General features: G+C 39.8%; 57 protein-coding genes, 1 tRNA gene and 5 pseudogenes (1 of these 63 cut by a window edge). 42 read left to right on the forward strand and 21 right to left on the reverse strand.

All coding sequences use genetic code 11. The features are described from left to right. The first annotated feature begins 136 nt into the window (after window positions 1-136). Entirely contained in the window at window positions 137-415 is a 279-nt protein-coding gene (locus ACFIKD_RS05990; RefSeq protein WP_012755080.1) for a type II toxin-antitoxin system RelE/ParE family toxin, read from the forward strand. Beyond that, window positions 396-716, forward strand: coding sequence for an addiction module antidote protein (locus ACFIKD_RS05995; protein WP_012755081.1), 321 nt, complete (start codon window positions 396-398; stop codon window positions 714-716). The genes ACFIKD_RS05990 and ACFIKD_RS05995 overlap by 20 nt, the downstream gene beginning before the upstream one ends. A 168-nt stretch (window positions 717-884) precedes the next feature. Here the strand turns inward: ACFIKD_RS05995 and ACFIKD_RS06000 are convergent. After that, window positions 885-1,031, reverse strand: a pseudogene (locus tag ACFIKD_RS06000) (phage tail protein); the annotation flags it as partial. Window positions 1,032-1,087: 56 nt separating this feature from the next. On the opposite strand from ACFIKD_RS06000, the pseudogene ACFIKD_RS06005 reads away from it, so the two are divergent. Next, a pseudogene (locus tag ACFIKD_RS06005) lies at window positions 1,088-1,398 on the forward strand (YqaJ viral recombinase family protein); the annotation flags it as partial. Between the two features lie 68 nt (window positions 1,399-1,466). Then, window positions 1,467-1,673: pseudogene (locus ACFIKD_RS06010) on the forward strand (helix-turn-helix transcriptional regulator). 98 nt (window positions 1,674-1,771) lie between these two features. Here the strand turns inward: ACFIKD_RS06010 and ACFIKD_RS06015 are convergent. The 8 genes from ACFIKD_RS06015 to rpmH all read right to left on the reverse strand — a co-directional run bounded on the left by ACFIKD_RS06015 (window position 1,772) and on the right by rpmH (window position 8,618). Then, window positions 1,772-1,856: transfer RNA gene (locus tag ACFIKD_RS06015), tRNA-Leu, on the reverse strand. A gap of 112 nt (window positions 1,857-1,968) precedes the next feature. Next, window positions 1,969-2,589: a 2,3-bisphosphoglycerate-dependent phosphoglycerate mutase gene (locus ACFIKD_RS06020; RefSeq protein WP_375636317.1), complete on the reverse strand. Its 621-nt coding sequence runs from the start codon at window positions 2,587-2,589 to the stop codon at window positions 1,969-1,971. Between the two features lie 28 nt (window positions 2,590-2,617). Continuing rightward, on the reverse strand, window positions 2,618-3,430 hold the full coding sequence (dapB, locus tag ACFIKD_RS06025; protein ID WP_375636318.1) for a 4-hydroxy-tetrahydrodipicolinate reductase: 813 nt from the start codon (window positions 3,428-3,430) through the stop codon (window positions 2,618-2,620). 1,243 nt (window positions 3,431-4,673) lie between these two features. After that, the gene (locus tag ACFIKD_RS06030; protein WP_208439566.1) at window positions 4,674-5,366 is read right to left on the reverse strand and encodes a glutathione S-transferase family protein; all 693 of its coding nucleotides are present in this window, start codon (window positions 5,364-5,366) and stop codon (window positions 4,674-4,676) included. 138 nt (window positions 5,367-5,504) lie between these two features. Continuing rightward, window positions 5,505-6,149, reverse strand: coding sequence for a ribosome biogenesis GTP-binding protein YihA/YsxC (gene yihA / locus ACFIKD_RS06035; protein ID WP_375644689.1), 645 nt, complete (start codon window positions 6,147-6,149; stop codon window positions 5,505-5,507). Then, window positions 6,146-7,984 carry a membrane protein insertase YidC gene (yidC, locus tag ACFIKD_RS06040; protein ID WP_375647482.1) on the reverse strand — a complete coding sequence of 613 codons (1,839 nt, stop codon included), beginning with the start codon at window positions 7,982-7,984 and terminating at the stop codon, window positions 6,146-6,148. The genes yihA and yidC overlap by 4 nt, the downstream gene beginning before the upstream one ends. Beyond that, a complete protein-coding gene (rnpA, locus tag ACFIKD_RS06045) occupies window positions 7,974-8,366 on the reverse strand; it encodes a ribonuclease P protein component (protein ID WP_015856278.1) in 393 nt (130 codons plus the stop codon). The genes yidC and rnpA overlap by 11 nt, the downstream gene beginning before the upstream one ends. Before the next feature lie 117 nt (window positions 8,367-8,483). Further along, window positions 8,484-8,618 carry a 50S ribosomal protein L34 gene (gene rpmH / locus ACFIKD_RS06050; RefSeq protein ID WP_005864709.1) on the reverse strand — a complete coding sequence of 45 codons (135 nt, stop codon included), beginning with the start codon at window positions 8,616-8,618 and terminating at the stop codon, window positions 8,484-8,486. 587 nt (window positions 8,619-9,205) lie between these two features. On the opposite strand from rpmH, the gene ACFIKD_RS06055 reads away from it, so the two are divergent. Further along, entirely contained in the window at window positions 9,206-10,267 is a 1,062-nt protein-coding gene (locus ACFIKD_RS06055) for an Mrp/NBP35 family ATP-binding protein (RefSeq protein ID WP_375644692.1), read from the forward strand. Between the two features lie 397 nt (window positions 10,268-10,664). On the opposite strand, the gene ACFIKD_RS06060 is transcribed toward ACFIKD_RS06055, so the two are convergent. The 7 genes from ACFIKD_RS06060 to ACFIKD_RS06090 form a co-directional block, all read right to left on the reverse strand. Continuing rightward, window positions 10,665-11,456: a pyrroline-5-carboxylate reductase gene (locus ACFIKD_RS06060; RefSeq protein WP_375636324.1), complete on the reverse strand. Its 792-nt coding sequence runs from the start codon at window positions 11,454-11,456 to the stop codon at window positions 10,665-10,667. A 55-nt stretch (window positions 11,457-11,511) separates the two neighbouring features. Next, window positions 11,512-11,757 carry a hypothetical protein gene (locus tag ACFIKD_RS06065; protein WP_015856281.1) on the reverse strand — a complete coding sequence of 82 codons (246 nt, stop codon included), beginning with the start codon at window positions 11,755-11,757 and terminating at the stop codon, window positions 11,512-11,514. A 103-nt stretch (window positions 11,758-11,860) separates the two neighbouring features. Continuing rightward, window positions 11,861-12,229, reverse strand: a complete 369-nt coding sequence (locus ACFIKD_RS06070; protein WP_375636343.1) for a YraN family protein — start codon at window positions 12,227-12,229, stop codon at window positions 11,861-11,863. Between the two features lie 4 nt (window positions 12,230-12,233). After that, window positions 12,234-13,121: a 16S rRNA (cytidine(1402)-2'-O)-methyltransferase gene (gene rsmI, locus ACFIKD_RS06075; protein WP_375647483.1), complete on the reverse strand. Its 888-nt coding sequence runs from the start codon at window positions 13,119-13,121 to the stop codon at window positions 12,234-12,236. A 605-nt stretch (window positions 13,122-13,726) separates the two neighbouring features. Beyond that, the gene (locus ACFIKD_RS06080) at window positions 13,727-15,391 is read right to left on the reverse strand and encodes a 4Fe-4S dicluster domain-containing protein (RefSeq protein WP_375636328.1); all 1,665 of its coding nucleotides are present in this window, start codon (window positions 15,389-15,391) and stop codon (window positions 13,727-13,729) included. A gap of 3 nt (window positions 15,392-15,394) precedes the next feature. Next, the gene (locus ACFIKD_RS06085; protein WP_375647484.1) at window positions 15,395-16,315 is read right to left on the reverse strand and encodes an electron transfer flavoprotein subunit alpha/FixB family protein; all 921 of its coding nucleotides are present in this window, start codon (window positions 16,313-16,315) and stop codon (window positions 15,395-15,397) included. Window positions 16,316-16,366: 51 nt separating this feature from the next. Then, complete coding sequence (locus ACFIKD_RS06090; protein ID WP_375636331.1) at window positions 16,367-17,113, reverse strand: electron transfer flavoprotein subunit beta/FixA family protein; 747 nt, start codon at window positions 17,111-17,113, stop codon at window positions 16,367-16,369. Window positions 17,114-17,630: 517 nt separating this feature from the next. Between ACFIKD_RS06090 and ACFIKD_RS06095 the strand changes: the two genes are divergently transcribed. The 3 genes from ACFIKD_RS06095 (at window position 17,631) to ACFIKD_RS06105 (ending at window position 20,361) form a co-directional block, all read left to right on the forward strand. Continuing rightward, entirely contained in the window at window positions 17,631-18,449 is an 819-nt protein-coding gene (locus ACFIKD_RS06095; RefSeq protein WP_375636332.1) for a hypothetical protein, read from the forward strand. 179 nt (window positions 18,450-18,628) lie between these two features. Beyond that, complete coding sequence (locus tag ACFIKD_RS06100) at window positions 18,629-19,549, forward strand: sulfite exporter TauE/SafE family protein (protein ID WP_026500289.1); 921 nt, start codon at window positions 18,629-18,631, stop codon at window positions 19,547-19,549. Between the two features lie 2 nt (window positions 19,550-19,551). Further along, window positions 19,552-20,361, forward strand: a complete 810-nt coding sequence (locus ACFIKD_RS06105; RefSeq protein WP_375647486.1) for a TIGR02186 family protein — start codon at window positions 19,552-19,554, stop codon at window positions 20,359-20,361. Between the two features lie 22 nt (window positions 20,362-20,383). Here the strand turns inward: ACFIKD_RS06105 and ACFIKD_RS06110 are convergent, their stop codons facing one another. Further along, a complete protein-coding gene (locus tag ACFIKD_RS06110) occupies window positions 20,384-20,665 on the reverse strand; it encodes a DUF6460 domain-containing protein (RefSeq protein ID WP_026500288.1) in 282 nt (93 codons plus the stop codon). A gap of 1,090 nt (window positions 20,666-21,755) precedes the next feature. On the opposite strand from ACFIKD_RS06110, the gene ACFIKD_RS06115 reads away from it, so the two are divergent. From ACFIKD_RS06115 to ACFIKD_RS06170, 12 genes are all read left to right on the forward strand, one after another. Beyond that, window positions 21,756-23,381: an ABC transporter substrate-binding protein gene (locus ACFIKD_RS06115; protein ID WP_375647487.1), complete on the forward strand. Its 1,626-nt coding sequence runs from the start codon at window positions 21,756-21,758 to the stop codon at window positions 23,379-23,381. A 925-nt stretch (window positions 23,382-24,306) separates the two neighbouring features. Further along, window positions 24,307-25,938: an ABC transporter substrate-binding protein gene (locus ACFIKD_RS06120; RefSeq protein WP_375647488.1), complete on the forward strand. Its 1,632-nt coding sequence runs from the start codon at window positions 24,307-24,309 to the stop codon at window positions 25,936-25,938. 837 nt (window positions 25,939-26,775) lie between these two features. Beyond that, window positions 26,776-28,407 carry an ABC transporter substrate-binding protein gene (locus tag ACFIKD_RS06125; protein WP_375647490.1) on the forward strand — a complete coding sequence of 544 codons (1,632 nt, stop codon included), beginning with the start codon at window positions 26,776-26,778 and terminating at the stop codon, window positions 28,405-28,407. 403 nt (window positions 28,408-28,810) lie between these two features. Continuing rightward, window positions 28,811-30,241 carry an exodeoxyribonuclease VII large subunit gene (xseA, locus tag ACFIKD_RS06130; RefSeq protein ID WP_375647491.1) on the forward strand — a complete coding sequence of 477 codons (1,431 nt, stop codon included), beginning with the start codon at window positions 28,811-28,813 and terminating at the stop codon, window positions 30,239-30,241. After that, on the forward strand, window positions 30,219-30,845 hold the full coding sequence (locus tag ACFIKD_RS06135) for a DNA-3-methyladenine glycosylase I (protein WP_375636738.1): 627 nt from the start codon (window positions 30,219-30,221) through the stop codon (window positions 30,843-30,845). Before xseA ends, ACFIKD_RS06135 begins: the two co-directional genes overlap by 23 nt. A gap of 935 nt (window positions 30,846-31,780) precedes the next feature. Continuing rightward, a complete protein-coding gene (locus ACFIKD_RS06140; protein ID WP_375647493.1) occupies window positions 31,781-31,990 on the forward strand; it encodes a hypothetical protein in 210 nt (69 codons plus the stop codon). 482 nt (window positions 31,991-32,472) lie between these two features. Beyond that, the gene (locus ACFIKD_RS06145) at window positions 32,473-34,098 is read left to right on the forward strand and encodes an ABC transporter substrate-binding protein (protein ID WP_375647494.1); all 1,626 of its coding nucleotides are present in this window, start codon (window positions 32,473-32,475) and stop codon (window positions 34,096-34,098) included. Between the two features lie 374 nt (window positions 34,099-34,472). Continuing rightward, a complete protein-coding gene (locus tag ACFIKD_RS06150; protein ID WP_375647495.1) occupies window positions 34,473-36,074 on the forward strand; it encodes an ABC transporter substrate-binding protein in 1,602 nt (533 codons plus the stop codon). Window positions 36,075-36,186: 112 nt separating this feature from the next. Then, window positions 36,187-37,260: an ABC transporter permease gene (locus tag ACFIKD_RS06155; protein ID WP_015856298.1), complete on the forward strand. Its 1,074-nt coding sequence runs from the start codon at window positions 36,187-36,189 to the stop codon at window positions 37,258-37,260. Between the two features lie 2 nt (window positions 37,261-37,262). Then, window positions 37,263-38,192 (forward strand): ABC transporter permease, encoded by a 930-nt coding sequence (locus tag ACFIKD_RS06160; protein WP_015856299.1) that lies wholly within the window; start codon window positions 37,263-37,265, stop codon window positions 38,190-38,192. Then, on the forward strand, window positions 38,185-39,069 hold the full coding sequence (locus ACFIKD_RS06165) for an ABC transporter ATP-binding protein (protein ID WP_375647496.1): 885 nt from the start codon (window positions 38,185-38,187) through the stop codon (window positions 39,067-39,069). Before ACFIKD_RS06160 ends, ACFIKD_RS06165 begins: the two co-directional genes overlap by 8 nt. Further along, complete coding sequence (locus ACFIKD_RS06170) at window positions 39,056-39,838, forward strand: ABC transporter ATP-binding protein (RefSeq protein ID WP_375636657.1); 783 nt, start codon at window positions 39,056-39,058, stop codon at window positions 39,836-39,838. The genes ACFIKD_RS06165 and ACFIKD_RS06170 overlap by 14 nt, the downstream gene beginning before the upstream one ends. 658 nt (window positions 39,839-40,496) lie before the next feature. On the opposite strand, the gene ACFIKD_RS06175 is transcribed toward ACFIKD_RS06170, so the two are convergent. The 4 genes from ACFIKD_RS06175 to ACFIKD_RS06190 form a co-directional block, all read right to left on the reverse strand. After that, window positions 40,497-40,982, reverse strand: coding sequence for an autotransporter domain-containing protein (locus ACFIKD_RS06175; protein WP_375647498.1), 486 nt, complete (start codon window positions 40,980-40,982; stop codon window positions 40,497-40,499). A 19-nt stretch (window positions 40,983-41,001) separates the two neighbouring features. Beyond that, window positions 41,002-41,223, reverse strand: a complete 222-nt coding sequence (locus ACFIKD_RS06180) for a hypothetical protein (protein ID WP_375647499.1) — start codon at window positions 41,221-41,223, stop codon at window positions 41,002-41,004. Between the two features lie 149 nt (window positions 41,224-41,372). Further along, a complete protein-coding gene (locus tag ACFIKD_RS06185) occupies window positions 41,373-41,756 on the reverse strand; it encodes a hypothetical protein (protein WP_375647521.1) in 384 nt (127 codons plus the stop codon). 363 nt (window positions 41,757-42,119) lie between these two features. Next, entirely contained in the window at window positions 42,120-42,638 is a 519-nt protein-coding gene (locus tag ACFIKD_RS06190) for a helix-turn-helix domain-containing protein (RefSeq protein WP_375647500.1), read from the reverse strand. A 150-nt stretch (window positions 42,639-42,788) separates the two neighbouring features. On the opposite strand from ACFIKD_RS06190, the gene ACFIKD_RS06195 reads away from it, so the two are divergent. The 22 genes and pseudogenes from ACFIKD_RS06195 to ACFIKD_RS06300 all read left to right on the forward strand — a co-directional run. Then, window positions 42,789-43,082, forward strand: a complete 294-nt coding sequence (locus ACFIKD_RS06195) for a helix-turn-helix domain-containing protein (RefSeq protein WP_375647501.1) — start codon at window positions 42,789-42,791, stop codon at window positions 43,080-43,082. A 72-nt stretch (window positions 43,083-43,154) separates the two neighbouring features. Beyond that, window positions 43,155-43,295: a hypothetical protein gene (locus ACFIKD_RS06200; protein ID WP_375644702.1), complete on the forward strand. Its 141-nt coding sequence runs from the start codon at window positions 43,155-43,157 to the stop codon at window positions 43,293-43,295. Next, the gene (locus tag ACFIKD_RS06205; protein WP_375631901.1) at window positions 43,279-43,677 is read left to right on the forward strand and encodes a hypothetical protein; all 399 of its coding nucleotides are present in this window, start codon (window positions 43,279-43,281) and stop codon (window positions 43,675-43,677) included. The genes ACFIKD_RS06200 and ACFIKD_RS06205 overlap by 17 nt, the downstream gene beginning before the upstream one ends. Continuing rightward, window positions 43,677-44,524, forward strand: a pseudogene (locus tag ACFIKD_RS06210) (ParB/RepB/Spo0J family partition protein). Before ACFIKD_RS06205 ends, ACFIKD_RS06210 begins: the two are co-directional and overlap by 1 nt. After that, complete coding sequence (locus ACFIKD_RS06215) at window positions 44,521-44,979, forward strand: hypothetical protein (protein WP_375647503.1); 459 nt, start codon at window positions 44,521-44,523, stop codon at window positions 44,977-44,979. The pseudogene ACFIKD_RS06210 and the gene ACFIKD_RS06215 overlap by 4 nt, the downstream one beginning before the upstream one ends. Further along, a complete protein-coding gene (locus ACFIKD_RS06220) occupies window positions 44,976-46,958 on the forward strand; it encodes a transposase domain-containing protein (protein WP_375647504.1) in 1,983 nt (660 codons plus the stop codon). The genes ACFIKD_RS06215 and ACFIKD_RS06220 overlap by 4 nt, the downstream gene beginning before the upstream one ends. Window positions 46,959-47,303: 345 nt before the next feature. Then, window positions 47,304-48,335 (forward strand): AAA family ATPase, encoded by a 1,032-nt coding sequence (locus ACFIKD_RS06225; RefSeq protein WP_375647505.1) that lies wholly within the window; start codon window positions 47,304-47,306, stop codon window positions 48,333-48,335. Further along, window positions 48,332-48,595, forward strand: coding sequence for a hypothetical protein (locus ACFIKD_RS06230; RefSeq protein ID WP_375647507.1), 264 nt, complete (start codon window positions 48,332-48,334; stop codon window positions 48,593-48,595). The genes ACFIKD_RS06225 and ACFIKD_RS06230 overlap by 4 nt, the downstream gene beginning before the upstream one ends. Beyond that, on the forward strand, window positions 48,592-48,843 hold the full coding sequence (locus ACFIKD_RS06235) for a hypothetical protein (RefSeq protein ID WP_375644704.1): 252 nt from the start codon (window positions 48,592-48,594) through the stop codon (window positions 48,841-48,843). The genes ACFIKD_RS06230 and ACFIKD_RS06235 overlap by 4 nt, the downstream gene beginning before the upstream one ends. Window positions 48,844-48,857: 14 nt before the next feature. Continuing rightward, window positions 48,858-49,481: a DUF3164 family protein gene (locus ACFIKD_RS06240; protein ID WP_375647523.1), complete on the forward strand. Its 624-nt coding sequence runs from the start codon at window positions 48,858-48,860 to the stop codon at window positions 49,479-49,481. Window positions 49,482-49,491: 10 nt separating this feature from the next. Further along, window positions 49,492-50,109, forward strand: coding sequence for a regulatory protein GemA (locus ACFIKD_RS06245; RefSeq protein ID WP_375647508.1), 618 nt, complete (start codon window positions 49,492-49,494; stop codon window positions 50,107-50,109). A gap of 6 nt (window positions 50,110-50,115) precedes the next feature. Continuing rightward, window positions 50,116-50,523, forward strand: a complete 408-nt coding sequence (locus tag ACFIKD_RS06250) for a helix-turn-helix domain-containing protein (RefSeq protein ID WP_375647509.1) — start codon at window positions 50,116-50,118, stop codon at window positions 50,521-50,523. An 87-nt stretch (window positions 50,524-50,610) separates the two neighbouring features. Continuing rightward, window positions 50,611-51,192 (forward strand): glycoside hydrolase family 19 protein, encoded by a 582-nt coding sequence (locus ACFIKD_RS06255; protein ID WP_375647510.1) that lies wholly within the window; start codon window positions 50,611-50,613, stop codon window positions 51,190-51,192. Then, the gene (locus ACFIKD_RS06260) at window positions 51,189-51,476 is read left to right on the forward strand and encodes a hypothetical protein (protein ID WP_375644708.1); all 288 of its coding nucleotides are present in this window, start codon (window positions 51,189-51,191) and stop codon (window positions 51,474-51,476) included. The genes ACFIKD_RS06255 and ACFIKD_RS06260 overlap by 4 nt, the downstream gene beginning before the upstream one ends. Next, complete coding sequence (locus ACFIKD_RS06265; protein WP_375647512.1) at window positions 51,469-51,807, forward strand: hypothetical protein; 339 nt, start codon at window positions 51,469-51,471, stop codon at window positions 51,805-51,807. Before ACFIKD_RS06260 ends, ACFIKD_RS06265 begins: the two co-directional genes overlap by 8 nt. Continuing rightward, the gene (locus ACFIKD_RS06270) at window positions 51,773-52,015 is read left to right on the forward strand and encodes a hypothetical protein (protein WP_375647513.1); all 243 of its coding nucleotides are present in this window, start codon (window positions 51,773-51,775) and stop codon (window positions 52,013-52,015) included. Before ACFIKD_RS06265 ends, ACFIKD_RS06270 begins: the two co-directional genes overlap by 35 nt. After that, a complete protein-coding gene (locus ACFIKD_RS06275) occupies window positions 52,012-52,326 on the forward strand; it encodes a DUF2730 family protein (protein ID WP_375644711.1) in 315 nt (104 codons plus the stop codon). Before ACFIKD_RS06270 ends, ACFIKD_RS06275 begins: the two co-directional genes overlap by 4 nt. Further along, a complete protein-coding gene (locus ACFIKD_RS06280; protein WP_026500468.1) occupies window positions 52,323-52,679 on the forward strand; it encodes a hypothetical protein in 357 nt (118 codons plus the stop codon). The genes ACFIKD_RS06275 and ACFIKD_RS06280 overlap by 4 nt, the downstream gene beginning before the upstream one ends. Next, entirely contained in the window at window positions 52,642-53,223 is a 582-nt protein-coding gene (locus ACFIKD_RS06285; RefSeq protein ID WP_375647514.1) for a phage protein Gp27 family protein, read from the forward strand. Before ACFIKD_RS06280 ends, ACFIKD_RS06285 begins: the two co-directional genes overlap by 38 nt. Next, window positions 53,216-54,839: pseudogene (locus ACFIKD_RS06290) on the forward strand (hypothetical protein). Before ACFIKD_RS06285 ends, ACFIKD_RS06290 begins: the two are co-directional and overlap by 8 nt. A 12-nt stretch (window positions 54,840-54,851) precedes the next feature. Next, on the forward strand, window positions 54,852-56,432 hold the full coding sequence (locus tag ACFIKD_RS06295; RefSeq protein WP_375647516.1) for a DUF935 domain-containing protein: 1,581 nt from the start codon (window positions 54,852-54,854) through the stop codon (window positions 56,430-56,432). Beyond that, on the forward strand, window positions 56,425-57,472 hold the 5' portion of the coding sequence (locus ACFIKD_RS06300) for a phage minor head protein (RefSeq protein ID WP_375647517.1). It continues 158 nt past the right edge of the window; 1,048 of the gene's 1,206 nt are visible here — the first part of the coding sequence; the start codon lies at window positions 56,425-56,427; its stop codon lies beyond the right edge, outside the window. Before ACFIKD_RS06295 ends, ACFIKD_RS06300 begins: the two co-directional genes overlap by 8 nt.

Here is a 57,472-nt window from a genome sequence, read left to right on the forward strand (position 1 = left end):
ATATTTTTCCCATTTGAAAGGATGGCTTGTTAAAACCTATGTAGCTTGTTCATTGGAACAAAATAATGTATTTGACAGTATTTATTCTGTATCTGATAAGACACAACTATTTACAGTGTACAAAACAAAATACTTTATGAAATTGCTAGATTATTTAAAAGATGAGATTGCGCAAGCACATGTTGTTACATGGATTGCAAGAATAGAAACAGGATTTCTTGGTAACGCAAAATTCTTTCGTGGAATTGGAGAATTAAAAATAAATCGCGGACTAGGCTATCGTGTTTATTTTTTCAAACAAGGAAAAGAGATTATTTTGTTACTTAATGGCGGCGATAAATCTACTCAGCAAAAAGATATTGAAAAAGCTCTTCAATTAGTAAAGGAAATAAAAAATGGAAATCACCAAGTTTGATACAAGGGAATATTTCAAAACGCCTGAGACTCAGAAAATTCTTTTACAAGATGCTCTTGAAAGCAAGGATAGCAAGTATCTTGCGCATGCTCTTGGCATAATAGTGAAAAATCAAGGAATGAGTAAAATCGCTCAAAATACAGGGTTATCAAGAGAGTCTCTTTATCGTTCTTTAAGCGACAAGGGTGACCCACGACTTTCTACTTTTCTCAGTGTTTTGAGTGCTTTAAATTTGCAGATTAGCTTAACGTCTATCCAAAATAATTGTAAGGAACAAGCGGCTTTAGAAGAAGCAGCTTGATCTGCTTCCCACTTTTAAAGATGGGGGAAGGAAGGTACTTAAGCAACCTTTTTAATGAGGGGCTCTACATCTGGTTTATAACCTATCATGTATCCTCTTTATCCATATGGATGACGTTTTCACTCACGTCACTCATGTAGTTTTTTTGATATTGCGGTCGACAGCCTATAGATGCCCGCGCAAAATGGCGTCATTGATCATATCCTCGGTTCTCACCACCGATAAGAAAGCAAATTTTATATCGCCTGAAAGAGTGCGATTGCCCCAAAGACGATAACCGTTTTCGCGGATAATTGTTGTGATGGTTTGTTCATTGTTGGAACTGCGCGTCCAATTGATTTTTCCATCACGATTCACCTTTACAAAAGGAGCTTATTGGAGAAGACGGTTTAATTGAAGTCAAATGTCCACAATCAACGACCCATCTTCGTTTTTTGTGTATGACGAAATCAAGCCTGAATATCACGCGCAGATGCAATTCCAAATGGTATGCACAGGACGCAAATGGTGTGATTTCATTAGCTATAATCCAAACTTTGTAGGTAAATCTACTGGTTTGAGAATGAAAATCAAACGCATCCTCCGTGATGAGAAACACATTGAAGAGATCAATAAAACTGTTGAAACCTTCTTAGCGGAAATAGAACAAGAGATGCAAAAGATTTTAACAAAAGCTGCTTAAACCTATGGGGGTTCTTCCCCCAACACCCCCGCCCATTTGTATAACATAAAAAAGAGAAAGGTAATGAGATGATATTTGATGATGGAGATAGATATGTAACAACCCGTGAATGTGCAAAGCTTTTTAGTGTATCCACAACCACGATTTGTAATTGGGTACTTCAAAGGGGTATTTCCAGAACTATATAAGCTAGGTAGAGCAGTGAGGTGGACGAAAGAAAGAAGATCTTAACCGTCACTCCAAAGAAAAATAAGGAGCAAATAGGAGTAAATTAGGTAAAGTTGTATAAACCGTAGAAGGCGGTTCAAAAGGTGGTCTTAAAATGGTTATTTAAAGAAAAAATCTATGTATTTCAATACATTAAATATGAAAATGGTGCCCAAAAGAGGACTCGAACCTCCACGCCTTGCGGCACAGGTACCTGAAACCTGCGCGTCTACCAATTCCGCCATCTGGGCTCATAAAATTGATCTAAGCGTATGAAGCAATTCTGTCAATGAAATTATAGAATTTATTTTTTTGCTTAAAACGATTGAATTAAATTTTTTGGGAGATCATGATTTTAGAAGTTTAAGGTGTGAGAACTGTCTTTGATAAAATTGTTGAATCCGGATTAAATGTATAAATAATAGGAATGCCGGTCGCTAATTCTTGAGATATAATTTCCTCACCGGAGAGACCTTCAAGCGCCATAATAAGAGCACGAAGAGAGTTTCCATGCGCTGCGATCAAAACAGTTTGGGAGCGCAAAATATGAGGCTGGATATGGTAAAGATAATAAGGCCAGATGCGCGCACCGGTGTCGCGTAGGCTTTCTCCATTCGGAGGCGCAATCGTATAAGAGCGGCGCCACATTTGCACTTGCTCTTGCCCCCATTGTTGGCGTACTTCATCTTTATTTAAACCAGAAAGATCACCATAATTACGTTCATTTAATGCGGGATTTTTTATCACTTCTAAATCTGATTGTCCCATTTGCTCTAAAATGTACTGAGCCGTTTTTTGAGCACGCTGTAAGGCAGATGTATAAGCGATATCAAACTTCAAACCATATTCTTTCAGTTTTTTTCCTGCTGCTATCGCTTCTGCATGACCTTTTTCTGTTAAATCGGGATCTTTCCAACCGGTAAAAAGGTTTTTGAGATTCCATTCACTTTGTCCATGACGAATTAGTACAAGTATGCGTTCCATTATGAATTGCCTCTATTCTATTGATTGTTTAAAATTCATCGTTCAATCCCAAAACATCGAGCATGGAATAAAGACCGTTTTCATGATTTTTTGCCCACAAAGCTGCTTTTAATGCGCCATTGGCAAAGATAGAGCGTTCTTGCGCTGTATGTGAAAGAATAATGCGCTCATGGGAACCGGCAAAAATGACACTGTGTTCTCCAACAACTGTTCCACCACGTGAACAAGAAAAGCCAATGGAGCCTTTTTCGCGTTTACCTATATGACCATTGCGTTCGTTGACACGCACATTTTTAAGCATAACATTGCGCCCTTCAGCTGCTGCTTGGCCAAGAAGAAGGGCTGTTCCAGAAGGGGCGTCAACTTTGTTCGCGTGATGCATTTCATAAACTTCGATATCAAAATCATCGGCGCCTAATGCTTTAGCGGCTTTCTTTACAAGGTTGGCCAAAAGATTTATTCCAAGGCTCATATTTCCGGATTTGACAATTGTTGTATATTTCGCAAAATCTGCAATTTTTTCTTCTTCTGTTTTGCTAAATCCTGTGGTGCCAATAATATGGACAAGGCTTTTTTGAGCAGCGTAGTTAGCATAAAGAATACTGGCTTCTGGTTGAGAAAAATCTAAAATACCTTCTGTGTTAGAAAAGGCATTTTCAGGATCGTCAGTAATGCCAATTCCAAGAAAATCTGAACCAATTAAGGCACTGGCATCTTTTCCTACAAACGGTGAGCCTTTGCGTACAAGAACAGCACAAAGCTCTACATCTCTCCTCTGTTGGATTGCTGTAATGAGTTCACGTCCCATTCTTCCATTTGCACCAACAACTGTAAGGCGCATTCTTATCTCCTTATGACACTTCACTGTGCAGTATAGGCAAATTCTTGCCTTCTTTCCAATGGTTCTTTTTCTTTATAGGAAAAAATTTTTCCTGCTTTAATTTATCTTCTTGTACTGTAAAACACTGTTGTTTAGAGAAAGTAATATAAGATCTACAAATTTAAATAGAGATGTTTTTCGTTAGAGTGTGTGATGAATATTCCTAAATAAGGTTTGCTTATGAAACCTAATGAAGATTGTGTATTACTTCACGTTTTTGTTTCTTTCGTTCTTTAAGGGGAGGGGCGTTCTTCATGCAAAACAAGATCTCCCAAACAAATACACTTATGTTGTCAATTCATGCGCTTGTCTTAAAGAAATATTTCTCAATACTTCTAAACTATTTTATGATAGTGCTCGTGAGTGGTATCACGAGAGAGTATCCATGAATAATATAAAATCTATTCTGCGCCACTATCTTTATGCTTCATAAAAGAGAAAATTAGCACTACCGTATGTTTTGTTAGCCTTTAATGTTTTAACAATCCTTGGCACTTAGGCATTTCCATTCTTTTCTTTAATATTTTTTCACGAACCAATTCCATGTGTGACGCATAAGCAAGCGATTTTGATTGTTTCAAATTTGATGAAGGTAATGAGAAAAAGGTATTTGGAATTGATGATTCAAGTTAAAAAAAACGATTATTTATCGTTGTACATCAATAGGTTACACATAAATAAAATCACGTAAAAGAGGTGTAGAAATAAGGGGACAACAAGAAGTTGGATTGTTTACACACGAGAGTTTGTCGGATTCTTTATCTTTTAGGAAAGTCAGTTGAAAAAATTGTTATGTTGTAAAAACGCATGATGAGGCTTTGTTTATTATAGAGCAAAGAGTATATATGTTATGCAATGCGTTTTTTCATATATTGGGGAGAATGGAGGATAACATGCGTTAAGTATTGTTATTTCATTTTCCTAGCTTCCAGTGATGCTACAGCTCTTATATTTAAAGAGAGTCTTTAAAATCCTTTCTTATTATTCCTATGCTAATCTTTTTTGTGACACGTCAAGAAAGTGATTTTTTCATGCATTATAAGGGGGGATAAAATAAGAAAATATTATGGGGGGCTTATTCTCTGTTTAATATGATTCTAAATCAATGTATTATCGTATTGTTTATACGCATGCATAAAAATTCATAAGCCTATAAATATCCTTTAGATAAAATATCGTTTTTACTTTTGTTTGTGGGAGAAGGCTAGAAATCAAGATCTGCATAGTGAGCACTTGCAACAATTCCGCGGACGCGATCTGTTAAAAGAGAACGAAAAGAAGGGCGTGATTTAATTCTCATATACCAGTCTTTGGCAGCAGGAGATTGTTCCCAGTCAATTTCCCCTAGAAAGTCAAGTACAGAAATAGAGGCTGCTGCTGCTAGGTCTGCATAGGACAAGGCAGAACCGACTAAGCTATCGCGAGAGGCACAGAGCCAGTTGAGATAGTTCATATGTGGTAAAATATTGGCACGTGCATTGCGTAAAATTTGTGAATTAGGAGCACCACCACCAATGGCAAGTGGCATTTCACGTTTATGGATTCGTTCTCGTACGATATGGCGCGTTGCTTCATTTTCGAATTTATTTAAGAACCAGTCATTGAGACGGCGTACTTCCGCACGATCTAAAGGATTTTCCGGAAAGAGCTTATTGTCTTGTCGTAAACTTCCATGTGTTTCGTCTAAATATTCGCAGATAACAAGAGGACCTGATAATGGAACCTCGTGTTCATCGAGAAAAACAGGAACATGACCAGCGGGATTGAGGGCTAGAAATTCGTGTCTTCTTGCCCATTCATATTCTTCAATCAGTTGAGTGGTTACACCATATTCCCCAAGAATGAGGCGTATGAAGCGCGAGGCAGCGGATAGGGGAGAGTGAAAAAGTGTCAGCATAATTTACACTATCAAATAGAGTTGATGAGAATTCTTTCAAGTAATCATTTTTATAAAGATGCTTGACTAGAAGTACAAGATCATTAGCAGCTGCTAGTAATTATAATTAATAAATTGTTAATAATAGCAATTGTTCTTTTATGCGATGGTTTGCAAAATGGCAGCACGTAATTCTTCTAAACCGAGAGCTTTTTCTGAAGAGGTTACAAGAAGCTCAGGATAAGCTGCCGGACGTTTGAGAAGCTTTGTTTGTGTGCTCATAATTAATTTTTCCAAGGCATTTGATTTGATTTTATCGCTTTTTGTCAAAACAATTTGATAAGAAACGGCTGCTTTATCAAGGAGAGCAAGAACATCTTCATCATTATTTTTGATTCCGTGCCGTGAATCAATTAAAATATATACACGTTTTAATGTTGTGCGCCCCCGTAAATAGCTAAAAATCAAATTTGTCCACGCATCAACCAGATTTTTAGGAGCAGCAGCGAAACCATAACCAGGCATATCTACTAATGCTAGAGGGGGAAGATCTCCTAGCTGCCCACTGAAGCCATCGGGAACAAAATAATTAAGCTCTTGAGTCCGTCCTGGTGTATTTGAGGTGCGTGCTAAGCTTTTTTGTTGGACGAGTGCGTTTATTAAAGATGATTTTCCAACATTGGAACGTCCTGCAAATGCAATTTCTGGTGGTCCTTCAGGGGGGAGAAAGCGTATCGCTGGTACACCACGAATAAAAATCCAATTGCGAGAAAAAATTCCAGAAAGGGAAGAATTTCTTGTCATTCATGCACTTCTTTTTTGGGTGATCTTCTCCACATGGCTTTCAGATTATCAAAAAGCTCAATTTTCACTCCTTGGCGCTTCATCATGATACCTTGCTGAATGATTGATAATATATTGTTCCATGCCCAATAGATGACGAGACCAACAGGGAAAGAGGCAAGCATAAAAGTAAAGACAACAGGCATCCATGTGAATATCATCGCTTGGGTTTGGTCTTGAGGAGCGGGATTCATACGCATTTGTAAAAACATCGTTATTCCCATAATCAAAGGCCATGCACCAATCATAAGAAATGTTGGCGTTGTATACGGTAAGAGACCAAACAAGTTAAAAAGAGAAGTTGGATCAGGTGCCGCTAAATCTTTAATCCAGCCAAAGAAAGGGGCATGGCGCATTTCAATGGTTATATAGAGAACTTTATAAAGAGCAAAGAATATTGGGAATTGAACCAACATTGGCCAACAACCTGCAAGGGGATTAATTTTTTCGGTTTTATATAGTTCTATTATTGCTTGTTGTTGCTTGGTTCGATCATCGGGATATTTTTCTTTTATTTCTAGCAACCGCGGTTGTAGAATCTTCATGCGTGCCATAGATTTGTAAGATTTATTGGCTAGAGGAAAAAGAAGAGTTTTTAAGAGCACTGTGACAAGAAGGATGGCTATACCAAAATTTCCTGTTTGTTTATAAAGAATATCAATGAGAGAAAACATTGGTTTGGTAATGAAATCAAACCAGCCCCAATCAATTAAAAGAGCAAATTTTTTGATTTTTAGGTCATTTTGATAGTTATTAATAATTTCAACTTGTTTTGCACCAGCAAAAAGACGATTTGTAATAGTTTTTGTTTCATTTGGGGCAATCGTTAAAAGCGATCCTAGCAAGTCAGACTGATAATGCGTTTGCAAACGATCAAAATAAATAAAACGGCTTGTATATTCTTTATTTTGCGGGGGAATAACTGCTACAGCCCAATATTTATCGGTAATACCAATCCAACCTCCTGTTACTTTTGAGAAAGTCATGCTCTTTTGCCCATTATCAGGATTCGGGTCAAGCTCTGCTAAGGTTTTATATTTTTCAGTTTTGAGCGAATCTCCTGCAATACCTATCATACCTTCATGAAGTAAATAGGTTGCATTTGTATGTTCTGGTGGTGCTGCACGTGCAACGCGGGCATAGGACGAGAGATATATTGGTTGATCACTTTCATTGCTGATAGAATCTTCAATGGTAAACATGAAATGATCATCAACAGAAAGAATACGCCGGAAGATCTGTCCTTGTCCATTATTATAAATTAAAGTGATGGGTGTTGAAGGAGTCAGGATTGTATTGTTTCCCTCTATTTGCCATTGTGTATCCGATTGTGGCAAAGCTTTTGCTGGTAAAGATGCACTTGCAAAACCAAATTCAGCAAGGTAGGTCGTTTTGAAACCCTTAGGATTCAGCAAATCGATTTCCGGTGATTTTTTATCGACTGTTAAACGATATTTTTTGAGGTGAAGATCATCAAATTGTGCACCAACAAGATTAATAGAGCCTTCCAGTTCATTGGTTTTGATCGCAATACGCTTTGTTTTGGCCAATACAGCTTTCCGGATTTCAGGTGTCATTGGCTGTTCGATGATAGATGTTGCTTGATGCGTTGAGGTATCGTCAGAAAAATTCGTCGTGGTAGTAGAAAGGGTTGATTGTTGTTTTGACAATTGCTGTGTGATGACTTGTTGTTTTTGTAACTTTGCTTGTTTGGGAGCAACATGAAGAAATTGCCATGCGATGAGCACTACGAAAGATAAGCCAATAGCGATAAAGAAATTGCGGTTATATTCCATCCGTACACCCTTGTTGTTGTTGCTGATGTTTTATTTTTGGTTTTATTCGCCGATTTAATTCACTAATTAAGGATGTAAAAGGCGCATGTAACGCATCACGATATGCTACAATGACATAGTCTGTTCCTGCTTCCATGTGGTTTGTTACACCAACTCTTACGGCTTCACGCAAGCGCCTTTTGATACGATTACGTTTCACAGCATTACCGTTTTTACGAGTAACAGTGAAGCCTACACGTGCAACAAGAGAATCTTTTCTTTCTGTTGTTTGTTCACGAGATTTAACTTCGAGCAAAAATAAAGGACCACGCCGCTTTTCTCCTGTACGGACAGCCAAAAAGTCTGCTCTTTTGCGAATACGGCAGGGATGTTTTTTCTTCATAAAAGAACATTTCGCAATTTCACTAAATGCCTGCAAGCAGGCATTAGAGGTTCATAACAAAAGTTTCACAACGAAGAAACGGTGAGCAATCCTCAACGGTTGTGAAAATTTAAATGGTTAAGCAGAGAGCCGCTTACGTCCACGAGCACGTCTTGCAGCAATAACTTTACGTCCTCCAGCTGTAGCCATGCGTGCACGAAACCCATGGCGGCGTTTACGGACAAGTTTAGAGGGTTGGTAAGTACGTTTCATTTATTTAAATACCGCGGAGTGCGGCCCTTCTTAATCTTCGTTTTATGAGCAGTTATGCGCGAGATGAACGATTTTATCCTATCATACGGCTGTTAACCCATAAGGAAAAATATAAAAAAAGTCAATCTTAGATTGTTTTTCTCGCTCTTGAAAGAATACAAAACACCTTATAATTGTCTGCGATACTTTTTTTACGATACTGTAAGAGTGTCAGAAATAACGATTGAGTCTATAGAAAATAAATGACTAGGGCGTTAAAGAATTAAAGAAAGTGTGACTGATTATTGTATACTCAATTTAAAGTATCCTTTAATATTAAAATTTTTTTCAGTTTTTGTTTTTACAAAATTTTTATCAGAACATTCATTAAAGTGGTTGTAGACAAACACGATTGATAGGATTTTATAGCAGATTTTATGTTTGAGATTCTTTATTTAAGGATGGTTTCATATTTTTAAAGAGAAAAGATATAAGTAATTTATACTTTATAATTTTGAGTAAAGTAGAAAATTATCAGGTGATGAACCTGTAAGTATTTTTCGTTCTTATGCTTATATTTGCTGGTATTTTTATAGAGAGGAAAGAACGTGGATTCTATTACAAGTGAGGCTGTCCGCAACGTATTACGTAAAATCAAAGGACCAGATCTTGAAAGTGATATTGTGTCGTTGGGGCTTCTTTCAGAAATATTGATTGCTGATGGTAAGGTTTTTTTTTCCATTACAGTTCCTGATGGAGGTGTGCAAGAATGGGAATCATTGCGTCGTTCTGCTGAAAAGATGGTATGTGCTTTGGAGGGAGTGGAATCTGTTGTTATCACACTTACAGCAGAAAAAACAACAAAGGCAGCACCTAGACGGAGAGCAAATCTCTTACCTATCAAAATGCCCATAGAAGGTGTGCGGCATGTGATTGCTGTTGCTTCTGGAAAAGGAGGGGTCGGAAAATCTACGATGGCAATAAATATCGCCTTAGCTTTACAAGATTCTGGTTTCAAGACGGGGGTGATGGATGCTGATATTTATGGTCCATCTTTGCCGCGTTTGACAGGACTTGTTAATCAAAAACCACAGCTCATTGGAGAAAAAAAGATTCAACCTCTTGAAAAATTCGGACTTAAATTGATGTCGATGGGATTTTTGGTTGAGGAAGAAAAGCCGGTAGTATGGCGTGGTCCTATGGTTATGGCAGCGGTAACGCAATTGTTACGAGACGTTTTATGGGGACCTCTGGACGTTTTAGTCGTTGATATGCCGCCCGGTACAGGGGATGCACAACTAACGCTTGCACAACAGGTACAATTAACAGGTGCGTTAGTTGTCTCTACGCCCCAAGATCTTGCTTTAGTGGATGCGCGTAAAGCAATAGAAATGTTCATGAAAGTCAATGTTCCTATTTTAGGAATTATTGAGAATATGAGTTATTTTATCGCTCCTGATACGGGAAAACGCTATGATATTTTTGGCTATGGTGGTGCACGGGCAGAAGCGGAACGTCGAGAAGTCCCTTTCTTAGCGGAAATACCGCTTGATGCAGCTTTACGATTTTCTTCAGATGAGGGGATCCCTATTTTTGTTGCTAAGCCTAGTAAAGAGCATACTAAACTGTATCGTAAAATTGTTGATCAAATAAAAAATCAACTCTTTTAAATGGATATTTGTTTGAGAAAGTTTATTAAAACACAATCATGGAAGACGTAAAAATAGTTGCTTCTTTGTAAGGGGAAGTTTTAATGTGTGAGTGGAGTATATAGGTTAAATAAACAAAAAATTATTCATGCGTTTGGATAACCTGAAGGGGACCCAAATTAGAAGAGATAGAGCCATGAGGTAGAAAAAAATATTGGTATTGAGGATAAAAGAAGAAGACAGAAAATAAAAATAATTTAGAAAAATTGTAAAAGGTTGTAAAAAATATTTTAAAAATCTCTTCTTTTCATAAGATGGTATCTTTTTCAGGTGTAAAAAGCATTTTTCGATATGAGTTTTCTTGATATAAATCTTCAACATTTAGCTCTTTCTTATTGAGATGATAAAAAAATGTTGGTCAAGTCTTTTTAGAAGCATTCATTTTTTGCAAAGTAGCCTCAAGAGCCGTTGTTAAAGCATTCCTTCCCCCTTGATGAGAAAAGTAATTTGACAAAAATTCATTTGTTCCACCCTTTGTTGAAAACTCTTTTTCAAGCAGTGCAAAATCGAGAAATGCAGAACGATTCGTTGCTATAATTTTACGCATTTCATCCGTAAGATTTCCAAACATCATGGTAAGGAATTCTGCTGATTGCTGTTTTTTTAACCCCTGTGTTATAAACCACTGATGGGCTGTTTCTATAAAATTAAAATATACTCCCATCAGAGAACCAGCTGTCATAAAAAGATTAAATTGCTCTTCCTTATCCAGCACCAATGTGCCCCCCAATGCATCAAATAAAGTGCGTAAAAAGGGATGATCGGGATAGACTGGTGTCAAATTTTTGCATTCTGCAACAAAAGGTAATGGAACAGCACGATAAACTTTATGATTAATCCACTCTTCTATTTCTGCTGCTTTTGCCATAGCAAGTACGGAAATAACCAGCTGTTCTGGACGAAAATGAAGAGAGCGCAAAACGCCTTCTGCAATTTGGTTGGGCAAGCAAAGAAAAACACAATCACTAATATCGAGCAACGCTTGGTTATTTTCAGCAATTATAACTTTATCATAAGTGTTTGAAAGGCGCTCTGCTGTTTGTGCATTGCGAGGTGAAACAATAATGGAAGAAACATCAAAGGTGCTTGTCATGAGTCCATTCACCATTGAAGCACTGATTGTACCCGTTCCCAAAAAGCCAAGTTTCATTTCTATTTCTCAGTTTTATATTTTAAAAGGAATCTCAATCAACATTTCAGGTGTTTTAACTAACATAAGCGCTAATTGAAGAGGCAACACATATCATAGCAAGAATAATCAAGCCCAAATAGATTTTTGGTTTGTCAAAGAGAACGGCAAAAGCAGAAAACCAACCAACAACAGCTGCGGCTAATGCAAATAAAAAACCTGGTTTATTCATAAGTACAATATGCATTGCCATTAAACCACCAATAATCAGCGCTCCAAAAACAATGAGTAAACCTGTTGCAAACTTTTCATAATCATCCATATTTCACTCCTTATAGCGCTCAAACGGTTACACACTTTTTAACGCATATGCACATAAAAACGAAATTTTTTTTATTGAGTATGGTTAAAATGGGGGCTGCCTCTTATTGATTAGATGTAAAAAATGCAGGGATATGCTGTGGCCAACGCCAAGGTAAAATTGCAATCAAATCAAAGCGTACAGATAAAAGGGCATAATCTTTTTGCCGTGCGAGCCAAATATCGGCTGCTGCCTCAATTCGCTTTTCATTCATTCGGGAAACCGCTTCCATTGCTTCAGCCAACGTTGAACGTGCTTTAACTTCAACAATTAACACAAGATTTCCACGTCGTGCAATTAAATCAATTTCCCCACATTTTGTTTTAAAACGCATTTCGGCAATGTGAAACCCTTTACAACGTAGCCACCAAGCTGCCAATTTTTCTGCACGGATCCCTCGATAAAAAGACTTTTGTCTGCGTTTTTTTTGTATCATCTTACGCATTTTTTAAAAAAACTAACCGCTGAAAAAGTTCCTGCTTTTTAAAACCGGTCTCTTTTGCAACCAAAGCTGCTGCTTGAGCAGCAGAATGTGTCTGCGCGCGTTCTAATAGCATTTCATCAATTTCTTGATCACTTATCACATTTAAAGAAGAGGATGATTCTCCAACAAGCACAACAATTTCCCCACGAATATGTGCTTGTTTTCTGTAATTTTCCAACAAATTCCCTAAATTGGAAACATCTACTGTTTCAAACTTCTTTGTTAATTCACGACAAATGGCAGCAGATCGATCAGCCGAAAAAAGAGTGACCATATCCTGTAAAGTTTCAACAAGACGATGCGGTGATTCATAAAAAATTAAAGTTGCTGGAATCTCTTTTAATTGTTCCAACCGTTTTCTGCGCTGTAGCTTGCGTGCACTCAAAAAACCTGCAAAAAAAAAGCTATCAGTAGGAAGCCCTGTCGGTATAAGAGCGGCTAAAAGAGCGGATGCTCCAGGAATAGGAATAATTTTATGACCAGCTTTACGGGCTTCTTCCACCAATCGAAATCCGGGATCAGAAATAAGTGGTGTTCCCGCATCTGAAACAAGCGCTACTGTTTTGTTTTCTGCTAAAGCCGCTAAGAGCTTCGGACCCGCTTTTTGCGCATTATATTCATGATAGAGAAAAGTTTTTTTTTGAATACCGTAACGTTCCAACAAAATACGTGTTACCCGTGTATCCTCACACGCTAAAATATCAATTCTTGCAAGCACTTGCAAAGCACGAAGCGTAATATCTGCAAGATTTCCGATAGGCGTTGCCACAAGATAAAGCCCTGATTCTATAACGGGTGCAGAATAAGCATGCGCACCTATAAAATATGCTTTTTCACACATGCTCTTTTCTTTTCATCAAATTTCCCTCACCACAAGAGTTTTATCCATACCCATAAGCCATTTGGGCTCATTTTTATCAGCGCATTTTTTTATCATTATAAAGGCTTACCTTACTCGAATAATCGATTACACTACAATAAGATAATCTCATATTTAACGTCTTAATCTAACATTATTATCTATTTTGATCCGCGTTATCTTTTTTAGTAAAACAAATTCCAGATGTAACCAATATTCTATCAGCTCCACGATTTTCTATAAAGTTTTTCCTTCGAGAACCAAAAAACAATTTTACCTATGCCACCATCTCACGCTTGGCTGTGCTCTTTTAAAAGCTAAGCTTTTTAGACTATTTCCATAACGCCTATCTTTCAAATATTCTATTGATATCCAAACTGTTTTTCTGAGCAAATGTAAACAGCCTGTTTTGAAACATAAACAGCTAATTGTATTGTTATTGATCAAATATAAGCCCTTATCAGAAAAATATTTCATTTTTTCATATTCTCTACAGCTTTAACAGTATAATAAGTACCTTAGAAACGTTTAAGGCTAATTGTATATTTCAATTTTAGGAGAATGAACAATGATTATACATTGGGGCATTACATATTGGGATAGAAGGGGCCCTCATTGCCTTGCGGACAGGTCCAAGTGATATTTTGGTTCGGATCTTTGATATCGCATGTTTTACAATGTATGCAATTTGAAGCGTTGATAATATAAGTCAGATGATCATTATACTCTAGCCACTCGTAGACAGCGGCGGGGCAATAGTGTGTGGAAGGTGCCCCATAGATTGCATATTCGGAGTCTTTTTGTTTTCTTAATGAGGCTATTTTTAAATGGCAAGGTTGATTTTCTTCATGGTGCGTATTGGAAAGGGCAACACTTGAAAGGCGATCAAAGGTTACAACACCATCTGGTTTTGGGTAAGCAATAGGTTGAAATTTTTTTGCTGGTTCAAGATATTCATAATCTTCCTTTTTGTGGGGGAGTGTTTTAAATAAGGAAAATCCGAACAGCTGTTGCCACCACATATCAAAACCGGCAAGTTTAATTCCATATTTTGTCCCATATTGTGCCCAGAGCGGTTTGGCATTTCGCACTTTATAAAGATCTTTGCCAATGGGACCTTTTCGCCACTGTTCTTCGATTTCTTTGACCTCATCATGGGCACGTCCTTGCGCGAGAGCGGTAGCGATTTTATCGGCAGCTAATATGCCAGATAAGATGGCATTGTGTGAGCCTTTGATACGAGGAACATTGACAAAGCCAGCAGAGCAGCCAATAAGTGCTCCACCAGGAAAGGTGAGTTTTGGTACAGATTGCCAACCTCCTTCGCTGATAACACGTGCACCATAGGAAAGACGTTTTGCACCTTTGAAGATTTCATAGAGTTTTGGATGTGTTTTAAAACGTTGAAATTCTTCAAAAGGAGAAAGATAAGGATTTTTGTAATCTAAGTGCACAACAAAACCGACAGAAATGACATTGTTTTCTTGGTGATAAAGAAAGCCACCACCACCGGTATTATTGTCTAAGGGCCAACCAGTGAAATGTTGCACTAAACCGCGTTGGTGTTTATGGGGATCAATTTCCCAGAGTTCTTTGAGTCCAAGACCAAATTTTTGTGGTTCACGATTTTTGCTAAGGTTGAAATGTTTTATCAGTTGTTTTGCAATTGAGCCGCGTGCTCCTTCCGCAATCAGAGTATATTTTGCCAATAACGCCATACCAGGCATATAATTTTTTCCAGGGGTTCCATCTTTGTTAAGCCCCATATCACCGGTGAGAACACCAATGATAGCTCCGTTATCTTTTTGGATAATGGGCTCTGTTGCTGCAAAACCAGGATAGATTTCAACACCCAACGCTTCAGCTTTTTTGCTTAGCCAGCGGCAGACGCTCCCAAGCGAAACGATATAACATCCGTTATTTGATAAGATTCTGGGATGCAAAATATTGGGCAATAGTGTCGCTTTTTGAGGCTTTAGAAAAAAAAATTGGTCCTGGGTGACAGGGGTTGTGAAGGGATGGTCGTTGTCATTTCTCCATTCTGGTAAGAGTGTATCGATACCAATGGGGTCAACAACTGCGCCCGAGAGAATATGTGCACCAACTTCGGTCCCTTTTTCAACAATTGTAACAGAAAGCTCAGGATTAATTTGTTTAAAGCGAATTGCGGCAGAAAGCCCTGCAGGTCCTGCTCCGACAATGACTATGTCAAACTCCATACTTTCACGTTGGTCATGCGGAAATGCATTCATAACTTATAAAGCTTTCTCTAATTCTGGAATAATTTGGTGGAGATCACCTACAAGGGTGTAATCGGCAATTTGCATGATGGGAGCTTCTTCATCTTTATTAATGGCAACAATAATTTGTGCATCCATTATACCGGCTAAATGCTGGATTGCACCGGAAATGCCAACGGCGATATAGAGTTCAGGGGCAACGACTTTTCCTGTTTGTCCAATTTGCCAGTCATTGGGAGCGTAGCCTGCATCAACTGCTGCGCGGCTGGCACCTAAAGCGGCATCTAATTTGTTTGCAAGGGGAAGAAGAAGTGCCATAAATTGTTCTTGAGAACCAAGACCACGCCCGCCTGATATAATAACACGTGCAGAGGTAAGATCAGGACGATCAATTTTGTTGGTTTCTTCTTTTACGAAAGAAGAAAGATTTGGATTGGGAGCTGGTGTTATTATTTTAATGGGAGCAGAATTATTTTGGGAAGGCGTTGGTGTGAAAGAAGCTGTGCGAACTGTTATAATTTTTTTATGATCATTGGTACGGACAGTTTCAAGTACATTGCCTGCATAAATGGGTCGTTTGAAGGTATCGGGTGAAAGAATGGCGGTAATATCTGAAATTTGCATAAGATCAAGAAGGGCTGCTACGCGTGGCATCACATTTTTTCCAGTGCTGCTGGATGCAGCCATGATCACATCATAATCATTTGCTAACATGAGAATTGTATCTGCCATAGGCTCGGCAAGTTGATGGGCTAAATAGTCTGCTTTTGCAATAAGAACCTGCCGCACACTATTAAGTTTAGCACTATTTTCCGCTATCGTTTGAATTTTTTCTCCGCAAACCAGAATATCGATATCATTACTGAGTGCGCGTGCAGCGGTGAGCGCTTTTGCTGTTTCTTCTGTATTATGATCAGCCAATAAAAGAATTGCCATAAGTTTTTGCCCTTTTATGTGAGTGTTGCTTTTACTCTAGTGGTGAGAATATTAAATGCAGTTCTTTTGTTTTAGCGCACTGACAAGCTCTACTACATTCGCCACTTTAATACCGGATTGACGGGGTTTTGGCTCTTCAACGCTTAAAATTGTTAAGCGTGCTTCCGTATCGATGCCAAGATCAGCAAGAGATTTTTGCTCAATGATTTTCTTTTTTGCTTTCATGATATTGGGGAGAGAGGTGTAACGCGGTTCATTGAGCCGTAGATCGGCAGTCATAACCATGGGAAGGGGAAGACAAAGAGTTTGTGTTCCATTATCAACTTCACGAGTAACTGTAGCATGCCCATTTTCTATGTTAAGATGTGAAGCGAAAGTTGCCTGTCCCCAACCAAGAAGAGCTGCGAGCATTTGTCCTGTTTGGTTGCTATCATCATCAATTGCTTGTTTTCCTAAAAAGACCATATCGGGTTTTTCTTCATCAACAATAGCTTTGAGAACCTTAGCAATTGCTAAGGGTTCAAGTGTTTTATCCGTTGTGACAAGAAGTGCGCGATCAGCGCCCATTGCAAGTCCTGTTCGTAGAGTTTCTTGGGCTGCTTCTGGGCCAATTGAAACAAGAAGAACTTCTGAAATTTTACCGGATTCTTTCTGGCGAATAGCCTCCTCCACGGCTATCTCATCAAAAGGATTCATAGACATTTTTACGTGAGACAGATCAACACCTGTACTATCGGGTTTGACGCGTATCTTGATGTTATAATCAACAACACGTTTGACAGCGACAATTATCTTCATAATGATCCTCTTTGTTTGTATGACCACAAGTTTATAGCAATACTCATAAGAAACCAAATTGTTTAGAATGAAGTCTCATTTATAACCTGTGTTATCTTTCATATAAGCTTTTTTACGTTTACTTGTACTTTCTCGTCGTTATTTTCAATCTTCATATTTTTGCATTGCTATAATTGCCTTATTTGCTTGAATAAAAAGTAAAAAAATCAATCTGTCTTGTGAGAATATTCTTTTTTATTTTCTTATGCTTTGTTTATGATGGTGCAATAGGTCCTTTATACAATGAAAAATTAAGTGAAAAAGATAAAAATGGGGGAATGATTTTGCTCTTCAAATCTTGAAGACAGAAAAATTAAAGATCTGTCTTTCAAACAAATATTTTGGATAAAGATTGGGGAAAATATTTCTAACAAAAAAGTTTTTAGGAGTTCTTAAAGCTCTATTTACTAAAATAGAGCACACTATCTCATCATTTGTTGCGATTCTTTTCAAAAAGATTAATGAGGGGTAGGCGTTTGTGAATACGAAGGGTCATACGATCGATCAGGCGACCAATCAGGTTAGGAATGGTAAATTCTTTTCTTTTGTTGAACAGAAAGAAAGAATGGATACTTCTGTAGAAGTAACGATGTCGGATATTGCTCAAAAATTACGCACCGTTTATACGCAAATGCAAATGAAGCATCCGCCCCGTTCTTTGATGCAGCAGAGTTCTGTAGAAGAGCATTTTAAATCTTACTTAGATGATATTAGTCGAGCTATTTTGGCTGAACATTATATACGTTGTCAAAGAGAAAAAAAGCTTTTTGAGTCTTTAGAGCAGATTAAAACAATTGTTAAAAGTTTGCAGAGTGAAAAAAAAAGCTTAGAAGAAGAAGCGGTAACACGACGGGTATCTCGTTCAAAATCACCTGATTCTGTTGTACAAAAACTTGCTCATATGGAATGTCAGGAAAATCAAGAACGTTTATTCTTTCAAAAGATGCAAAATTTTTCGAAACAAAACGGTATAATTCCACTCCAAACAAATGTTGAAAATACGTTGCAGCAAGAAAATAGAAGTTCTTTGCCCAGTGATGCTCTGAAACCTTCTTTTAAAAAGGATAAGGGAGTAGTGAAGCGTGCTGTGATAGAAGAAAAGGGTATGATGGGTGTTCAGGTATCTAATCATTGCAGTGAGAATGGTTTTTCTTCTTTAAAGGCGCAGTCTCGGGAACATGTCTCGTTTTCATCTTATTTGGTAAAAAAAAGTGTTCTTTGTTTTTTAACCGTTGTATTTGTGGTAGCGGTAACGTTATGTCTTTATAGCTTTTTAAAAGGAGCTCGTTTTTTTTAATTTGTATGATGTTGATGTTAATAGATGTGAAATGTATTGCGCATTCGTGTTTGTACGAAAGCTATAGCAACTAGAATTATTCTTTTAAACACGCAACAAAGATTATTGGAAAAGAGGATAATTGGAGAAGGATTCTCTAATTGTTAAAAAAACCTCAGATTATCTTGAAGGTTCTGTAAGTGAGTATTTATTTACCAATTGCTGAAATGTCACTCAATATGCTGATCTTGATTGGTATGGGAGTCGTTGCTGGTTTTTTTTCAGGCCTTTTTGGAATCGGTGGTGGGTTTCTCATCACACCGTTATTGATTTTTTATAATATTCCTCCTGCTATTGCTGTTGGAACAGGTGCTAACCAGATGATTGCGTCATCTGTAACAGGAGCAATTACACATTTTAGAAGACGTACGCTCGATATTAAACTTGGTATTCTTTTGGCGATTGGAGGAGGGGGGGGGGCTTTAATCGGGATTCAGGTTTTCTCTGTTTTGAAAAAGTTAGGTCAATTAGACTTAATGATTTCGCTTCTTTATGTGATTCTTCTTGGAAGTGTAGGAAGCTTAATGATCGTTGAAAGTTGGTATGATATGATGCGCAAGCGTAAGGCAGGAAAAGCCAATATTCGTCTTGCTGGTCGACATAACTGGATTCATCGCTTACCCTTAAAAATGCGTTTTCGGACATCTATGATATATGTTAGCATTATTCCAGTTTTAGGGATTGGTCTCATTGTGGGGTTGTTGTCTTCTATTATGGGAATTGGTGGGGGGTTCTTTATGATACCAGCATTGATTTACCTTCTGCGTGTTCCAACCAGTGTGGTGATTGGGACTTCACTTTTTCAGATTACATTTGTGTCTTCTTTCACGACAGTTTTGCAAAGTATGACTAATCAGTCCGTTGATATTGTCTTGGCTTTTTTGTTAATGCTTGGAGGAAGTATTGGTGCGCAATATGGAACAAGGGCTGGAAGGAAGTTAAAGGCTGAACAACTGCGTATGGCGCTTGCATGTTTAGTGTTGATTGTGTGTATGCGTCTTGCTTTTCAATTATTTATACGCCCTGATAATCTTTTCTCTCTGGATATTCTTATGAGATAAAAATGGGTAGATTATTTTCTTTATACATCATTGCAGGTTTTTTTTGTTTTATTTCTTTTTCTACATGGTCACATGTTGGGACGCCAGCTACATCCATTGATCAACTTGACCACGAAACTGTCCAAATTATCGTAACAACGAATACGATTACTGTGGATGCAAATTTTGCTGGTCGTGATCTTTATATTGCTGGTGTTTTGGAAAATATTGATCCGTTATATTCTCGACAAAACCGTTATGATATTGTTGTAAGCTTGGAGGGACAAGATCGGACAATGGTGATGCGAGAAAAAAAACGCAATGCCGGTGTATGGGTTAATACAGATTCTCTTATTTTTAAAAAGGTTCCTCTTTTTTACTCTATGGTCACAACACGTGAAATTGATGATATTACGAGCATTGAAGATTATAAACGCTTGGGGTTAGGATTACTCTATTTGCCATTACAGACGGATGAACAAGACCAGAAAAAAATACAAATCTTTCGCGATGAACTTATAAAATTGCAAAAAGCTAAAAGCCTTTATTACGAGGAAGTAGGTGGTGTTCGTTTTGGTTCTGACACACTTTTCACAGCACATTTTCGTTTGCCAGCAAATATTCCTGTTGGACATTATAAAGTTCGTGCTTATCTTTTTCGTGATGGACAGTTTATTGATAGTGCAACAACGACTCTTGAAATTGTTAAAGCACATATCGCTTATACAATTTTTTATGCAGCGCACAAGTATCGTTTTTTATATGGTATTGTTGCAGTGATTATTGCTATTACTACAGGATTTTTATGTCGTTTGATTTTTCGAAAAGATTAGCGCAAGGAAAATGTTAAGGCTTTTATTTTTTATGAAAAATTCGTAAGATAAGAAAAATAGGTACAACAACAATAGCTCCCGTCATAGTTATATGAAAGAAATTTGTAAGCGTTATAAATCCTGCTTTCCATAGTGATTGAAAAAAATCTACTATTCTTTGTATGAGGTTTCGAGGTGTCCATCCCAAAAAATTCATTACGATGCCAATGAAGAATGAAAGGATAAGCAATTTTAGACTAGCACGGTTTAATGTTCCTCCAAGAAACGCATGAGAAGAATTTAACAACTTTTTCTTTCGGTTCATTTTAATATACTTTCGAAGATCGTGTTTTTTATTATATTATCATAGTACAGCAATGTTACTAGCATAAAAGAAAAACATTTTTTATTTTTTCTTACTTTTTTAAGTTCATTACCTTAGTACTGGTGTAATAACAGTGCTGTTTTTTGAAATATACGCGTATTTTATTGCATTTTCGCGATATTTTCAGGGCGCTTCATTTAATGAAATGAAGGGGTATCCTTTTGTTTCTGAGAATTTGTAGAGAAATTTTATAACGTTTCGATATTCCGCGTCAGGGTGAGAGTTTTTGTTCGTTGAAGATTTTGTAACCGACTTATTGTTGTTGTGTATAGAAATAATATTTCAAGACAGTTTACTTAAAAAAAGACTATCTATTCTGATAAGGGTGTGCTTATATAGGTATTATATTTAGGTATTTCAACCTTAGTCATTGAAAAGATTTTTTTCTGAAAAAATGCAAGCAATGAATTGAGTGTTGTTAAAGGAGCAAAGGTATTTAAAATACAATATTGAAAAAAGTTTTGTTATGTACGAACGCGTGAGGGAATGTCAGAGGTTTGTGGTGCCCGTGCTCCTTTTATTTGGAAATAAGATATAATGAGAAGCTGTTATTTAGTGGGGAATTATGGAAAAATCCAAAATTCCTTTTGCAGAAGGGGTAGAGGTGGTTGATGTTGGGCGATGGGCAAATTTTTCTGTTTTGTTGAAATATCAAATTATTATGAAGGCTCTTTGTTATTAAGGTTTTTGAGCTAACAGGGGATTGTCCTTTGATGGCATAAAAACGCTAGAGTGAAGAAGAGCTGAACTTGTCCGACAAGAGAGAAGAAATCTTTGTCTTATAGCCTTCAATGGTAGACGTTGTAATATCATCAATAATTGGTGATGGGTTATGTCATTCATCATATATTAGATTGTTTTTCGGTGCATATTGGGGGGGGACTATGGGCAGGAGGAGTGGTTGATAAGTGATGTTATTTGAAAGTTCTAAAACGTTATCTCTCAGAGCCTATGGTTTGTCTAATTTTATTATTTTGCACATTCTTGTTGCGTGGGGAATTTATACAATAAACTTTAAAAGGAAAAGTCTATGAACTTAAAAAGAAAAATATTGAAAAGTAGCGGATCTCTTGTTGCTGCTCTTATTGCACTGGGAGTAGTTGTACAACAGGTTTCAGCAAAAACACCGGCTGATACCCTTGTGATGGCTTGGAATCTTGATGCAATCAGTACGTTTGATCCTGCGCAGCTCACGGATGTTTATGGAAGTGAAATTGTTCGCAATGTTTGTGATAACTTAGTTAGTACTGCGACAGATGATCCTGCTAAAATGGTTCCCGCTTTAGCAACTCATTGGGATGTTTCAGGTGATGATCACAGTACGGTGATTACCTTTCATTTGCGTGATGGTTTGAAGTTTAATAATGGCAAGCCAGCCAATGCCAATGATCTTGTTTGGGGTATGAGGCGGGTTGTCAAATTGAAGATGGGTAATGCGGCAATTTTTAATGAATATGGAATTACAGAACAAAATGTTGATGATGCGTTGCAAGCTGTTGATGAGAAAACAGTGGTGATGAAATTTGATAAGCCTTATCCAGCAGAGCTCATTCTTAATAATATTGTTGCAAGTCCTGCAACAGCTTTGCTTGATCGTAAGACGATCATGAAACACGAAAAAAATGGTGATTTGGGAAATCAGTATTTGAAAACTCATGCTGCTTGCGTTGGTCCTTATCAGTTAAAAAGTTGGCGCCCTGGAGAAGCGATTTTATTGCGTGCAAGCTCTCATTATTGGGGACAAGAACCTAAACTAAAACAGATTTTAATTCGCCATGTTGCGGAGCCTGGAACACAACGCTTGTTGTTGCAGAAACATGATATTGATGTTGCTCGTAATTTGACACCTGAAGATCTTGCAGATCTGCAAAAAACAACAGATGTTAAAATCAAAGAAGTGTTAGAACCATCCATGATGTATTGGGGATTCAATACGACGAATCCCATTTTTGCTAAGGAAAAAGTGCGCTTGGCGATGCGTTATCTTATAGATTATGAAGGTCTTGGCAAGAAACTTCTCAAAGGGATTGGTATTCCACGGGCAAGTTTTGTTCCTCTTGGCAATCTTGGGGCTTTGGATGAAAAAGAAGGGCAACCCTTTAAGCTTGATATTCAAAAAGCCAAGCAGCTTTTAGCAGAGGCCGGTTATCCGAACGGATTTGAGGCAAATTTTCTCGTATCAAACACTCCTTATACTTTATTACTTGCTCAGTCACTCCAAGATAGTGCTGCGCAGGCGGGTGTGCGTCTTAAAATTGAACGTGTGGCAGGTACACAGTTGTTTTCAAAAGTGAATGCACGGGCTTTTGATACGGCTTTTGTCGGATGGAATAATGATTCTGCGGATCCTCATACAATGGCTTCACGTCTTGTTTATAATCCAGATAATCGGTTTGAGGCAAAAAATACAGCTTATCCTAGTTGGCAGCATGGATATTTTGATGCCAAGATGAATCAAAAAGTTGAAGATGCGTTGTTTCAAAAAGATCCACAAAAACGGGCGCAAATATATGCTGATTTACAACGTGAACTTATGCAAAAAGGACCTTATGCGTTTATCTATCAGAAATATGGCGTCGTCGCGATGACACCGGATATCAAAAAGTGGGTTTGGAATAGTGCACCGCATATTTTTTATAGTAAAATTGAAAAATAAGCGTGTCTTCAATGGTGTTCAATAGATAAAGGACATCGTCTTGATATATTCGGCGTATTGTATAAATTTTTAAGCTTTGCAATACGTCGAAGATCATAGGTAATGCGTGATATATTGTTGAATGTCTTTTCAAGACATTCGTTTAAAGAGATTTTTCATTCTCATTAGAGGTGTATTTGTGTGGATGTTAAGATTGAATATTTCAATTTCTCTGAATTGAAAAGTGGTCAATTTATTTGTTAAAAAGCTGAGTGTAACATAAAAAACTAAGTGTAACAAATGTCGCGGAATTTAGTAGTGCTAAAGGTGCAAAGGTTTTGCGATGTTGAAAGAAAGTTTTGTTATGGTGGGTACACAAGGGGTATCAGTTTTTTATGGTGTTCATATTTTCTTTTGCTTTGAAAGATGATGAGATGCCAATTGGAGGGAGTTATTTTACGGGGAGTGATGAAAAACAATCAAATTTCCTTTTGAAGAAGGAATAAAAGTCGTTGCACTTAGCAAACTAACGAATTTTCCTGTTTTATCAAATCGTCAAATTATTATGAAAGCTCTTTGTTATTAAGGTACTTGAGCCGAAAGGGCTAGTGCTTTGATGGTATGCAAAACGCCGGAAGAAATAAGAGACAAGCTTGCTGAACAAGATAGAGAAAAAATATTGGTTTTATAGTCTTCAATAGTAGGCGTTATGATATCGTGGATAAGCTCTGTTGTTGGTGAGCGTTCATTATATATCAGAGTGTTTTCCTTTGTATGTTTTGGTTTGGCTTGTAAGTGTAGGCAGGAGGAGTCATTGGCAAGAGGTGCTTGTTCTTGAAGATTTTAAAGCTTGGTCTTTAGGAGCCTATAGTTCGTCTAAACTTAATTATTAAGCACGTTTTGCTGCATGGGGAATTTATACAATAAACGTTAAAAGGAAAAGTCTATGAACGTGAAAAGAAAAATATTGAAAAAGAGCTGTTCTTTTGTTTCTGCTGTTTTTGTAATGGGGATGTTTGTGCAACAAGTTTCAGCAAAAACACCTACCGATACGCTTGTAATGGCCTGGAATCTGGATCCAATAAGTACATTTGACCCTGCACAACTCAATGACCGTTATGGAATTGAAGTGGTTAATAATATTTGTGATAATTTGGTCGTTTCTGCTACAAATGATGCAGCTAAAATGGTTCCTTCTTTGGCAAAGAGTTGGGATGTTTTAAGTGATGACCAGAGTACGGTGATTACTTTTCATTTGCGCGATGGTTTAAAGTTTAACGATGGTAGATTAGCCAATGCCAATGATCTTGTTTGGGGTATGAAGCGGGTTGTGAAATTGAAATTGTCCAATGCGGCAACATTTAATGAATATGGGATTACAGAACAAAATGTTGATGAGGCTTTTCAAGCACCGGACGACAAAACGGTGGTGATGAAATTTGATAAACCTTATCCTGCAGAGCTCATTCTTAGCAATATTTCCACTAATCGCACTGCTGCCTTGCTGGATCGTGAGACACTCATGAAAAACGAACAAGATGGCGATATGGGAAACCGGTATTTGGCAAGTCATTCTGCTTGTGTTGGTCCTTATCAGTTAGAGAGTTGGCGTCCTGGAGAAGCTCTTTTATTGCGTGCAAGCTCCAATTATTGGGGGGAAGCGCCTAAATTGAAGAAGATTTTAATTCGCCATGTTGCGGAGCCTGGAACGCAACGTTTATTATTGGAAAAATACGATATCGATGTTGCACGTAATCTGATGCCAGAGGATTTGTCAGATCTCCAAGCAACAACGGATATTAAGGTTGAAAAAGTGTTGGCGCCCTCCATGATTATATGGGGTTTTAATACGACGAACCCTATTTTTGCTAAGGAAAAAGTGCGTTTAGCGATGCGCTATCTTATTGATTATGAAGGACTCAGTAAGACCCTTCTCAAAGATGTTGGTATTCCCCGTGCAAGTTTTATTCCTCTTGGTAATCTTGGGGCTTTAGATGAAAAAGAAGGACAACCCTTTAAACTTGATCTCCAAAAAGCAAAGGAACTTTTAACAGAGGCAGGTTATCCGGATGGTTTTGAGGCCAATATTTTTGCAGGGGCATCTCCTTATCCTTTTGCTTTGCCTATTGCTCAGTCTCTCCAAGACAACGCAAAAAAGATTGGGGTACATTTTAAAATTGAACGTTTTGTAGGTACGCAGTTGTTTTCAAAATTTTATGCGCGTGGTTTTGATACGATTTTTTTCGGATGGAATAATGGCTCTGCGGACCCCCATACAATGGCTTCACGTCTTATTTACAATCCTGATAATCGGTTTGAGGCAAAAAATACAGGCTACGCTAGTTGGTGCCATGGGTATTTTGATAAAAGTATGAATCAAAAGGTTAAGGATGCGTTGTTTGAAAAAGATCCCCAAAAACGGGTGCAAATGTATGCTGATTTGCAACGTGAATTTATGCAGAAAGGACCCTATGCTTTTATTTATCAGACATATGTTTCTGTAGCGATGACACCTGATGTCAAAAAATGGGTTTGGAATAGTGCCCCACGTATTTTTTATAGTGCAATTGAAAAATAAGAAGGTATCAGGTTTATAAAATATAAAAAACATGATCATGATATATTTGACGTATTGCAAAGTTCTTAAATGCTTTGCAATACGTTGAAGATTGTGAATAATAGAGGATATATTGCTGAGTGTCTTTTCAAGATTTCTATTTCAAAAGAGATCTTTTATTCTCATTAAAGATGTGTTTTCTTGGATGTTTAAGACTTAATATTTCAACTCCCATGAATTGAAAAGTGGTCAATTCATTTGCTGAAAAAATTAGTACAACAGATGTTGTGGCATTTAGCATTGCTAAAGGAGAAAAGACTTTGCAATATTGAAGAAAAGTTTTGGTGTGGAGGTGAAGAGAAATATCAGTTTTTTATGATGCCTATGTTATGATTCCTTTTGTTTTGAAAGATAACACTCCGCAATTGGAGGGTATTATTTTATGGGGAGTGATGCAAAAATTCAAATTTTCTCTTGAGAAGGAGGGTAAATAATCAATTTCAGCAAATTACAATTCATTCAAAATCATCAAAATATCAAATTTTTATTGAGGCTCTTGAAGTAACCGGAGGTGGTGTTTTCGCGACACTTTTTAGAAAATCAAAAAAGAAATTTGAAGCAAAAGGTCTGATTGATAAAGCAAAAGGAAACTTTGCCTGATATGTCCCAAATTGTAAGCACTGTGATATCTCCAACAGATGCTGTTATGCCTAATACCTTCGTTTTATATCAGATCGTTTTCTGTTGAGTTTTTAATTTTATTTCGAGGAGGTATGTTTTCTAAGTCTAATCTTATTATTTCTTGCACGTTATTGTTGCATGGAGAACTTATACAATAAATTTTAAAAGGAAAAGTCTATGAACTTGAAAGGAAAAATATTGAAAGGGAGCAGTGCTTTTGTTTCTGCTGTTATTGCACTGGGGATTTTGGTGCAACAAGTTTCAGCAAAAACACCTGCCGATACGCTTGTGATGGCTTGGAATCTTGATTCAATAAGTACATTTGATCCCGCACAAATTAATGACCGTTATGGTAATGAAGTTCTTGTCAATGTTTGTGATAATTTAGTTGAACCAGCTAAAGATAATGCAGCTAAACTTGTTCCCTCTTTGGCGAAGAGTTGGGATGTTTCAAGTGATGATCAGCGTACGGTGATTACTTTTCATTTGCGTGATGGTTTGAAGTTCAATGATGGTCGTCCTGCGAATGCCAATGATCTAATTTGGAGCATGAAGCGGGTTGTTAAATTGAAGATGGCTACTGCGGCGACATTTAATGAATATGGTATCACAGAACAGAATGTTGATGAGGCTTTTCAAGCACCGGACGACAAAACAGTGGTGATGAAATTTGATAAACCTTATCCTGCAGAGCTCATTCTTAGCCATTTTGCCACTAGTCGTACTCTTTCTTTGCTTGATCGTGAGACACTCATGAAACACGAAAAAAATGGTGATATGGGAAACCGGTATTTGGCAAGCCATTCTGCTTGTGTTGGTCCTTATCAGTTAGAGAGTTGGCGTCCTGGAGAAGGGATTTTATTGCGTGCAAGCTCCAATTATTGGGGTGAGGCGCCTAAATTGAAGAAGATTTTAATTCGCCATGTCGCGGAGCCTGGAACACAACGTTTATTGTTGCAAAAACACGATATCGATGTTGCACGTAATCTAATGCCAGAGGATTTGGCAGATCTCCAAGCAACAACGGATATTAAAGTTGAAAGAGTGTTAGAGCCATCCGTGATCATATGGGGTTTCAATGTGACAAATCCTATTTTTGCCAATGAAAAAGTGCGTTTAGCGATGCGCTATCTTATTGACTATGAAGGACTCGGTAAAACTCTTCTCAAAGATGTTGGTGTTCCACGTGCAAGTTTTATTCCTCTTGGTAATCTTGGGGCTTTGGATGAAAAAGAAGGACAACCCTTTAAACTTGATCTCCAAAAAGCAAAGGAACTTTTAACAGAGGCAGGTTATCCGGATGGTTTTGAGGCCAGTATTTTTGCTGGTACTTCTCCTTATCCTTTTGCTTTGCCTATTGCTCAGTCCCTTCAAGACAATGCAAAAAAGGTTGGGGTACGTTTTAAAATTGAACGTTTTGTGGGCACGCAGTTATTTTCAAAACTATCTGCACGTACTTTTGATACTATTTTTTTCGGATGGAATAATGATTCTGCGGATCCTCATACAATGGCTTCACGCCTTATTTACAATCCTGATAATCGGCTTGAGGCTAAAAATACAGGCTATGCGAGTTGGTGCCATGGGTATTTGGACGAAACTATGAATCAAAAGGTTCAAGATGCGTTGTTTCAAAAAGATCCCAAAAAACGGGCGCAAATGTATGCTGATTTGCAACGTGAATTTATGCAGAAAGGACCTTATGCTTTTATCTATCAGACGTATCACACAATAGCGATGACACCTGATGTCAAAAAATGGGTTTGGAATAGTGCCCCACGTATTTTTTATAGTGCAATTGAAAAATAAGAAGGTATCAGGTTTATAAAATATAAAAAACATGATCATGATATATTTGATGTATTGCAAAGCTCTTTAACACTTTGCAATACGTTGAATTTTATCGGGAATGGATTACTATGTTGTGTAGAGAATTTTATTTCAGGAATTCTTATGAAAGATGTGTTTGTGTGGATGTTAAGATTGAACATTTTAACTTCTATTGATACGGCTTTCGGATGGAATAATAACTTTGAAGATCCCCATACAACGGCTCCAAGCTTTTTTTATAACTCGGATAATCGGTTTGAAATTCAAAATATAAGCTTGTTCTAGCCGGTGTTATGGGTATTTTGATGAAGCTATAAATAAAAATTTTAAAGATTGTGTTGTTTCAAAAAGATTCACAGAAACGGGCGTAAAGAATTGAAAAATGGTAAGTTTGTTTAGTGAAAAAACAGGTATAACAAATGTGGCAGAATTTACTGTTTCCGAAATAGCAGGAGCTCTAAAGCGTGTTGTTGAAGAAAAGTTTGGTTATGTACGGGTGCGTGGGGAGATATCAGGTTACCGTGGTACTCATGCTTCGGGACATGCTTATTTTGCTTTAAAAGATGATAAGGCACGGTTGGAAGCTGTTATTTGGCGTGGAGTGATGGAAAAGCTCAAATTTCCTCCTGAAGAAGGGATGGAGGTGGTTGCTGTTGGTAAACTTACAACTTATCCAGGATCATCGAAATATCAAATTGTCATTGAGGCTCTTGAACCAACGGGGGTTGGTGCTTTGATGACACTTCTTGAAAATCGTAAGAAAAAGTTTGTGGAAGAAGGCTTATTTGATGAAGCAAAGAAAAAACCTTTGCCTTATATGCCTCGAATTATAGGCGTTGTCACATCACCAACAGGTGCTGTTATTCGTGATATTATTCATCGTATATCCGATCGTTTTCCGTTACATATTTTGGTTTGGCCTGTACGTGTTCAGGGGGAAACAAGTGGGAGAGAGGTAGCTGTTGCTGTTGAAGGTTTTAATGCTCTTGCTCTAGGAGGACTTATTCCAAAACCTGATCTTATTATTGTTGCACGAGGAGGGGGAAGTTTAGAAGATTTGTGGGGGTTTAATGATGAAGCTGTTGTTCGTGCTGTTTATGCTTCTGCTCTTCCCGTTATTTCTGCTGTTGGGCATGAAACGGACTGGACTTTGATTGATTATGTCGCTGATTGGCGTGCTCCAACTCCTACAGGAGCTGCAGAAAAGGCTGTTCCCGTTAAGCTTGATCTTGAAGTGTGTGTTGCGTCTCTTGGGGCACGTTTGCGCAAGGGACTTGTACGTTCTTTTGATTTTCATCAACAAAAGTTGCGTGCAGCCAGACGTGGTCTTCCCACTGTCGACCAACTTTTTGCTCTACCACGGCGTGGTTTTGATGAAATTTCAAATCGATTACAGCGTGCTCTTTGTGTGAGCTACGATAAAAAATGTTTTTCTTTTCATACTCTTCGTTTACGTCTTTCGCTACGTTTGTTAAATAGTGAAAAAGCACAACGCAATACAAAGGAATATACGGCGCGCCTTCATCGTGCTTTTGTGCGTAGTGTGGAAAAACAACGTGCCCAAATGGAGCTTGCATTCAGACTTTTAAAAAGCACTTCTTATCAGAATATTTTAGAGCGTGGTTTTGTTTTGGCTTTGGGGCAAGATAATAAGCCCGTTAAACGGTTGACTCAGTTTCCTGAAACAGGGCAAATAAATTTACGCTTTTTTGATGGTGATATCAGTGTTGCAATACAAGAACCTATTTTTTCTAAACGTTCAAAACACAAGCAGATAAAGCCGCCAAACGATGATCAAGGAACTCTCTTTTAATACGGTTAATGCTATGCTTGCGGAAGGTCTTCTTAAGGGAGTGGATGGAAAAGTTCGTTGCGCATGGGCTGGAACGGATCCACTTTATTGTGCTTATCATGATAACGAATGGGGAAAACCTGTTTTTGAGGATATCTGTTTGTTTGAAAAAATTTGTCTTGAAGGTTTCCAAGCGGGGCTTTCTTGGTTTACAATTTTAAAAAAACGCTCTTTTTTTCGCATTGCATTTGATCACTTTGACTTTGAAAAGATTGCTCATTATGATGAGCTAAAGGTGCAAATGTTAATGCAGAATAAAGACATTGTTCGCCATCAAAGAAAAATTCAATCAGTGCTTAATAATGCACTTAGAGCACAGGAAATTATAACAGAGTGGGGGAGCTTGTCCCGCTATTTTTGGTCTTTTCAGCCACCACAATCAGAGCGTTATGAAAAGATAGACTTTCAAACACTGTCGGCTCATCCTACAACCCCTGCTTCTCTTCGTCTTTCTCAAGACTTGAAGAAACGTGGCTGGACATTTATTGGTCCCACAATTTGTTATGCTTTTATGCAGTCCGTAGGGATTGTTAATGATCATCTTGAAGGATGTTTTTGTCGATAAATTAGCCAACGTTCTTTTGTAAGGGTAATGATCAATAGGATAATAATTGAATTGTTTAATAAATGTATAGATTATACAACTCCACTGTATAAGATAATTAAAATATATAAACTATACAATATCAACGATTTCCTACTATTGTTGGCACTCAAAACGATAAAGGTATAATTTTGAGGATGAAAAAATAGATGCAAAAAGGAGTGATACCTTAACTGTCATGTATCTGAAGTTAGATAATGGTAATGTCTTGTATGTTTTAAAGAAACATCTAGTGTATCAAAGCCCATTTTGCGACGCAGCCCATGAATGGTATAATAGTTAATCCATTGTGCACTCCATCTTCACGCTTATGACGGAGCAAATCGGCACCATCACACACTTTACGAGCGTTCAATGTTGTGCAACAGTCTTTGGCATTTGAAATGGTTCAGAAGAGGTGTTTTTATTTCTGTTAATAGACATGACCGTTATAATAAGTAATGAATATTTTATTCATGTTTATTGACGAATGCAAAGTGGTTTTTAGAGGGCGTGCTGTTGTTGCATTGTTATATTTTACTTTGGTTGTATGGTAGTTGGTTTATTTGTGTGTAGGTCGATTGTCCAATACTTACCTAGGCAATAAAAATAAAATGCAGCGATGAAAAATTAAAGTTAAATGACTCAAGCTGCTTGTGTTGGGTTTTATTATCTGATAGTTTTCTCTTATTAGAGAGTGATCTTGCCGCGTGTGCGCTCCATTTTTGGGAAGGTGATTAAGCTCAGGCAGGCTTGTATCCACTACATTGCTTAGTTGAATCTCTGTATGTTTCTGCTGGAAACAAGAGTTTTGTTGCAGTATGTTGTTTTCTGTTCTATTTTTATAGTGGTAAAGCAATGATGCGCACTAAAGTTTAGAAGGGTTTATATTCGTTATGTCTTTGGGGGGTGGTCTGATGAATTTTGTTTTTATCAATAGAGAAGTGCATTTTAGTGTGTATTCTTTTATTGCAAGCTTTATCTCTCAAAAGACAAAGCTTGGAAGGGGTGATTATTCTCATTGTTTCTTTGTTTTTGTTAACGTGTTTGGTTTTGTTGGTAAAAACGTAAAGCTTTTGACACTTGGTTTTCAAAAGATTAAGCAGATTTTTGTGGGGGGGGGATAGAGTTTTAGAAAAGATCTTTTCTTATGCCTTTCTGCTATTTTAGTGCAGTTTTGATCATGTAGTAAAGATGCACCGCATCTTGAAATTGAGTGTTTGAGGAGAATGACGATTTTTAAAGTTTGCATATTTTATTTTAAATACCGCCTAAAGGAATAGAATGGTGAATTCATAAATTTTTGCGCAATGATTTTTTTAAAAGCTTACCATTTTGGGGGCTACAAGGCTTATCGTTTTGATGATTAATGGGGCTGGTATACGGCATTATCGTATGCAAAGAAAGGTTATGAAAGAATGTGATACTGGTTAGCAAAACATATATTTCATGTTCGCTATGGTTTGATTGAGATGTAAGTCAATGAATTTATAAAGTAGATGACTCTGTATAGGCGATTAGAATGTATTTGTTCAATGTGTATAATTATAAATTTGCCATGTTATTTCAGCGTCATTAATTAATAAAAAATAAATAAAGGGAAACGTTTATGAACTCGAAGAAAACAATATTGAAAAGTAGCAGCTCTCTTGTTGCTGCTCTTGTGGCACTGGGAGTAGTTGTACAACAGGTTTCAGCAAAAACACCGGCTAATACTCTTGTGATGGCTTGGAATCTTGATGCAATCAGTACATTTGATCCTGCCCAAAGCAATGATGTTTATGCAAGTGAAATTATTGGAAATGTTTGTGATAATTTGGTCAGTACTGCGACAGATGATCCAACAAAAATAGTTCCGTCTTTAGCAACTCATTGGGATGTTTCAGGTGATGATCACAGTACGGTGATTACCTTTCATTTGCGTGATGGTTTAAAGTTTAACGATGGTAGATCAGCCAATGCCAATGATCTTGTTTGGGGTATGAAGCGGATTGTCAAATTGCAGATGGCTAATGCAGCAATTTTTAATGAATATGGAATTACAGAACAAAATGTTAATGATGCTTTGCAAGCTGTTGATGAGAAAACAGTGGTGATGAAATTTGATAAGCCTTATCCAGCAGAGCTCATTCTGAATAATGTTGTTGCGAGTCGTGCAACAGCTTTGCTTGATCGTAAGACGATCATGAAACACGAAAAAAATGGTGATTTGGGAAATCAGTATTTGAAAACTCATGCTGCTTGCGTTGGTCCTTATCAGTTAAAAAGTTGGCGCCCTGGAGAAGCGATTTTATTGCGTGCAAGCTCTCATTATTGGGGACAAGCACCTAAACTAAAGCAGATTGTAATTCGCCATGTTGCGGAGCCTGGAACACAGCGCTTGTTGTTGCAAAAACATGATATTGATGTTGCTCGTAATTTGACACCTGAAGATCTTGCAGATCTGCAAAAAACAACAGATGTTAAAGTTGAAAAAGTGTTGGTGCCAACCATGATGTATTGGGGATTCAATACGACGAATTCCATTTTTGCTAAGGAAAAAGTGCGCTTGGCGATGCGTTATCTTATAGATTATGAAGGTCTTGGCAAGAAGCTTCTCAAAGGGATTGGTATTCCACGGGCAAGTTTTATTCCTCTTGGCAATTTTGGGGCTTTAGATGAAAAAGAAGGGCAACCCTTTAAGCTTGATATTCAAAAAGCCAAGCAGCTTTTAGCAGAGGCCGGTTATCCGAACGGATTTGAGGCAAATTTTCTCGTATCAAACACTCCTTATACTTTATTACTTGCTCAGTCACTCCAAGATAGTGCTGCGCAGGCGGGTGTGCGTCTTAAAATTGAACGTGTGGCAGGTACACAGTTGTTTTCAAAAGTGAATGCACGGGCTTTTGATACGGCTTTTGTCGGATGGAATAATGATTCTGCGGATCCTCATACAATGGCTTCACGTCTTGTTTATAATCCAGATAATCGGTTTGAGGCTAGAAACACTGCCTATCCTAGTTGGAAGCATGGGTATTTTGATGCCAAGATGAATCAAAAAGTTGAATATGCTTTGTTTCAAAAAGATCCGCAAAAACGGGCGCAAATATATGCTGATTTACAACGTGAACTTATGCAAAAAGGACCTTATGCGTTTATTTACCAGCAATATAGCGTTGTCGCGATGACACCGGATGTCAAAAAATGGGTTTGGAATAGTGCACCGCGTATTTTTTATAGTAAAATTGAAAAATAAAAGTGTCTTTTGGTGTTGTCAAAGGTAAAATAGCTTGATCATAATTGCATGATGAAAATATTCTTTCATATAAAAGTCCTTCAGTTTCTTAAAGGATGAAACTGTGAGGGATGTTTGTGCTGTATATGATGGAGGTCGTTTATTAAGGGGGATGAATATAGAAAGTTATATTGGACAAGATCTTTGTTTGTGGCTACAGATTCTCTGCATCCCGAATATAGATTGATGTATGAGAGAATTATTTTATAGATGCTTAGTTTGATTAAATAAAGTTGATGTTTGATACTATGCTGTTTAAAAGATGAAAGAGAAAAATCACAACAGCTATGTGTGAAAAGGCATAAGAATATAATAGGAAAAAAAATGGGAAAAAAATGTTGAAAAAATTTTCTGTTTTATTAGGCATAACAGCTTTTTTAAATGGGGCTATAGCATCAGCATTTAGTGCTTCATCTAAAGATATATTGGTGATGGCATGGAATATTGATTCAATGAGTAGTTTTGACCCAGCGCAAACTGTTGAAGTCGTGACGAGTGAGTTATTGACGAATATTTGTAGCGCGTTAGTACAATATGATGAGCATGATCCTACAAAAATTCGCCCTGCTATGGCAAAATCTTGGGATGTTTTAGATAATGGCAAAAGAATAGTTTTTCATCTTCGTGATGATTTAAAGTTTAATGATGGAAGAACAGCAACGGCGCAAGATTTGGTATGGTCGATGCGGCGGATTATTAAATTAGGATTGAGCTATGCCCAATCTTTAATGGATTATGGGTTTACTAAAAACAATGTTGAAACAAATATTCAAGCTCTTGATGATAAGACTTTGCAATTAAAATTAGATAAACCCTACCCTATTCAGCTCATATTGACTGTTATTGGACAGTCTTATGCTTCTGCTTTGCTTGATCGGAAAACAATTGAAGCGCAGAGTATTAACGGTGATATGGGGAATAAATATTTAGCGACACATTCGGCTTGTGTTGGACCTTATAAATTGGTGAGCTGGTCTCCAGGAGATAAAGTTGTATTAGAGGCTACACAGCATTATTGGGGCGATGTGCCTAAAATTAAGAAGATTGTTGTGCAGCACGTAGCAGATTCATCAAGTCAAAGACTTCTTTTGGAAAAAGGTGATGTGGATATAGCGCGTGATCTTTCTTCAGAGGATATTTTAGATCTTGAAAAAAAGGGAGGCCCAGTCAAAATTAGTCGTGTTTTGCGCCCCCAGATTATTTATCTATCATTAAATAATAAGAATGCAATTTTTGCAAACGAAAAGGTTAGATTGGCACTTCGTTATTTGGTTGATTATGAAGGTCTTGGAAAAACTGTTTTGAAGGGGATTGCTATTCCGCGGGCAACTTATATGTCCTTGGGTGTTCCTGGTGCTTTGGATGAAAAAGAAGGTCTGCCTTTTAAGTTGGATTTGAAAAAAGCAAAACAGTTAATTACTGAGGCTGGTTATCCGAACGGTTTTAAAGCTAATCTTTTAGTTGGAAGCCTTAGTTATATGTCGTCTGTTGCACAGTCTATCCAAGCCAATGCACGTAAAATTGGTGTTGAGCTGACAATTGAAAAAATGGCACAAAATCAATTGTTGAGCCGTGTACGTGGTGGAAATTATGATACTGCTATTATGGGGTGGGGGAGTGCCGATCCTGATGGACATCCTGCCTCATTAAATCACGTGTTTAATCCTGATCCAACATTTACAAAAAAGCACAATATGTATTTGGCTTGGCGCGCTGGGTATTATGATGAAAATATTAATAACATGGTGATGGATGCTTTGTTTGAGAAAGACCCCAATAAGCGTATCATGCAATATCGTACTTTACAGCATTATGTGCTAGAGCATGGTCCTATGGTTTATTTATTTCAGACATATTATACCGTTGGTATGGGACCTGATGTCAAAAAATGGATTTGGAACAGTTATAGACTTTATTACAATAAAGCAGAAAAATAAAAAGAAGCATGTTATAGAGAAGGATTGTAAAACATGCTTAATAAGAGGTTGTTTCGTTATATAAAAAAAGGTATTTGCTTTATGTTTTGTCGCTACAGAGGGGATTTTTATAATGGTTTTGCCACTTTCAGAGACTGAAAGAGCTGTATCAGAAAAGCAGAAAAGATTATTTTTATGGGATTTTTTATGCAAAGGATTGAAACTTCTTATTTCAGTTTTTATCACATTGCTTGGGTTGGTGACGATCACTTTTTTTCTTGGTCATCTTCTTCCTCTAGATCCAGTTCTGTCTATTCTTGGTGATAATATCAGTCAGGAAGCTTATGATGCAATGTATTATAAGCTGGGTCTTGATAAGCCGTTGATTGTTCAATATTGGAAGTATCTTCATAATGTATTTTTATTTGACTTTGGAGATGCTTTAACTTCTGGGCGTCCTGTTCTAGCTGATATTATGCGTGTATTTCCTGCAACATTAGAGCTTGCAACCGTTGCTATTGTTATTGGCACAAGTCTTGGAATTCCATTTGGTGTTTTTGCAGCAATGTATCGCGATTCATTTATTGATTATGTTGTTCGTGTTTTTACACTTGTAAGTTATTCTACTCCAACGTTTTGGCTCGGTTTAATGGCTTTGTTAATATTTTACGCCAAGCTTGGCTGGGTTGGTGGTCCAGGACGTATTGATTTTCTTTATGAATATTCTTTCGAACCAAAAACAGGATTTTTCCTTTGGGATACTGCAAGCCAAGGACAATGGGAGGCTTTTGGTAATGTTTTTAGTCACATTATTATGCCTGCTTTGATCTTAGCTTTCGGTGCTATGGCTTATATTAGCCGTATGACTCGTGGGTTTATGATTGAGCAGCTTAATCAGGAATATATCATTACTGCACGTGTAAAGGGGTTATCGTGGGCACGAACGGTATGGGGACATGCCTTTAAGAATGCTGCTGTTCAGGTTATTACCGTTGTTGCGCTTTCTTATGCTTTTTTATTAGAAGGGGCTGTTTTAACGGAGACAGTTTTTGCTTGGCCTGGTTTTGGACATTACTTGACAAATGCTCTTTTAGCCGGAGATATGAATGCAGTTGTAGGGTGTACTTTACTTGTAGGATTTATCTTTGTCGCCATTAATTTATTTTCTGATTTGCTTTATCGCATTTTTGATCCAAGGACACGTTGAATATGACAGTAAGTAATCATCATAAATCGCAATCATCATCTTTTTTGGGCGGTTGGTTAAACGACCCTGTTCCAAGCTCCATAATTCAGGCGAACATACAGAGAATTTATCACGCACTGGTTAAGTTTTTTCATAACTTTTCGGCTGTATTCGGTCTGCTTATTATTTGTATTATTATCATATGTGCATTTTTTGCTCCTTGGATTGCTACGCATGATTTTCTTAGCAATGATCTAGGGCATCGGTTGCAGCCACCCTCTATGGCGCATTATTTTGGAACAGATGAATTAGGACGTGACATTTTTAGTCGCCTTGTTTTTGGTTCCCGTATTACTCTTTATGTTGTTTTTCTTACAACCATTATTGTAGGTCCAATAGGGCTTATTGTTGGAACTGTATCTGGTTATATGGGCGGATGGGTTGATACTGTGCTCATGCGCATTGTCGATATTTTTCTTGCTTTTCCAGGTTTGATTTTAGCTCTTGCATTTTCAGCCGCATTGGGACCAGGGATTGAAAATGCCTCTATTGCAATTTCAATTGCAGCATGGCCCCCAATTGCACGTTTAGCACGTGCTGAGACTTTGACAATACGTTCTTCTGATTATGTTTCTGTCGTTCGCTTGCAAGGGGCTTCTGCTTGGAGAATAATTTTGTTTCACGTTGCGCCCATGTGTATTCCTTCAGTGATTGTACGATTAACTTTAGATATGTCTGGCATTATTTTAACGGCTGCTGGCCTTGGTTTTTTAGGGTTGGGAGCTCAACTTCCAAGTCCTGAATGGGGTGCGATGCTTTCTTCAGGGCGGGAATTTATGATGACAAATTGGTGGTTGGCGGCAATACCAGGCTGTGCAATATTATTTGCAAGTCTTGCTTTCAACCTTTTAGGTGATGGTCTTCGTGATGTATTGGATCCACGCAATGGGTAATAAATTATTAGAAGTAGAAGATTTACGTATTTCTTTTCCTACAACGCGCGGCATTTCAGAAGTTGTGCGTGGCGTTAGTTTTTCTGTTGGAAAAGAAAAAATTGGAATTGTTGGTGAATCCGGATCTGGAAAATCGATGACTGGGCGCGCAATATTAAGGTTGAGTCCAAGAGCAGCCATTGTTAAAGCTAAAAAAATGTGCTTTGAGGATGTTGATTTATTGACCGCAAGTGAACCTCAGATGCGAAAAATCCGCGGGAAGCGTATTTCAATGATTTTACAGGACCCAAAATATTCACTTAATCCATTAATACGGATTGGTGAGCAGATTATGGAGGCTTACCGTATTCATTACCGCGTTTCAAAAGTTGAAGCGCAGGAACGGACTATATCTATGTTAGAATCTGTTCATATTCGTGATCCTGAACATGTGATGCGCCTATTTCCTCATGAAATATCAGGGGGGATGGGGCAGCGTGTGATGATTGCAATGATGCTCATTCCAAAACCTGATTTAATTATTGCCGATGAGCCAACATCTGCACTTGATATTACGGTCAGACGACAAGTTTTATCTGTGTTAGATGAACTTGTGACAAAATCTGGAACGGGACTTATTTTCATTAGTCATGATTTGAATATGATTGCTGATTTTTGTGATCGTATTTTGGTGATGTATGCAGGCCGTGTGTTAGAAGAGTTGCCTGCTTCTGATTTGTCTCACGCTTGTCATCCTTATACGAAGGCATTGCTCGCGAGTTTGCCACGGCTTGATAATCCTGTTGATGTTTTGGCTGTTCCTGAGCGTGATCCTGATTGGTTACATAATCCTACGATTGTTAATGGTGTTGAGGAGGTTCCTCATGACAAATTGTGAGAATATTATTGATGTTTCTAATTTATCTGTAACTTTTGGTCATAGGCATAAGGCAGTAACAGTTGTTAAAAATGTTAATTTTCATATTAAGCGTGGTGAAGCTTATGGTTTGATTGGTGAATCCGGATGTGGAAAATCAACAATTTTGAATACATTGGTGGGGCTTATTCCAGATTATAGTGGAAAGTTCCTTTTTGCTGGACAAGAAGTCGAAAAGAAAAGAAGTAAAGATTTTTTACGCTGTATTCAAATGGTTTTTCAAGATCCTTATGCTTCACTTCATCCAAGAAAAATGGTCCATACGGTTCTTTCTGAATCTCTCAAAATCCATGGGATGGATAATCAAAAGGAGCGGGTGGAGGATGCTTTAGATTCCGTTGGTTTAGATTCTTCATTTCTTTATCGTTATCCTCATGAGCTGTCTGGAGGGCAGCGTCAGCGTATTGCTCTTGCACGTGCTTTAATTATTGAACCAGAGGTTTTGTTGCTTGATGAGCCAACATCTGCATTGGATGTGTCGGTACAGGCTGAAATTTTAAACTTGTTGAAATCATTACGCGTGAGAAAAAAGCTTACTTATTTGATGGTATCCCATGATCTTGCTGTTGTTGCACATATTTGTGAACGTGTTGGAATTATGCATAAAGGGATTATTCTTGAAGAGCTTAGCAATGATGAATTGCGTAATTTACATGCGCAACACGATTATACAAAGGAGTTTTTTGAAGCAAGTATAGAGCCTATTGTCCATAGAGAGCAAAGAGCATGATCAATTTTACAGAAGAGAAAATGCAATTTTATTTGTTTTGAAGTTTCTGGAGATGTTTGGCGGCATTGTTAAGAGGGAAGGGGATAATAGGATTTTTTCAGTATGAATTTTCTGGGCAGTGTTTGAGCTGTAATATTTTAAATCCTATTAGAACTCCCATTTTGAAATATACGAATGACTTATAACATACATCTCTTTGTTTGATATTATTGCATTATTTTTTACTTATCATTTTATGTTCAAAAGTTTTATTTTGGGATTTTAAGCATTAAATTTGTGAGAAATAACAAAAGATAGTAATGTTGTATTTTCTAGAAAAGCGTCTCATTATTTTACAATATCATTTTGTTTTTGGTTGTTCTCTTTTTTACAGTTTTATTCTTTATAAAAAGAATTTTTTGTAAAAAACATCCAATGGTCAATGACAGTCTTCAAATATTTCGCTGTTCTCTATTTAAAAAAGCGCTTAAAAACAGCTTATAATAAACCAAAAAGGCAGCAATATGCTGCCTTTTTGTTAAATTGAATAGGCTATTTTTACAGTCTTGATTTAAAACTGATAGAGTATTCCTCCTGAAAAGCTTGCACCACTTATACCAGTTTTTTGAAGCTTTTGTTGATAGCTGACATCACCATGAAGGGAGAGGTTAGTGGACAATTATGCACTAATACCAAGCCCACCTTCAACGGAACTTCCCGAGGGGTCACGTTTATAATACTTATCAATATGGAATGTCTGATCATCACCAAAGGTTTTGATTAAGTTTACTTTTCCATAGAAAGACATAGGACGGCTGTTTTCAGTGGCAATGGTTTTTGTCAAACGTCCACCAACACGGATCATCCATTGAGAAGGATTTTGCATGTCAATGGTCAGATTATCAGCATCTTTAATGGTATCAAACATCAAATGTTGATAGGCAATCTGTGCCTGTGGTTCGAATGTTACGCCTTGAATACCCGTTGCAAATTGTTTGCCAACAGTTGTGGAGATCGCCAACATTTTTGCATTTTTCAATTTTGCTGTTTTGTCAATGATGGCATTGATGATATCTTCTTTTAGGATTTCATAGGATAAAAGAGTATTAAGATAAAAACCATTGTCACGCTGTATACTGCCATAGGCAGTGAGTAAAGTGACCATTTATTCAACATGCTCTTACTTACCGTCTTGCATATTCTTTGGAGTGAAAGAGAGTTGTCCATAGGTTCCTACAAGACCAAAATGTGTTGTAGATATTTTGCCCTTCTAGCGCGACAAAGTTAATAGCTCCTTGTAGAGCAGCATAGCGAAGATTAGCACTGCTACAACCATATTTACTAGGAGCACTACTTATCAAAAAATAAAACTCTTGTTTCTCCATAGGCGTATAAGAAGAAGCCATTCCGTTTGTCTTATTCTTTCCCTAAGACAGATATTCACATATTGGCTAACAGTTGCACTTTGCTTAGCCATATCGGTCAATCCAGCATACAAGAGAAGCACTGGGCATGATCAAAGAGTTTGTATTTATGGCACGATGTTTTTTACTTTTTAGTCGCTATCAAGAAGTACTGGTTGTAAGCGAAAATCCCAGAAATTTTTATTTTCTCCTAAAAGGTTTTGTTCAGTATTTGTTTTACTGTGGTTTGATTTTGGTCCATAAGCTTTCAGTATATATTTATAAGGTGAACCACTTATTGTGATATAGCCATTTGCAAGTTTGAAAGAGTTTTGATTTACTTTTCCAGAAACTTGAATGAGTGAAAGACCACGTACACTGGTAAGAGCAGAAGTGTCTGCTTTAATATTGTTCTTTTCTAAATATCCAGTGATATAAACCAGTGTAGTCCCTGAAACATCACCGTGAATCAGAAGATGGTCAGCTTTTTGTTTGTTTACGGCAGCGCTATCACTCCATTCGACATTGAAATGAATTTCTACTTTTCCTGTAGCTGTAGTTTGACACTAGGTTTTATACTAAGTGGGATTAGGTAGGAACACGTGGTAATTTGTTGTTTTTATGTATAATTTTTACCATTAAATGCACTCTTTGTAAAATTGTATTTTGACACCTAAAATTGTAAAAAAGAGCGAAAATCAGAAAAAAGTGCGTTTTCATGGTAAAAATGAGAGAAGGCTTTGAAAAGTCTGTGAAAGCCCAGAAAACCGCCTTTGAAGACCCTGTGAAAAAAATTCGGTAAATTGTGAAGCTCACTCCAAAATCAGCCAAAAATGACCAAAAAAGCAAAAAAGATTTTCATATCGATTTTTCATATTAAAGAGGCATTAAGCTGTATCTTATGTAGTTTCTGGATGTGCATTTTCAGCCTCTATTTGACGCTTTAAATGCAGTTTTAAAAGAGGTAAAATAAGCTCTACTTCTTCCGTGTCGTTGATGTCTTGAACAAGCTCTTGCAACTTTATACAAAGTTCCGTCGCGAGTTCCGCTATATCTTCAGGAGGGAGTTTTATTTTAGCATCGCGATAGGTTGTATAAGCTATGCGACCAAGCTTTTTCATGAGACCAGTAGGAATAGTTTGTGCTTTAAAACCAGCTGCTTTCGCCTTTGCCATGTCACTAAACATTTCGCCTTTACCCGTAACGAGCCAATGAGGATTAATGTTATAGGCCGTATAATAGGCGTTAATTGTTGAGCATGTTGGTTCGTGTGCTCCAATTTCATAATTGGCAAGGGTGCTACGTTGTAAATTAAGCCGTTGCGCAAAGATACTACGTTCTTCATTTCCGTAGATTCGTCTTATTTCACGTAGGCGTTTTGCCAATGGTGTTTTAGGTTCTGTTTCTAAACGTGCCAAAAAAATACCCATTAAAACCATTTTACGGGTTAACAAGCCCGTAAAATGGTTTTAACTGTTATTACCGCCCGATATAGAGGGCAGATATTTTACAATTAACCCCACAAAAAACGGATGTGGGAGCATCCGTTTAAAGCAGGAGCGAAGTTTATGACTATCACACAAGTTTGGGATCGCCATAGTATTTTAGCCGAGCTACGCTGCCGTAATATGACCTTGGCGGAGCTCGCGAAAGCTTATCAACTATCGTCATCCAGTGTTCAACACATTTGGACACGGTCTAACGAGAAAGCCGAACGTGCTATTGCCGATTTTATCGGTTTGCCCGTTGAGCAGGTTTTTAGCGACCGCTACCCCAAAAGTCGCCGTCGCATTTTTAAAGCAGCAAAACATGCCAACACAGATTCGCGTGCGCATTCTGCTTTGCGCGGTAATGCTGCTTAAACTTCGTTACACGGCTTTGCGCTTTTGCGCATTTGCCATGAATTTATTACCATAAGATGAAAAGGTTTATCAATGTCTAAAGATCAATACGAAATAGGCAAGATAAATTGCATAGAGTTGCATCATAGAACAGCCGTTTGGATGGGTTGGTTTTGGCGATTAGATGGTGGTCATATTATTTTTATAGGGGGGGGTTATGGTTGCTGCTTGTAATTTATGGACCCCAGAAGCCAGAAGCGATATCGTTAATCCTTATTCGGAGGTTGAACGTTTGGAAGCTATGCTTGCCTGTTCTTTTAAGGCGGTGAGTGGTGGATTTAAGCATCTGCCGATCCGGTATATTATTGACCCTCCGCATGGCTTATTTGATGCGGCGTTAGCACGACAGATTGTTATCCATATCTTGCATTATCAGTTTGAGGTGCCGCGGCGGCGTCTTGTTGCCATGCAAGAGCGTGAACGCACTGCTGTTGCTCGTTCTTTGCGTACCATTAACCGGCGTTTGGAAGAACCCGTTTTTGCGAAAGCTTATCGAAGATGGGCGGGGCGTGCGATGGATTTATTCTTTAAAGAGATCAGAAAGGCGGCGGCGTGATGGCACAGTTTCAAAAGCTTGCTCTTGATGTGATTGTGGTGCCGGAGCGTATACGCCCTGTGGATGATGAGCATGCCAAGGCACTTGCACAATCAATGGCGCGGGAGGGATTGATGAATCCGATTACGGTGCGCCATACCCCCAATGCTAAAGAGGGCAATTATACGCTTATAGCTGGTGCGCATCGGCTTCGTGCTGCTGAGCTTTTGGGCTATAGTGACATTGATGCGGTTGTGGTGCAGGCTGATAAGGACAATGCCGCGCTTTTAGAAGTGGCTGAAAACCTCTTTCGTAATGAATTGTCTGTTATTGACTGTGCGCTTTTTGTCCAGACTTACCGCGAATTGTGGGAAAAGAAGTATGGGGAGATTAAGCGTGGTGGGGACAGAAAATCAAAGGTGCAACTTGCACCTTTGATCGGTGGTAATCAATATACAAAGGACAAAGTGGCAAAGGGTCAAGTTTACCCTTTGCCAAACATGTGGCGGATCGCATTGGTTTTTCTCAAGATGTTGTAAAACGTCTTAACTGTATTGCCCAACATTTACAGCCGGAGTTGCGCTCTGTTTTGCGGGGGACAGCCTTGGCAGATAATCAAGCGCAATTGTTGAAATTAGCCAAGATGGAGCCGGTTGCGCAACGGCGGGTGGCAATTGCTTTGCAACAGGTTGAGGGAGATTTACGGCGGGCTGTTGATTTGGTCAATGGGATTAATACACCTCCGCAAATTAATGAACAGGAACGGATTTTTGCTCAGTTATTGGGGGTGTGGCAGAGGGCGGATGCGCAGACAAAGGTGCGGTTTTGTGATTATCTTGCAAGAGAACAAGGGGAGGAGCAGGCATGAAGACGCATGGTTCCCAACAGCTTGATTTTTTCCAAAAGCCGGTTTTTCCTTGTCGTGAACCCGTTGCGCAGATTGATTTAGGGCGGTTTCGCTCACGCATTAAGCGTGCGATGGCGCGGGCTTTGAGAGAATGCCGGGTTGAGCGCAGTGTGATTGCGGAGCGTATGGCGCATTATTTAGGGATTGGGTGTTTAAGTAAGGCCAGTTTGGATGCTTATGTTGCGGAAAGTAAGCAGGTGGATATTTCCCTGCCACGGTTTAAGGCATTTGTGCGGGCGACAGAGGCATTTTGGCTCTGGGATGAGGTGGTGAGTGAAGATGGATTGTTGCTGTTGCAAGGGGATGAGGCGCGGTTAGCAGAAATTGCAAGGTTGCAGCAGGAACAGCGGGAGATTGCAGCGCAATTGAAAGCCATGCGCGCAACGCCGGTTTGCATTAAAAGGGGGCAGCCATGAAGGAATGGTTTACTATTGCCGAATTGGCTGAGGCAGCTTTGCCAGGGTTGCCGAAAACATATAAAAGTCTTGAAAACCACGGACGGGCATATTGGAGAAAAAACTCTGAACTTTCGAGGAAAGTGGGAGGAAAAACCAAGCCGGTTTGGGAGTATCACATCTCTTTATTGCTGGAGGGGGCACGGGCGGCATTGTTGGTGCGGTTTGGTGGGGTTTGTGTAGAAGAAAAGACAGAGAAAAGCGATCAAAAGACAAGTATTTGGGTGCGTTATGAGGGGCTTTCAAAGGCGCATAAAAGGCGCTGTGAAGAGCGTTTGAAGGCGCTTTGCTTTTGGGAAGATTTGCTCCATGCCGGTATGGGTGTGCATGATGCGGCAAGTTTAAGTGCTGTGCAATTTGGTGTGAGCCGGATGTCGCTTTTTAATTGGCGGCAGATGGTGGAGGGGTATGAGCGCCCTGATTGGTTGGCAGCGCTTGCACCTTGTTATGGTGAGGAGAATGTTTCGCAATTTGCGCCGTGTCATGAGGGGGCGTGGGAGGTTTTTTGTTCGGATTATTTGCGCCCCTCTAAACCTGCTTTTTCAGCGTGTTATCGGCGCATGGTTTCGGTTGCGCAGGAGCGGGGTTGGCAGCCCATTCCTTCTGAGCGGGCTTTGCGGCGTCGTTTTAACAGGCAAATTTCCAAAGCGGTTGTGGTTTTAGCACGTGAGGGAGAAGAAAAGGCAAAGAAGCTTTATCCAGCACAACGGCGTGATCGCTCGAGCCTGCATGCACTGCAAGCGGTGAATATGGATGGACATAAGCTGGATGTTTTTGTGAATGTTCCTTGGGGAGAGAAGCCTGTGCGGCTTTATCTGATTGCCATTCAAGATCTTTATTCGGGCAAGATTTTATCGTGGCGCCTGTCGGATGCTGAGACTTGGGAAATCGTGCGTTTGGTGATTGGGGATATGGTGGAAGCTTATGGAATACCAGAGCGTATGACCTTGGATAATGGGCGTGCCTTTACCAGCAAGTGGATTTCTGGAGGTGTGCAAAATCGCTTTCGCTTTAAGATTAAGCCGGATGATCCGCAAGGGCTTTTGACGAGTTTGGGGGTGCAATTGCAGTGGACCACACCTTATAGCGGACAGTCTAAACCGATTGAGCGGGCATGGCGTGATCTGGCAGAAGCGATTTCTAAACATCCCTTTTGTGCAGGGGCTTATACGGGCAATAAACCGGATGCCAAGCCTGAAGATTATGGCAAGCGCGCGATAGGATTTGAAGCGTTTAAAGCCCATGTTGGTGCGCAAATTTGTGCACACAATGCGCAAGCGGGGCGTAAGGCGGTTAATTGTGCGGGGCGCAGTTTTGATGAGACCTTTACTGAGAGCTTGCAAGCCGAGGGAACGATTATTCGGCAAGCAACGGCGGCACAACGGGCTTTATGGCTTTTAACCTCTGAGGCATTGCGTGCGCAAAAGGGTACGGGGGAGATCCATTTTTATGGCAATCGTTATTGGGCACGGGCGTTGAATGAGCATGCGGGGAAAAAGGTGATTGTACGCTTTGATCCGGATAATTTGCATCAAGATTTACGGGTTTATGATTTGAACAATCGGTTGCTTTGTTTGGCACCATGCCTTTGTGATGTAGGTTTTTATGACCAGCATGCGGCGCGCTTGAATGGGCGTTTGCGTAAAGAATATGTGAAGGCTGTTAAAGCAGAAAAACAGTTGGCAGCAAAGCTTGCGCTTGATCATTTGGCCGATGTTTATGGGCGCCTTGAGAAAAAGGATGAAGCGTTCAAATCGAAGCTTCCGATAAAGCCAAAGGTGAGCCGCTTGATGCCAAACAATGTGGGGAATTTAGCTTTGAAAGCAGACGATGATGAGGCTTTGGGGGCTCGAGAATTTAGTCAACACTTGCATAAAGCTTTGAGAAAGCTTTCCGCCTCTGATGAGGGGCGTGAGGTGATCAAGTTTCCCAAGCAATAGAATAAGAAAATAGGAAAAGAGAGGGGGGGGTTATAAGAATTCTCAAAAGGAAGCTGGTTTTGTATCGCGTATCAGCTTGAAGCGTTAACAAAGAAAGGGGGGAGGAATCTTAATCCTTTAAAAGTTTAATCAATACATGAAGTTTCTAGGTGTCTTTGCCTGATCGGGAGAGATGCGTGGAGTTAGCAAGTTCTCTGATGTGTGAGAAAGAGAGGGGATTTGCAAGGTTAGCCGTTTTAGTATCGCGTACGGCTTTTAAATGTTTATCGAAGACAAAAGATAAGGGGCGGGTGGGAGCCCTTCCCCTTATCAATAGTCTAAAATCAATACGAGAGGGGAATATACATGAAAAACGCGATAAATGCAACGGTCGATAAAAATCCTTGGGCGCGACCTAAAATCCAGCCTAATGGAACAGCACAAAACCGCAACAGTGATGACATTGCTTTATGGAATGAGCTTGTGGATTCAGTGAGAGCTTTGGGGCAAATGAATGATTGGTCGAAAGCAGAGGTGGCACGGCGCATAGGGATGCCGGATGGGACGTTTTCGCAATGGTATGCGGGCAGTTATGCGGGGCAATTGGGTAAGCAAAATGCAAAGGTTCAACAATGGGTTGAGGTTTTAAAAGAAACGGCGGGGTTTTTGGAGAAGATCCCTGAAAAACCAGCCTTTCAGAGGAATCGAATTGCCAGTGAGATTATTGATACTTTAACACTGGCACAAAGCACGGGGGATATGGTGATGATTACGCTTGATGCGGGCAGTGGCAAGACCGAAACCTGCCGCCATTATCGCTCTACCCGCCCGCATGTTTATCTGGTGACAGCCAGCCCACATACGCGCAGTGTTCACGGTATTTTGAATGATATGGCAGCAGAATTGGAAGTGGTGGAATATAATCCCACCCGCTTAACGCGTGCCATTGGCAAAAAGTTAGAGCGTGTTGGTGGCGGAACATTGCTGATTGTTGATGAAGCGCAAAATTTAACGGATGAGGCGATTAATCAGTTGCGCCATTTTGTTGATATTAATGGCACAGGGTTGGCTTTGGTTGGGAATGATGAGATCTCGGGGCGGTTGGTTCATCGTCAAAATGGTCCCTCTTATGCACAAATTAAAAGCCGTTTGGCGATGCATCTGAAACGGCGCAAGCCCTATAGTGAGGATATTGCTGCGCGCATTCATGATTGGGGGATTGAGGATGTTGGTGCGATAAAGTTTTTGACAGGGATTGGCTTAAAGGCTGGAGCTTTGCGGCAAATTGACAAAACCATGATGTTGGCACGCATGGCAGCGCTTGGAGATGGGTGTGAGGTGACCCTGAAACATGTCAAAGCGGCATGGAAAAACCGTGACGTGGAGGAATTGGCATGATCCCTTTATGCGACAAAGAATTATCCGATACGCTTGTTGGTCTTTATGACGATTATCAATGCGGTTTTGATATTGGAGAAAAGCTTAAATTGTGTGTTGATTTGGCGTTATTGCTTGAACTGGAGTTGAGTGTTCATCGTTTGGGGGAAGCGGATGCGGTTTTGGAAGGCCAAGTTGCAGAAGTTTTGGCTGAGTGTGACAGCTCTGATGCGGATGAGAGCAATCGTGTGATTTATATGGATTTTGGAGGCGGAAAATGATGGAACGGAACCCTTATATGGTGAGAGATTGCTTGGTTGCTTTGCGCTCTGCCTTGTTAAAACATGAAATGGATGGGATTTTTTTAAGTGCGAAAGATGTTCGAGAATTGAATGATTATTTGCGCCGCTTGGCAGGCTATAACCACGTTTTGGGACATGAGCTTATGCGGTGTCGTTGGCAATTGAAAGCGGGATGTGCGCCTTCTTCAGGGGATGTTGTGCCATTTCGTCGGTTTCAAAAAACATAAGGAGGACATTGGTGATGAATCCACAAATTGAACTTGAAGGCACGCGTTATATGAAGGATGCAAAAGGGGCTTTGGTGCCGGTAAGCCTGATCCGTCCTGCGGATTTATTAGAAGATGAAACGGTGCGCAAAATTATGGGTTTTGCCAAAGAATTATCGGCAAGGATTGCGCGTTTTAACAACCATACGATTGCGGATTTGAGTGATTTTGATAGCTTGCTTGCGCAAGAATATGGTGTGGAGCGGCGTGGCAAAAAGGGCAATTGTACTTACACAAGCTTTGATGGTTTGCAACGCATTAAAGTGCAAGTTCAGGAAAGTGTTGATTTTGGACCGCAATTGCAAATTGCCAAAAGCCTTCTTGATGAGTGCTTAAATGAGTGGTCTGCGGATGCGCGACCTGAAATTCGTGCGATTATTACGCGTGCTTTTAATACGGATAAAGAAGGCAAGGTGAATCGGGGGGAGATCTTTATGCTGTTGCGTTTGGATATTGATGATCCACGCTGGAATGAGGCGATGCGTGCTATTCGTGAGTCATTCCGAGTGACAACATCTAAGGAGTATGTGCGTTTTTATGAGCGTGATACATTGGAGCATCCTTGGCGTGCTGTGACCATTGATCTGGCGAAGACGTGAGGGGGGAGAGATGTCTTTAGCTGTCCTTCATATGGGAAAACGCGCGTTAGGTCTTGATGATGAGACCTATCGCGCACTGCTCTATCGCTTGACAGGCAAGCAATCGGCGAAAGATTTGGACTTTTTAGAGAAACGTTTAGTCGTCGCTGAAATGAAAGCGTTTGGTTTTGAGCCGAATGTGAAGCGTTTAGAGGGTAAATATGCTAAGAAGTTACAGGCGCTCTGGATTGCTGGGTGGAATCTTGGCATTATTCGTGATCGTTCAGATAAGGCGTTGCTTACCTTTGTGAAAAGACAGACAGGCGTTGATCATATTCGTTTTTTACGCGATAGCGATGATGCATGCAGAGCTATTGAGGCGTTGAAAGGTTGGTTGCAGCGTGAGGGTGGGGTTGACTGGAAAGGAAAAAAGATTCAAGATTCTTGGCAGAAAATGCCAGGATATTTGATTTTGCGTGCCCAATGGAAGTGTTTGAATCCCGATGCTGTGTTTGATGTGGAAGCTTTTCATCAAAGTGTTATGGTGTTAAGTGGTAAAGCTTTGGGTGAGATGAGTGGGGGCGATTTTAGACAAGTGATGAATGTTTGGGGGCGGAAAATCCGTAAAAGTGTTAAAAGCGAGGGGTAAGCATGCATGCAAGAGGAAATCTATAGCGATTTTCCTGCCTTATTGCGTGAAATAGCTGATGTTGCGGGCAGTGAAGCAGCATGGAATATGATGCGGGCTTTTGGTGGACGACAGGTTTATCTTCCAGGGCGTCTTGATAATGCTGATTGGTTGATTGAAATTGTTGGGTTTGAAGAAGCCGAGCAACTCATCAACCATTTTTGTTTTAATGGTTCTGGTGTGCGCCTTCTTATTCCCCTTGGCAGAGATGCTGAACGGCGGCAAAAAATGGTGCAAGCGTTGCAAAAAGGCTGGTCGGTGGATGCTGCAGCTGCTGTTTCTGGTATGCATGTGCGTACAGCCTATCGCTTGAAGAAGAAAATTTCTTCAAAAGAACCACAAGGTTTATTATTTCCAGAGTTTTATGAGTATTGAGAGTTTTGACTGACAGTGTCAGGCTTATATTGGGGACGTGAGATTTCATAAACTGCGAATGGATTTTTATTCATTGAGTGGTTTGTTATGATTTCAATAGATGCCTCTTTTCTTCATCGCCTTGTGCCTAAACTGACGCATCATGCGCGCCAAGATTTTATTATCGTTGAAATGGCACGAGCGTTGCCTGAAGCTTTGTCTTATGGTGCGATCACGACACGTTTGCGTGTTGCACATTTTTTAAGCCAATGTGCGCATGAAAGTGATGTTTTTTTTACCGTTTGTGAATATGCCTCTGGGCGCGCTTATGAGGGGCGGCGTGATTTAGGCAATGTCAACCCTGGGGATGGTGTGCGCTTTAAGGGGCGTGGTTTGATCCAATTAACGGGGCGCAATAATTATCGCCGTTTTACGAAGTTTTGGCACTCAGTGGATGATCAGGCGGTTGATTGTGAAGCATTTCCAGAAGTGGTGGAAAGATTTCCAGTAGCGCTTTGGTCTGCTGTTTGGTTTTGGCAGATGCGAGGGTTGAATAAGCTAGCAGATCAAGATGATTATCTCAGGATTACCAAGGCGATTAATGGCGGCAAGAATGGACTTGTGCAACGCTTGACCTATTTAAACCGCGCCAAAAAGCTTTTGGAACTTGGAGGCGAGGTGAAGGCATGAAACCGTCTTATCGTGGTTCTAGGCTCTATTTGTGGTGGTCCTTTTGGTTTGCTTGGGGGGTTATTTTTTTGCTCGTTTCTGGTGGCTTGTGGGGGGCACCGCATATTGTTGATATGGCAGGTATTTCTATTCCTTCGATGGTGGCGATTATTGTTGGCAATTTGGGTGTGCATCGTGGTTTTGGTTCGTTGGATTTTTCCAATAGGAAACATTCCCATAAGCGGCATAGCAGCTCCTATGATGGGGTGGAGATAACGGGGTGGGGGGATAAGCGCAATGTTTAGCCCACTTTCAAAACTGTCTTTTGGTTTGTTGTTTTTGGTCAGTGTGATGTTAGCGGCTTTTGGCTTTATGAAAGCGCAAGTTTTAAAGGCGGAAAAGGCGCGTGATTTGTATTGGCAGTTGGAGATTACCAAGGCTTCTGTACGTGCACAGCTTGAGATGGAGCGACAAAGGCAAGCAGCGTTGGAAGCTGAACATCGAGCGCAAGGGGTAATTTCGGCTTTGGAACAAAAGCTTACAAAAATGGAGGAAATCAATGGGAAGTTGCCAACTACTGGCTGTGGTATTGGGTTTGAGCGTGTGCGCTTGCTCAACAACCAAGCCAAGGGATAGTTTTGCGTATCAGTTTTTATCGGTTGAATTGCCGCCTGTTGTTCGCATGGCGTGTGCCCGCCCAGCATTATTGCCAGAGCGTGCTTTGAATGCGCGCGAAGTGGTGCACTATTGGGGGCGTGATCGTGCTGCTTTATTGATTTGTGAACAACGCAGAAAAGCTGTGGAGCGGGCGATTTTAGGCAAAAGAGAGGGGGGATTCAAGTGAACTTGGATATCAGTGTTGCGAATGGCTGGTTGTCTTTATTGTTATCGGTTATTGCGATTTGTGGGGTTTTGAGAGCCTATTTTTCTTCAGGTGCGCGGGAAATGCTGAAAGACATGACAGTGCTTAAAGAGCGTGTGCAAAAGTTAGAAACGGAGATGGACTTTTTGCCTGATCGCGATGCGATGCAAAGATTAGAAGTGAATATGGAACGTTTGAATGGTCGTCTCAACACGCTTTCTGCGCAATTGCAACCGGTGGCAGCCATTGGTGAGCGCTTGCAAGAGTTTTTACTGGAGAATGCCAAAAAATGAAAGCAGATATGGATAAAATCATCCGTGAAGAAGCGCGGTTAATTATTTTAAAAGGGCTTGCTTGTGAGCGCAGTGAAACTTTATCGAGTGCGATGATCGAGCGGCTTTTATACAGTTATGGCATCAGACGCGATCGCGATTTTGTGCATAATGAACTGGCTTTTATGGAAGATCAAGGTGCTGTCACATTAAAACAGGTGGGTTCAGTTTTTCTTGCGGCGTTAACAGAACGGGGAGCGCGTCATTTAGACCGGAGCTTTTCCATTGAGGGGATTAAGCGGCCTAAACGTTCATCAATAAAATACGAGGTGAAGGATGCGCAAGGTCGGGCGTGGACGTTTAACGGCGATTGATTTATTGCCGCAAGCTTGTGATCAGATTATTGCTGCGGCTGCTGAGGCTTTAAATGGGCGTGAGAAGACACAAATGGCTATGTATGGTGAGTTTAAAGCGGCTTTGAAGGCTTTACAAAAGGAAACGGGTTTAAGCTTTTCTATTCCCTCTTTTTCCAGTTTTAATCGTTATTCTTTGCGTTTAGCGGTGATGTCAAGGCGCCTAGAACAGACAAGAGAAATTGCAGCAAGCCTCTCGCAGCGCTTTGATGCTAAAGCTTCTGATAACATCACTCTTTTGACGGCTGCAGCGATTAAAGAACTGATTTTTTCCACGTTAAGCAGCGGGGAAAACCTTTCACCAAAAGCGGCACAAGAATTGGCCAATGCGCTCAAAGGGGTTTTGGCGGCTGAACATTTGTCGACCACGAGGCGGCAAAAGTTGGAAAATGATTTTGCCTCCAAAGCAAGTAAAGCGGTTGAGATGGCAGCGGCAGCAGCGGGGCTCTCTAAAGAGCGCGCGCGGGCTATTCGTGCGCAGGTGTTGGGGGTTAAAAATGGCTGAACAGCTCCTCTCAAAAAGTCATGTCTTTGATCATCAGAGTGGTTTTGATATTTGGCAGGCGAGTACTTTCCCTCAAGAGCAAGATCCTTTGGAGGAAGGTGTTTTGATGGCGCATCAATGCGCATGGATTGAAGATAAGTCCCCATTAAAATTGGTTGAAAAGGGGCGGCGGACCGGCATTACTTTTGCGGAAGCTTTGGATGATACCCTTATTGCGGCAGCAACGCGTGAAGCTGGTGGCGATAATGTTTTTTATATTGGAGACACCAAAGAAAAGGGACGTGAATTTATTGGTTATGTGAGCAATTTTGCAAGGGCAATCACTCGTAATAGTGGGGATGTGGAGGAATTTTTATTCTCTGATCAAAGGGCGGATGGGTCAACAAAATATATCTCTGCTTATCGAGTGCGTTTTGCTTCAGGTTTTCGGATTGAGGCGCTTTCTAGCCGCCCTGAAAACATTCGGGGGCTACAGGGCATTGTGGTGATTGACGAGGCGGCGTTTCATCAAGATGTGCGCTCTGTTTTGGATGCGGTCAATGCTTTGTTGATTTGGGGAGGCAAGATCCGTGTGATCTCTACCCATAACGGTGTTTTAAACCCTTTCAATGAATTGATCCGTGAGGCGCGAGCAGGAAAAGTGCCTTTTTCGGTGCATTGTTACCCCTTTGGTGTCGCTGTTAAAAATGGCTTGTTTAAAAGAGTATGTGCCATGAAGGGGGAGGTGTGGAGTTTAGCGTCTGAGCAACAATGGGAAGAGCAAATTCGTGCCTCTTATGGGGTGCGTTTGGCTGCTATGCGCCAAGAATTAGATGCCATACCCGCCGATCAAGAAGGAGCGGCTTTAACACGCTTACAGATTGAAAATTGTTGCGCGCCTGATATTGCGGTGTTGCGTTTTGCTTGTGTGGATAATTTTAAAAATCAATCGGATTATCAACGAAGTCAAGCTGCTTTTAATTGGTGTGAGGGGCGCTTAAAACCTCTTCATATTGAGCTTGACCGACGGCGCCAACATGTTTTTGGTGTTGATTTTGCGCGGAGTGGGGATGCCACCTCCATTGTGGTGATGGAGGTGGGACAAGATTTGGTGCGCCGTGTCCGGTTTATGGTGGAATTGCGCAATACGCCGTTTGATCAACAAAGAGAGATTTTATTTTATGTGGTGAATGGCTTGCCGCGTTTGTTGGGGGGCGCTTTGGATGCACGGGGCAATGGGGCTTATTTAGCGGAAAAAGCAGCACAGTGTTATGGGGCTTGTGTGAGGGAAGTGCAATTGTCGCAAAGTTGGTATGGCAAAGAAATGCCGGCTTATTTGGAAGCTTTTGGGGATGGGTCCATTGTTCTGCCGCGCGATAGTGACATTGTTGCGGATCATCAAGCGCTTGCTTATGTCAATGGCATTGTGAAAATTCCAGACAATCATCGTTTTAAAGGCAGTGATGGTTTTATGCGTCATGGTGATAGCGCGATTGCTTGCGCTTTGGCTTATTTTGCCAGCCGCCAAACTCCTGAAATTTATGATTATACACCTGTGAGAGAGGCTTATCGTTTTGATGAAAGCTCGCTCTTTTCAACGCCTTTTTTTTTCAACAATGCGATCAAAGATTTATTGATGGGATGATGAGATGGTAAAACTTTTAGATCAGTGGGGCAGGGCGCTTAATATCAAAGGGTTGGAGCGAGAAGTTGCAAGCCCTACCGTTAATGGTGTTCGTGATGTGTGGTCACAAACCATTGTCAGTGGTCTCACCCCTGCGCAACTTGCTGATATTTTACAACAGGCAGCAGGGGGTCATCCAGAGCAGTTTTTCCAACTTGCCGATGATATGGAAGAGCGTGATTTACATTATCGAGCTGTGCTTGGCATGCGTAAAAATGCTCTCACAGGGGTGGAGCCTGGAGTGATTGCAGCAAGCAACAGTGCATTGGACAAAAAGATTGCGGATGCGGTGCGAGAAGTGATTAGTGCACCCACTTTTGTTGATGATTATGTGACGGATTTGTTAGATGCTTTGGGAAAAGGCTATGCGATTGTTGAAACCTTATGGGACAAGAGTGCTAAGGAATGGTGGCCGGTTGCTTGGAAATGGCGTGACCAGCGGTTTTTTCAATTAGACCGGCGGGATGGTTTTCATTTGCGTTTAAAAGAAGAGGGGTCTCACTATGGTATTGAGTTGCCTGCTTATAAATTTTCCATTCATCGCCCAAAGTTAAAAAGTGGTTTACCTATCCGCACGGGGCTTGCACGGCTTGCAGCTTGGGCTTTTTTGTTTAAATCTTATACACTGAAAGATTGGATGGCCTTCTTAGAAGTTTACGGTATGCCTTTGCGTGTGGGCAAATATGGTGCGAGCTCTTCTCATGAGGAACGGCGGGTTCTCATTCAAGCAGTACGTGATTTATCCAGTGATGCGGCAGCAATTATTCCCAAAGAAATGGAGATTAAATTTATTGAAGCGGCAGGGGGCAGTGGCAATGCGGTTTTTGGTGTCAAGGCGGAATATTTAGATCGGCAGATTTCAAAGGGTGTGTTGGGACAAACGATGACGACGGATGATGGTTCGTCCTTTTCGCAAGCACGCATTCATGAAAATGTGCGCCATGATATTGCCAGAGCTGATGCACGGCAATTGGCATTGACAGCCAATCGTGATTTGATTGTGCCTTTTGTTGAGATTAATTTTGGGCGCCAAGAGCGCTATCCCCTTGTCTATTGGCCGATTTCGGAAAATGAAGATATTAAAGCGATTAGTGATGCGCTGGAAAAACTTGTGCCTTTAGGTTTGCGTGTTGGGGCGCAAGAAGTGCGCAATAAGATTGGCTTTTCGCAACCAACAAAAGAAGAAGATGTTTTAAAGTCTCCTGATAATGCGCTTGATGATGAGAGGGGACAAAAGGCGCATGTTTGTGCTGATTGTGGGGGTGCTTTTGATGTTTCTGTGACAAGAGAGAGCAAGGGTGGAAAAAAGCAGGGTGGGAAATATCACGACGAATTGGACCGACTTTCTGAAGAAGCTTTAAGTGACTGGGAAGAGGATTTAGAACCCCTTTTAGAGCCTTTTAAAAAGCTTGTGAGAGAAGCAAAAAGTTATGAGGATATTCTAAAAGGCTTGGATGAATTGCTCGGTAAAATGGATCATCACGCATTAGCAGCGCGCTTGGCAAAAGTACAAATGATTGCACGTGGGCTTGGGTATCATGGATGAGGAACTTTTTAAAACCGCCCCTAAAGAGGTCACCCGTTATTTTGAAGCCAAGGCACTTGTTCCAAGCTTTGATTGGCGTGATGTGGCACCAGAAGAACATGCTTTTTCCTTTACGGTGGCAAAATCGGTAGGCTATGACATTTTGGATGATTTTAAGCGAGCGGTTGGAGAAGCCATAAAACATCAAGTTCCTTTTCAAGATTTTCAAAAAAATTTGATGCCGATTTTACAGGAAAATGGTTGGTGGGGTAAAAAGACCAGCATTGACCCCAAAACTGGTGAAAAGAGCGTGGTGCAATTGGGCAGCCCACGGCGTTTAGAAACGGTCTATTGGGCCAATACCATGAGTGCGCATGCGGCAGGTGAGTGGGAGCGCACACAAAATAATAAAGAATTTTTGCCCTATCTCACCTATGCTTTGTCGAGTTCAGAACATAAGCGTTTAGAACATGAAAGTTGGGTGGGGTTTACTGCACCCGTTGATGATCCGGTTTGGGATTGGCTTTATCCACCCAATGGTTGGCGGTGTAAATGCAGTGTGCGACAGGTAAGCCGTTATGAAGCAGACAATTTAGGATATGAAGAGGGGGCAGAGCCACTTCTTGTTGAAAAGCAGGTTTGGCACAATAAACGGACGGGGAAAGTTGAGAAGATACCAAAGGGGATTGATCCTGGTTGGCATTTGAACCCTGGGAAACATCGGGCGCAAAATTTAAATCATTTTTTGAGTGATAAAATTTCCGTGATGGGGGACAATCAAAAGCGCATTGCCATTGAAGATATTGTGGGTTCGCCAATTTTGGAAGCCATGTTTGAAGGACGGATGCCTCGCGGGTTTATACCCATTGCCCCGATGATAAATAAGGTGGGTGATGTTTTTGCAGCGGAAAATTCTCTTATTCTCTTATCCTCAGACAGTGTGAAACATATTTTGTTAGAGCATCAAGCGCGAGCTCTTCACTTAGATGATTTTCGAGCCGCTATTCAAACACTCATTCGCCCCCATGGCATTATCAGACGCAAAGATACGCAGGGTGTTA

It is taken from the genome of Bartonella sp. CR84HXZ (assembly GCF_042194535.1).
Lineage (GTDB): Bacteria > Pseudomonadota > Alphaproteobacteria > Rhizobiales > Rhizobiaceae > Bartonella > Bartonella grahamii.

Coding starts and splice junctions, on each gene's coding strand:
- ACFIKD_RS05990 (WP_012755080.1), top strand. CDS start 137: ATGAAATTGCTAGATTATTTAAAAGATGAGATTGCGCAAGCACATGTT.
- ACFIKD_RS05995 (WP_012755081.1), top strand. CDS start 396: ATGGAAATCACCAAGTTTGATACAAGGGAATATTTCAAAACGCCTGAG.
- ACFIKD_RS06020 (WP_375636317.1), bottom strand. CDS start 2,589: ATGGAACGCATACTTGTACTAATTCGTCATGGACAAAGTGAATGGAAT.
- dapB (WP_375636318.1), bottom strand. CDS start 3,430: ATGCGCCTTACAGTTGTTGGTGCAAATGGAAGAATGGGACGTGAACTC.
- ACFIKD_RS06030 (WP_208439566.1), bottom strand. CDS start 5,366: ATGCTGACACTTTTTCACTCTCCCCTATCCGCTGCCTCGCGCTTCATA.
- yihA (WP_375644689.1), bottom strand. CDS start 6,149: ATGACAAGAAATTCTTCCCTTTCTGGAATTTTTTCTCGCAATTGGATT.
- yidC (WP_375647482.1), bottom strand. CDS start 7,984: ATGGAATATAACCGCAATTTCTTTATCGCTATTGGCTTATCTTTCGTA.
- rnpA (WP_015856278.1), bottom strand. CDS start 8,366: ATGAAGAAAAAACATCCCTGCCGTATTCGCAAAAGAGCAGACTTTTTG.
- rpmH (WP_005864709.1), bottom strand. CDS start 8,618: ATGAAACGTACTTACCAACCCTCTAAACTTGTCCGTAAACGCCGCCAT.
- ACFIKD_RS06060 (WP_375636324.1), bottom strand. CDS start 11,456: ATGAAACTTGGCTTTTTGGGAACGGGTACAATCAGTGCTTCAATGGTG.
- ACFIKD_RS06065 (WP_015856281.1), bottom strand. CDS start 11,757: ATGGATGATTATGAAAAGTTTGCAACAGGTTTACTCATTGTTTTTGGA.
- rsmI (WP_375647483.1), bottom strand. CDS start 13,121: ATGTGTGAAAAAGCATATTTTATAGGTGCGCATGCTTATTCTGCACCC.
- ACFIKD_RS06080 (WP_375636328.1), bottom strand. CDS start 15,391: ATGAATGCATTTCCGCATGACCAACGTGAAAGTATGGAGTTTGACATA.
- ACFIKD_RS06085 (WP_375647484.1), bottom strand. CDS start 16,315: ATGGCAATTCTTTTATTGGCTGATCATAATACAGAAGAAACAGCAAAA.
- ACFIKD_RS06090 (WP_375636331.1), bottom strand. CDS start 17,113: ATGAAGATAATTGTCGCTGTCAAACGTGTTGTTGATTATAACATCAAG.
- ACFIKD_RS06105 (WP_375647486.1), top strand. CDS start 19,552: ATGGGTAGATTATTTTCTTTATACATCATTGCAGGTTTTTTTTGTTTT.
- ACFIKD_RS06110 (WP_026500288.1), bottom strand. CDS start 20,665: ATGAACCGAAAGAAAAAGTTGTTAAATTCTTCTCATGCGTTTCTTGGA.
- ACFIKD_RS06115 (WP_375647487.1), top strand. CDS start 21,756: ATGAACTTAAAAAGAAAAATATTGAAAAGTAGCGGATCTCTTGTTGCT.
- ACFIKD_RS06120 (WP_375647488.1), top strand. CDS start 24,307: ATGAACGTGAAAAGAAAAATATTGAAAAAGAGCTGTTCTTTTGTTTCT.
- ACFIKD_RS06125 (WP_375647490.1), top strand. CDS start 26,776: ATGAACTTGAAAGGAAAAATATTGAAAGGGAGCAGTGCTTTTGTTTCT.
- xseA (WP_375647491.1), top strand. CDS start 28,811: ATGGTAAGTTTGTTTAGTGAAAAAACAGGTATAACAAATGTGGCAGAA.
- ACFIKD_RS06135 (WP_375636738.1), top strand. CDS start 30,219: ATGATCAAGGAACTCTCTTTTAATACGGTTAATGCTATGCTTGCGGAA.
- ACFIKD_RS06140 (WP_375647493.1), top strand. CDS start 31,781: ATGAATTTTGTTTTTATCAATAGAGAAGTGCATTTTAGTGTGTATTCT.
- ACFIKD_RS06145 (WP_375647494.1), top strand. CDS start 32,473: ATGAACTCGAAGAAAACAATATTGAAAAGTAGCAGCTCTCTTGTTGCT.
- ACFIKD_RS06150 (WP_375647495.1), top strand. CDS start 34,473: ATGTTGAAAAAATTTTCTGTTTTATTAGGCATAACAGCTTTTTTAAAT.
- ACFIKD_RS06155 (WP_015856298.1), top strand. CDS start 36,187: ATGGTTTTGCCACTTTCAGAGACTGAAAGAGCTGTATCAGAAAAGCAG.
- ACFIKD_RS06160 (WP_015856299.1), top strand. CDS start 37,263: ATGACAGTAAGTAATCATCATAAATCGCAATCATCATCTTTTTTGGGC.
- ACFIKD_RS06165 (WP_375647496.1), top strand. CDS start 38,185: ATGGGTAATAAATTATTAGAAGTAGAAGATTTACGTATTTCTTTTCCT.
- ACFIKD_RS06170 (WP_375636657.1), top strand. CDS start 39,056: ATGACAAATTGTGAGAATATTATTGATGTTTCTAATTTATCTGTAACT.
- ACFIKD_RS06175 (WP_375647498.1), bottom strand. CDS start 40,982: ATGGTCACTTTACTCACTGCCTATGGCAGTATACAGCGTGACAATGGT.
- ACFIKD_RS06180 (WP_375647499.1), bottom strand. CDS start 41,223: ATGGCTTCTTCTTATACGCCTATGGAGAAACAAGAGTTTTATTTTTTG.
- ACFIKD_RS06195 (WP_375647501.1), top strand. CDS start 42,789: ATGACTATCACACAAGTTTGGGATCGCCATAGTATTTTAGCCGAGCTA.
- ACFIKD_RS06200 (WP_375644702.1), top strand. CDS start 43,155: ATGTCTAAAGATCAATACGAAATAGGCAAGATAAATTGCATAGAGTTG.
- ACFIKD_RS06205 (WP_375631901.1), top strand. CDS start 43,279: ATGGTTGCTGCTTGTAATTTATGGACCCCAGAAGCCAGAAGCGATATC.
- ACFIKD_RS06215 (WP_375647503.1), top strand. CDS start 44,521: ATGAAGACGCATGGTTCCCAACAGCTTGATTTTTTCCAAAAGCCGGTT.
- ACFIKD_RS06220 (WP_375647504.1), top strand. CDS start 44,976: ATGAAGGAATGGTTTACTATTGCCGAATTGGCTGAGGCAGCTTTGCCA.
- ACFIKD_RS06225 (WP_375647505.1), top strand. CDS start 47,304: ATGAAAAACGCGATAAATGCAACGGTCGATAAAAATCCTTGGGCGCGA.
- ACFIKD_RS06230 (WP_375647507.1), top strand. CDS start 48,332: ATGATCCCTTTATGCGACAAAGAATTATCCGATACGCTTGTTGGTCTT.
- ACFIKD_RS06235 (WP_375644704.1), top strand. CDS start 48,592: ATGATGGAACGGAACCCTTATATGGTGAGAGATTGCTTGGTTGCTTTG.
- ACFIKD_RS06240 (WP_375647523.1), top strand. CDS start 48,858: ATGAATCCACAAATTGAACTTGAAGGCACGCGTTATATGAAGGATGCA.
- ACFIKD_RS06245 (WP_375647508.1), top strand. CDS start 49,492: ATGTCTTTAGCTGTCCTTCATATGGGAAAACGCGCGTTAGGTCTTGAT.
- ACFIKD_RS06250 (WP_375647509.1), top strand. CDS start 50,116: ATGCAAGAGGAAATCTATAGCGATTTTCCTGCCTTATTGCGTGAAATA.
- ACFIKD_RS06255 (WP_375647510.1), top strand. CDS start 50,611: ATGATTTCAATAGATGCCTCTTTTCTTCATCGCCTTGTGCCTAAACTG.
- ACFIKD_RS06260 (WP_375644708.1), top strand. CDS start 51,189: ATGAAACCGTCTTATCGTGGTTCTAGGCTCTATTTGTGGTGGTCCTTT.
- ACFIKD_RS06265 (WP_375647512.1), top strand. CDS start 51,469: ATGTTTAGCCCACTTTCAAAACTGTCTTTTGGTTTGTTGTTTTTGGTC.
- ACFIKD_RS06280 (WP_026500468.1), top strand. CDS start 52,323: ATGAAAGCAGATATGGATAAAATCATCCGTGAAGAAGCGCGGTTAATT.
- ACFIKD_RS06285 (WP_375647514.1), top strand. CDS start 52,642: ATGCGCAAGGTCGGGCGTGGACGTTTAACGGCGATTGATTTATTGCCG.
- ACFIKD_RS06295 (WP_375647516.1), top strand. CDS start 54,852: ATGGTAAAACTTTTAGATCAGTGGGGCAGGGCGCTTAATATCAAAGGG.